Origin of the sequence: Kineococcus endophyticus (genome assembly GCF_040796495.1) — a bacterium.
Taxonomy (GTDB): Bacteria; Actinomycetota; Actinomycetes; order Actinomycetales; family Kineococcaceae; genus Kineococcus; species Kineococcus endophyticus.
Map to the genome: position 1 here is coordinate 1 of NZ_JBFNQN010000021.1, position 57671 is coordinate 57671.

Annotated in this window: 58 protein-coding genes (1 of these 58 running past the window's edge); 25 read left to right on the top strand and 33 right to left on the bottom strand. The window is 74.6% G+C overall.

What is annotated here, in order from left to right:
• Together AB1207_RS23200 and AB1207_RS23205 are read left to right on the top strand one after the other, a co-directional pair.
• A partial coding sequence (locus AB1207_RS23200; protein ID WP_367636920.1) for an integrase core domain-containing protein occupies window positions 1–115 on the top strand: 115 nt, incomplete at its 5' end.
• Between the two features lie 107 nt (window positions 116–222).
• Window positions 223–1335, top strand: coding sequence for a Gfo/Idh/MocA family protein (locus AB1207_RS23205; RefSeq protein ID WP_367641087.1), 1113 nt, complete (start codon window positions 223–225; stop codon window positions 1333–1335).
• 6 nt (window positions 1336–1341) lie between these two features.
• Here AB1207_RS23205 and AB1207_RS23210 read toward each other — a convergent pair whose 3' ends face one another.
• Window positions 1342–3303 carry a protein kinase domain-containing protein gene (locus tag AB1207_RS23210; protein WP_367641089.1) on the bottom strand — a complete coding sequence of 654 codons (1962 nt, stop codon included), beginning with the start codon at window positions 3301–3303 and terminating at the stop codon, window positions 1342–1344.
• Between the two features lie 211 nt (window positions 3304–3514).
• Between AB1207_RS23210 and AB1207_RS23215 the strand changes: the two genes are divergently transcribed.
• On the top strand, window positions 3515–4972 hold the full coding sequence (locus tag AB1207_RS23215; RefSeq protein ID WP_367641091.1) for an alpha,alpha-trehalose-phosphate synthase (UDP-forming): 1458 nt from the start codon (window positions 3515–3517) through the stop codon (window positions 4970–4972).
• The gene (gene otsB / locus AB1207_RS23220; protein WP_367641093.1) at window positions 4969–5742 is read left to right on the top strand and encodes a trehalose-phosphatase; all 774 of its coding nucleotides are present in this window, start codon (window positions 4969–4971) and stop codon (window positions 5740–5742) included. The genes AB1207_RS23215 and otsB overlap by 4 nt, the downstream gene beginning before the upstream one ends.
• A gap of 131 nt (window positions 5743–5873) precedes the next feature.
• On the opposite strand, the gene AB1207_RS23225 is transcribed toward otsB, so the two are convergent.
• On the bottom strand, window positions 5874–6557 hold the full coding sequence (locus AB1207_RS23225; protein WP_367641094.1) for a FadR/GntR family transcriptional regulator: 684 nt from the start codon (window positions 6555–6557) through the stop codon (window positions 5874–5876).
• 330 nt (window positions 6558–6887) lie between these two features.
• On the opposite strand from AB1207_RS23225, the gene AB1207_RS23230 reads away from it, so the two are divergent.
• Genes AB1207_RS23230 through AB1207_RS23240 form a run of 3 tightly spaced genes read left to right on the top strand, consistent with a single transcriptional unit; the run spans window position 6888 to window position 10023 of the window.
• Window positions 6888–8237: an enolase C-terminal domain-like protein gene (locus AB1207_RS23230; protein ID WP_367641095.1), complete on the top strand. Its 1350-nt coding sequence runs from the start codon at window positions 6888–6890 to the stop codon at window positions 8235–8237.
• Window positions 8234–9274: a zinc-dependent alcohol dehydrogenase gene (locus tag AB1207_RS23235; RefSeq protein WP_367641097.1), complete on the top strand. Its 1041-nt coding sequence runs from the start codon at window positions 8234–8236 to the stop codon at window positions 9272–9274. The genes AB1207_RS23230 and AB1207_RS23235 overlap by 4 nt, the downstream gene beginning before the upstream one ends.
• Window positions 9271–10023: an SDR family oxidoreductase gene (locus AB1207_RS23240; protein ID WP_367641098.1), complete on the top strand. Its 753-nt coding sequence runs from the start codon at window positions 9271–9273 to the stop codon at window positions 10021–10023. Before AB1207_RS23235 ends, AB1207_RS23240 begins: the two co-directional genes overlap by 4 nt.
• Window positions 10024–10156: 133 nt before the next feature.
• Here AB1207_RS23240 and AB1207_RS23245 read toward each other — a convergent pair whose 3' ends face one another.
• The 6 genes from AB1207_RS23245 to AB1207_RS23270 form a co-directional block, all read right to left on the bottom strand.
• A complete protein-coding gene (locus AB1207_RS23245; RefSeq protein WP_367641100.1) occupies window positions 10157–12508 on the bottom strand; it encodes a glycosyl hydrolase family 95 catalytic domain-containing protein in 2352 nt (783 codons plus the stop codon).
• Window positions 12509–12551: 43 nt separating this feature from the next.
• Entirely contained in the window at window positions 12552–14192 is a 1641-nt protein-coding gene (locus AB1207_RS23250; protein WP_367641101.1) for a type 2 periplasmic-binding domain-containing protein, read from the bottom strand.
• Window positions 14193–14256: 64 nt separating this feature from the next.
• A complete protein-coding gene (locus AB1207_RS23255) occupies window positions 14257–15102 on the bottom strand; it encodes a carbohydrate ABC transporter permease (protein WP_367641164.1) in 846 nt (281 codons plus the stop codon).
• Between the two features lie 95 nt (window positions 15103–15197).
• On the bottom strand, window positions 15198–16151 hold the full coding sequence (locus AB1207_RS23260; protein ID WP_437179012.1) for an ABC transporter permease: 954 nt from the start codon (window positions 16149–16151) through the stop codon (window positions 15198–15200).
• Window positions 16152–16406: 255 nt separating this feature from the next.
• A complete protein-coding gene (locus tag AB1207_RS23265; RefSeq protein WP_367641103.1) occupies window positions 16407–17591 on the bottom strand; it encodes a cation:proton antiporter in 1185 nt (394 codons plus the stop codon).
• 54 nt (window positions 17592–17645) lie between these two features.
• The gene (locus tag AB1207_RS23270) at window positions 17646–18128 is read right to left on the bottom strand and encodes a cation:proton antiporter regulatory subunit (RefSeq protein WP_367641104.1); all 483 of its coding nucleotides are present in this window, start codon (window positions 18126–18128) and stop codon (window positions 17646–17648) included.
• A gap of 320 nt (window positions 18129–18448) precedes the next feature.
• On the opposite strand from AB1207_RS23270, the gene AB1207_RS23275 reads away from it, so the two are divergent.
• The 3 genes from AB1207_RS23275 (at window position 18449) to AB1207_RS23285 (ending at window position 21836) form a co-directional block, all read left to right on the top strand.
• A complete protein-coding gene (locus tag AB1207_RS23275; protein ID WP_367641106.1) occupies window positions 18449–19525 on the top strand; it encodes an ABC transporter ATP-binding protein in 1077 nt (358 codons plus the stop codon).
• Between the two features lie 103 nt (window positions 19526–19628).
• Window positions 19629–20897 carry a DUF4032 domain-containing protein gene (locus AB1207_RS23280; RefSeq protein ID WP_367641108.1) on the top strand — a complete coding sequence of 423 codons (1269 nt, stop codon included), beginning with the start codon at window positions 19629–19631 and terminating at the stop codon, window positions 20895–20897.
• Window positions 20898–20939: 42 nt separating this feature from the next.
• The gene (locus tag AB1207_RS23285) at window positions 20940–21836 is read left to right on the top strand and encodes an NAD-dependent epimerase/dehydratase family protein (RefSeq protein WP_367641109.1); all 897 of its coding nucleotides are present in this window, start codon (window positions 20940–20942) and stop codon (window positions 21834–21836) included.
• A gap of 57 nt (window positions 21837–21893) precedes the next feature.
• Here AB1207_RS23285 and AB1207_RS23290 read toward each other — a convergent pair whose 3' ends face one another.
• The 6 genes from AB1207_RS23290 to cysS form a co-directional block, all read right to left on the bottom strand.
• Window positions 21894–22394 carry a MarR family winged helix-turn-helix transcriptional regulator gene (locus tag AB1207_RS23290; protein WP_367641110.1) on the bottom strand — a complete coding sequence of 167 codons (501 nt, stop codon included), beginning with the start codon at window positions 22392–22394 and terminating at the stop codon, window positions 21894–21896.
• A 61-nt stretch (window positions 22395–22455) separates the two neighbouring features.
• Window positions 22456–23487 (bottom strand): N-acetylglucosamine kinase, encoded by a 1032-nt coding sequence (locus tag AB1207_RS23295; protein WP_367641112.1) that lies wholly within the window; start codon window positions 23485–23487, stop codon window positions 22456–22458.
• Complete coding sequence (locus AB1207_RS23300) at window positions 23475–24584, bottom strand: SIS domain-containing protein (protein WP_367641114.1); 1110 nt, start codon at window positions 24582–24584, stop codon at window positions 23475–23477. The genes AB1207_RS23295 and AB1207_RS23300 overlap by 13 nt, the downstream gene beginning before the upstream one ends.
• 40 nt (window positions 24585–24624) lie before the next feature.
• Entirely contained in the window at window positions 24625–25011 is a 387-nt protein-coding gene (locus AB1207_RS23305) for a hypothetical protein (protein WP_367641116.1), read from the bottom strand.
• A complete protein-coding gene (gene rlmB / locus AB1207_RS23310; protein WP_367641117.1) occupies window positions 25008–25973 on the bottom strand; it encodes a 23S rRNA (guanosine(2251)-2'-O)-methyltransferase RlmB in 966 nt (321 codons plus the stop codon). The genes AB1207_RS23305 and rlmB overlap by 4 nt, the downstream gene beginning before the upstream one ends.
• The gene (gene cysS / locus AB1207_RS23315; RefSeq protein WP_367641119.1) at window positions 25973–27391 is read right to left on the bottom strand and encodes a cysteine--tRNA ligase; all 1419 of its coding nucleotides are present in this window, start codon (window positions 27389–27391) and stop codon (window positions 25973–25975) included. The genes rlmB and cysS overlap by 1 nt, the downstream gene beginning before the upstream one ends.
• Before the next feature lie 57 nt (window positions 27392–27448).
• On the opposite strand from cysS, the gene AB1207_RS23320 reads away from it, so the two are divergent.
• Complete coding sequence (locus AB1207_RS23320; RefSeq protein WP_367641120.1) at window positions 27449–28558, top strand: S-(hydroxymethyl)mycothiol dehydrogenase; 1110 nt, start codon at window positions 27449–27451, stop codon at window positions 28556–28558.
• Entirely contained in the window at window positions 28555–29196 is a 642-nt protein-coding gene (locus tag AB1207_RS23325; protein ID WP_367641168.1) for an MBL fold metallo-hydrolase, read from the top strand. The genes AB1207_RS23320 and AB1207_RS23325 overlap by 4 nt, the downstream gene beginning before the upstream one ends.
• 5 nt (window positions 29197–29201) lie before the next feature.
• On the opposite strand, the gene AB1207_RS23330 is transcribed toward AB1207_RS23325, so the two are convergent.
• Together AB1207_RS23330 and AB1207_RS23335 are read right to left on the bottom strand one after the other, a co-directional pair.
• Window positions 29202–30005, bottom strand: coding sequence for an NAD(P)H-dependent oxidoreductase (locus AB1207_RS23330; RefSeq protein ID WP_367641121.1), 804 nt, complete (start codon window positions 30003–30005; stop codon window positions 29202–29204).
• Window positions 30002–30598: a TetR/AcrR family transcriptional regulator gene (locus AB1207_RS23335; protein ID WP_367641122.1), complete on the bottom strand. Its 597-nt coding sequence runs from the start codon at window positions 30596–30598 to the stop codon at window positions 30002–30004. Before AB1207_RS23335 ends, AB1207_RS23330 begins: the two co-directional genes overlap by 4 nt.
• 127 nt (window positions 30599–30725) lie before the next feature.
• Between AB1207_RS23335 and AB1207_RS23340 the strand changes: the two genes are divergently transcribed.
• Window positions 30726–31958 carry an AI-2E family transporter gene (locus tag AB1207_RS23340; protein ID WP_367641123.1) on the top strand — a complete coding sequence of 411 codons (1233 nt, stop codon included), beginning with the start codon at window positions 30726–30728 and terminating at the stop codon, window positions 31956–31958.
• A 2-nt stretch (window positions 31959–31960) separates the two neighbouring features.
• Here AB1207_RS23340 and AB1207_RS23345 read toward each other — a convergent pair whose 3' ends face one another.
• From AB1207_RS23345 to AB1207_RS23360, 4 genes are read right to left on the bottom strand one after another with little or no spacing between them, the layout of a single operon-like run.
• On the bottom strand, window positions 31961–33520 hold the full coding sequence (locus tag AB1207_RS23345; RefSeq protein ID WP_367641124.1) for an AtzH-like domain-containing protein: 1560 nt from the start codon (window positions 33518–33520) through the stop codon (window positions 31961–31963).
• A 35-nt stretch (window positions 33521–33555) separates the two neighbouring features.
• On the bottom strand, window positions 33556–34032 hold the full coding sequence (ispF, locus tag AB1207_RS23350; RefSeq protein ID WP_367641125.1) for a 2-C-methyl-D-erythritol 2,4-cyclodiphosphate synthase: 477 nt from the start codon (window positions 34030–34032) through the stop codon (window positions 33556–33558).
• Window positions 34029–34709 (bottom strand): 2-C-methyl-D-erythritol 4-phosphate cytidylyltransferase, encoded by a 681-nt coding sequence (gene ispD, locus AB1207_RS23355; RefSeq protein WP_367641169.1) that lies wholly within the window; start codon window positions 34707–34709, stop codon window positions 34029–34031. The genes ispF and ispD overlap by 4 nt, the downstream gene beginning before the upstream one ends.
• Window positions 34706–35188 carry a CarD family transcriptional regulator gene (locus AB1207_RS23360; RefSeq protein WP_012084764.1) on the bottom strand — a complete coding sequence of 161 codons (483 nt, stop codon included), beginning with the start codon at window positions 35186–35188 and terminating at the stop codon, window positions 34706–34708. Before AB1207_RS23360 ends, ispD begins: the two co-directional genes overlap by 4 nt.
• Window positions 35189–35477: 289 nt before the next feature.
• Here AB1207_RS23360 and AB1207_RS23365 point away from each other — a divergent pair, with 289 nt between their 5' ends.
• A complete protein-coding gene (locus tag AB1207_RS23365; RefSeq protein ID WP_367641128.1) occupies window positions 35478–36257 on the top strand; it encodes a hypothetical protein in 780 nt (259 codons plus the stop codon).
• Window positions 36258–36357: 100 nt separating this feature from the next.
• On the opposite strand, the gene AB1207_RS23370 is transcribed toward AB1207_RS23365, so the two are convergent.
• Complete coding sequence (locus tag AB1207_RS23370) at window positions 36358–37038, bottom strand: winged helix-turn-helix domain-containing protein (protein ID WP_367641129.1); 681 nt, start codon at window positions 37036–37038, stop codon at window positions 36358–36360.
• Complete coding sequence (locus AB1207_RS23375) at window positions 37035–38330, bottom strand: sensor histidine kinase (protein ID WP_437179013.1); 1296 nt, start codon at window positions 38328–38330, stop codon at window positions 37035–37037. Before AB1207_RS23375 ends, AB1207_RS23370 begins: the two co-directional genes overlap by 4 nt.
• Before the next feature lie 219 nt (window positions 38331–38549).
• Between AB1207_RS23375 and phoU the strand changes: the two genes are divergently transcribed.
• Together phoU and AB1207_RS23385 are read left to right on the top strand one after the other, a co-directional pair.
• Window positions 38550–39215, top strand: coding sequence for a phosphate signaling complex protein PhoU (gene phoU / locus AB1207_RS23380; protein ID WP_367641132.1), 666 nt, complete (start codon window positions 38550–38552; stop codon window positions 39213–39215).
• Window positions 39216–39264: 49 nt separating this feature from the next.
• On the top strand, window positions 39265–39918 hold the full coding sequence (locus AB1207_RS23385; protein ID WP_367641133.1) for a hypothetical protein: 654 nt from the start codon (window positions 39265–39267) through the stop codon (window positions 39916–39918).
• Between the two features lie 4 nt (window positions 39919–39922).
• Here AB1207_RS23385 and AB1207_RS23390 read toward each other — a convergent pair whose 3' ends face one another.
• From AB1207_RS23390 to mshA, 3 genes are read right to left on the bottom strand one after another with little or no spacing between them, the layout of a single operon-like run.
• Complete coding sequence (locus AB1207_RS23390) at window positions 39923–41059, bottom strand: glycosyltransferase (protein ID WP_367641134.1); 1137 nt, start codon at window positions 41057–41059, stop codon at window positions 39923–39925.
• Window positions 41060–41824, bottom strand: coding sequence for a phosphoglyceromutase (locus AB1207_RS23395; RefSeq protein ID WP_367641136.1), 765 nt, complete (start codon window positions 41822–41824; stop codon window positions 41060–41062).
• A 10-nt stretch (window positions 41825–41834) separates the two neighbouring features.
• On the bottom strand, window positions 41835–43091 hold the full coding sequence (gene mshA, locus AB1207_RS23400) for a D-inositol-3-phosphate glycosyltransferase (protein ID WP_367641170.1): 1257 nt from the start codon (window positions 43089–43091) through the stop codon (window positions 41835–41837).
• Between the two features lie 91 nt (window positions 43092–43182).
• On the opposite strand from mshA, the gene AB1207_RS23405 reads away from it, so the two are divergent.
• The 4 genes from AB1207_RS23405 to AB1207_RS23420 all read left to right on the top strand — a co-directional run bounded on the left by AB1207_RS23405 (window position 43183) and on the right by AB1207_RS23420 (window position 46991).
• A complete protein-coding gene (locus AB1207_RS23405) occupies window positions 43183–44037 on the top strand; it encodes a class I SAM-dependent methyltransferase (protein ID WP_437179010.1) in 855 nt (284 codons plus the stop codon).
• 25 nt (window positions 44038–44062) lie between these two features.
• Window positions 44063–45139: a LacI family DNA-binding transcriptional regulator gene (locus AB1207_RS23410; protein ID WP_367641138.1), complete on the top strand. Its 1077-nt coding sequence runs from the start codon at window positions 44063–44065 to the stop codon at window positions 45137–45139.
• A complete protein-coding gene (locus AB1207_RS23415) occupies window positions 45136–45768 on the top strand; it encodes a TetR/AcrR family transcriptional regulator (RefSeq protein ID WP_367641139.1) in 633 nt (210 codons plus the stop codon). The genes AB1207_RS23410 and AB1207_RS23415 overlap by 4 nt, the downstream gene beginning before the upstream one ends.
• Before the next feature lie 98 nt (window positions 45769–45866).
• On the top strand, window positions 45867–46991 hold the full coding sequence (locus tag AB1207_RS23420; RefSeq protein WP_367641141.1) for an alpha/beta hydrolase: 1125 nt from the start codon (window positions 45867–45869) through the stop codon (window positions 46989–46991).
• Here the strand turns inward: AB1207_RS23420 and dtd are convergent.
• On the bottom strand, window positions 46954–47379 hold the full coding sequence (dtd, locus tag AB1207_RS23425) for a D-aminoacyl-tRNA deacylase (protein ID WP_367641143.1): 426 nt from the start codon (window positions 47377–47379) through the stop codon (window positions 46954–46956). The genes AB1207_RS23420 and dtd overlap by 38 nt on opposite strands.
• Window positions 47380–47462: 83 nt before the next feature.
• On the opposite strand from dtd, the gene AB1207_RS23430 reads away from it, so the two are divergent.
• Window positions 47463–47786 (top strand): hypothetical protein, encoded by a 324-nt coding sequence (locus tag AB1207_RS23430; protein WP_367641144.1) that lies wholly within the window; start codon window positions 47463–47465, stop codon window positions 47784–47786.
• Between the two features lie 4 nt (window positions 47787–47790).
• On the opposite strand, the gene AB1207_RS23435 is transcribed toward AB1207_RS23430, so the two are convergent.
• Window positions 47791–48129 (bottom strand): DUF2516 family protein, encoded by a 339-nt coding sequence (locus tag AB1207_RS23435; RefSeq protein ID WP_437179011.1) that lies wholly within the window; start codon window positions 48127–48129, stop codon window positions 47791–47793.
• A 9-nt stretch (window positions 48130–48138) separates the two neighbouring features.
• Window positions 48139–49686, bottom strand: coding sequence for an FUSC family protein (locus AB1207_RS23440; RefSeq protein WP_367641146.1), 1548 nt, complete (start codon window positions 49684–49686; stop codon window positions 48139–48141).
• A gap of 54 nt (window positions 49687–49740) precedes the next feature.
• On the opposite strand from AB1207_RS23440, the gene AB1207_RS23445 reads away from it, so the two are divergent.
• A complete protein-coding gene (locus AB1207_RS23445; protein WP_367641147.1) occupies window positions 49741–50235 on the top strand; it encodes a MarR family winged helix-turn-helix transcriptional regulator in 495 nt (164 codons plus the stop codon).
• Window positions 50236–50256: 21 nt separating this feature from the next.
• Here AB1207_RS23445 and AB1207_RS23450 read toward each other — a convergent pair whose 3' ends face one another.
• The 5 genes from AB1207_RS23450 to AB1207_RS23470 form a co-directional block, all read right to left on the bottom strand.
• Entirely contained in the window at window positions 50257–50859 is a 603-nt protein-coding gene (locus tag AB1207_RS23450) for an RsiG family protein (RefSeq protein WP_367641149.1), read from the bottom strand.
• Between the two features lie 108 nt (window positions 50860–50967).
• On the bottom strand, window positions 50968–52086 hold the full coding sequence (gene ygfZ / locus AB1207_RS23455; RefSeq protein WP_367641150.1) for a CAF17-like 4Fe-4S cluster assembly/insertion protein YgfZ: 1119 nt from the start codon (window positions 52084–52086) through the stop codon (window positions 50968–50970).
• Window positions 52083–52622 (bottom strand): Fur family transcriptional regulator, encoded by a 540-nt coding sequence (locus tag AB1207_RS23460; RefSeq protein WP_367641152.1) that lies wholly within the window; start codon window positions 52620–52622, stop codon window positions 52083–52085. Before AB1207_RS23460 ends, ygfZ begins: the two co-directional genes overlap by 4 nt.
• Window positions 52619–53200 carry a nitrobindin family protein gene (locus AB1207_RS23465; RefSeq protein WP_367641153.1) on the bottom strand — a complete coding sequence of 194 codons (582 nt, stop codon included), beginning with the start codon at window positions 53198–53200 and terminating at the stop codon, window positions 52619–52621. Before AB1207_RS23465 ends, AB1207_RS23460 begins: the two co-directional genes overlap by 4 nt.
• Before the next feature lie 195 nt (window positions 53201–53395).
• Window positions 53396–54214 (bottom strand): hypothetical protein, encoded by an 819-nt coding sequence (locus AB1207_RS23470; RefSeq protein ID WP_367641155.1) that lies wholly within the window; start codon window positions 54212–54214, stop codon window positions 53396–53398.
• Between the two features lie 238 nt (window positions 54215–54452).
• Here AB1207_RS23470 and AB1207_RS23475 point away from each other — a divergent pair, with 238 nt between their 5' ends.
• From AB1207_RS23475 to AB1207_RS23485, 3 genes are all read left to right on the top strand, one after another.
• Window positions 54453–55247 (top strand): winged helix-turn-helix domain-containing protein, encoded by a 795-nt coding sequence (locus AB1207_RS23475; protein ID WP_367641157.1) that lies wholly within the window; start codon window positions 54453–54455, stop codon window positions 55245–55247.
• Window positions 55244–56140, top strand: coding sequence for a mycothiol synthase (mshD, locus tag AB1207_RS23480; RefSeq protein ID WP_367641159.1), 897 nt, complete (start codon window positions 55244–55246; stop codon window positions 56138–56140). The genes AB1207_RS23475 and mshD overlap by 4 nt, the downstream gene beginning before the upstream one ends.
• A 106-nt stretch (window positions 56141–56246) precedes the next feature.
• Window positions 56247–57671 carry the 5' portion of an RNA degradosome polyphosphate kinase gene (locus tag AB1207_RS23485; protein WP_367641160.1) on the top strand. It continues 729 nt past the right edge of the window, so 1425 of the gene's 2154 nt are visible here — the first part of the coding sequence; the start codon lies at window positions 56247–56249; the stop codon falls past the right edge of the window.

A 57671-nucleotide genomic window follows, 5' to 3' on the forward strand; every position in this document is an offset into this window, starting at 1 on the left:
CAGCAACACCGAGCGCGCCCAGGCACTTGCCCCGTGGCTGGAGCACTACAACACTGGCCGCCGTCACAGCGCCCTCGGTGGCCTGCCCCCGATCAGCCGCCTGTCACCAACGTGATGGCTGGGTACAGCTAGGGTCGTCGGGAAAGCGCTGTCCACGGGTCGACGACCGCCCCGCCCCGCGGGGGCCGTCGAGCCGAGCCGTCCCGAGGAGCCCGAGCCGTCATGGTGACCACCACCCAGCCCGCCGCCCGCCGAGCCGTCCGCCGCGCCGTCGTCGTCGGCACCGGCGCGATCGCGCACTCCCACGTGCGGGCGCTGCGCGCGCTGGGCGATCGGGTGGAGGTGGTGGCCGCGGTGGACGTCGACGCCGACCGGGCCGCGGCCTTCGCCGCGGAGTGGTCCGTGCCGCGCACGGCCACCACGCTCACCGAGGTCCTCGCCGACGGGCCCGTGGACCTGGTCCACGTCTGCACCCCCCCGTCCTCCCACGTCGCCCTCTCGGAGGAGGCGCTGGCCGTGGGCGCCACCGTCGTCGTGGAGAAGCCCGTCGCCCTCTCCCTGGCCGAGACCGACCGCCTCCTCGACGCCGAGCGCGCCTCGTCGGGTTCCGTGGCCGTGGTCTCGCAGCACCGCTTCGGATCGGGGGTGCAGCGGTTGCGCGCGCTCGTGCAGGACGGTTCCCTCGGCCGCCCCCTCGTCACGACGTGCCTGACCCAGTGGTACCGCGCGGACGCCTACTTCCAGGTGCCGTGGCGCGGGACGTTCGCGCTCGAGGGCGGCGGCACCACGATGGGCCACGGCATCCACCAGATGGACGTCCTGCTGGCCGTCCTCGGGCCGTGGGAGGAGGTCAGCGCGATGGCCGCCCGCGGGTCGCGGCCGACGCAGACGGAGGAGGTGTCGGTCGCGACGGTGCGCTTCGCCGACGGCAGCCTGGCGAGCGTCGTGAACTCCGCCGTCTCCGTGCGCGAGACGACGGTCATGCGGTTCGACCTGGAGTTCGCGACGGTGGAACTCACCCACCTCTACGGCTACGGCGACGACGACTTCCGGGTGACCGCCGCGCCGGGCCACGAGGCCGCGGTCGAGGCGGCGTGGGCGCGGGAACCCCAGGGCGTCCCCTCCAGCCACCGGGCGCAGTTCCTCGACGTGCTCGACGCCCTCGACGGCGGCGGGGTTCCACCCGTCCCGCTCGCCGCGGCGCGCGACACCCTGGAACTCGTCGCCGCCGTCTACGAGTCCGCGTTCACGGGGAAGGCGGTGCGGCGCGGGCAGATCGACGCCGACGACCCGTTCTGGACGGCCATGGACGGCACCGGAGCGGTCTGGCGCTGAGAGGCGTCAGTTCAGCCAGTCGAGCGGGGACTGCGTCAGGGGTCGCCAGTCGACCTGGCCCCCGCCCAGCACCATGAGCAGCGCCGCGACGGCGATGAGGAGCAGGACGCCGATCGCGACCCCGGTCTCGCGTTCCCCGCGCAGCGTGCTGCGGATCGCCGTCCGCGTGCCGCGCTGGAGGGACCGCCCGCCCGGCCCGTGCCAGGCCACGAGGGTTCCGGCCAGGCCGCTCGCAGCGAGCGTCCACGGACCCTGGTAACCGCCGAGGGCGCCGTGCGTGAACGTGCCGAGGATGAACACGACGCTCACGCCGACGAGCAACGGGATGATCGCGGCGAACACCGTGGACAGCGCGGCGCGCAGGGCGTGCCACGGGGTGGCGGCCCCGACGGCGAGCGCGTCGGTCGAGCGGGGTCCGGCCTCCCAGCGACGGCGGAACAACCCCGCGGCGGCGCGGTCGACGGTGCGCGCGACGGTGCCGCCGACGAGGGCCAGCACGACCCCGGTGGCCGGCGCCACGGCGAAGACGCCGACGAGCGCGACCAGACCGGCCAGGATCGTCCAGGACCGTTGCGGACGGGCGGGTTCGCCGTTGGTGCCGAGCCGCGGCGCCTGCCCCGCGGGCTGACCCGCGGGGACGTGGGCCTGGGTCGCCCCGGCCGGTGCGGGGACGGGCTGCGGACCCCACGCGGGCCCGGGACCGGGGGCCTGCGGGATCCACCCGGGCGGGGCCTGCTGGACGGGCGGCCGGCGGTCCTGCGGTCCGGACTGCGGGAAGGGGGCCGTCGCCGGCGCGGGACGGACCGGGGGCAGCACGCTCGTGGCGTCCGCCGACGGCCCGGGGGCCGCGTCGCGGGCCTGCGGGCCCGTCGCGTGGGACTCGTCGGCGATGAGCGACTCGAAGCGCGACCGCGCCGCCTGCTCCGGTGGCACGGGTGGCACCGGGACGGCCGTCGTGCGCGCGCCGGGGTCCGCGCCGACGCCGTTGCGCACCTGCGGCCCGGTGGTCGCCCCGTCGAGCGCCCGCAGCAGGGCGTCCGGGTGGGGCCGGTGGGCCGGGTTGACGGCGAGCGCCGCGAGGACGGGACCGCGCAGGTCGGCGGGGACGTCGGACAGGTCGACGTCGGCGCGCCGGACGCGGTCGAGCACGACGGGCATGGGCCCGGTCCCGAAGGGCGGGCGCCCGCTGGCGGCGAAGGCGACCGTGGCCGCCCACCCCCACCAGTCGGTGGCCGGGGAGACGAGCCCGCCGGCGACCACCTCGGGCGAGAGGTAGCCGGGCGTGCCCATGACGAGGCCGGTCGAGGTGAGCCGGACGTCGTCGGCGACGTGGGCGATGCCGAAGTCGATGACGACGGGCAGGCCGTCGAGCAGGAGGACGTTGCTCGGCTTGAGGTCGCGGTGGACGACACCGGCGGCGTGGATGGCGTGCAGGGCCTCGGCCAGGCCGTGACCGAGGTCGCGCAACCGGCTGCCGCGCAACGGCCCCCGGGTCTGGACGACGTGCTCCAGGGAGGGGCCGGGGACGTAGCGGGTGACGAGGTGCGGCCAGGGCCCGTCGACGTCGGCCGCGATGACCTCGGCGACGCGCGGGGAGCGGACGCGCTCGAGCGTGGAGACCTCGCGGGCCAGGCGCTGGCGGGCCTGCGGGTCGGCGGCGATGTGCGGTTTGAGGACCTTGAGCGCGACGGCGCGGTGGTCGTCGTCCAGACCGAGGTAGACGATCCCCATGCCGCCCTGGCCGATCTCGCGGTCCAGCCGGTAGCTGCCCAGCTTCTCGCCCGGCGACGGGGCGAAGCCGTGCCCCGGCCAGCTCTGCGGCGGGGTGCGCTGCACGCGCAGCCCGTCGAGCTCGTCGGCCCGGTCGTGGGACCGGTCGTCGGGGCCGCCGGACCCACCCGCGTGACCACCGGATGGCACGGCGCGGGTGCGCGCGTCGCCCGAGGAGTGCGGGTAGGGGGTGACCACGACCCCACGGTACGGCAGGCGTCCGGGCCCGACCGGTCGCGCACGCCCTCTTCACACGCTGCGGACAGGTCCTCAGCCGGGCTTCAGGTACCCGGCCCCGGCGCGGTGGCCCGGGCTCGCGATCACGAGGGGTGCGGTCGGCGGGTGGTCGGTAGGGTCGGCGTGGCGATCGGAGCGAGGTCGCGAGCGATCGACCGAGGAGGACTCCCCGATGGCCGGCGACTACGACCTGGTGGTGGTGGCCAACCGGCTCCCCGTGGACCGGGTGGAGGAACCCGACGGTTCGACGACGTGGCGGCGCAGCCCGGGTGGGCTGGTGACGGCCCTGGAACCGGTGATGCAGCGCGAGGACGGCGCGTGGGTCGGCTGGGCGGGCGCGGCGGGCGACCCGCCGGAACCCTTCGACGCCGAGGGCGTGCGGTGCGTGCCCATCGGACTGTCGGCCGAGGAGGTCGAGGACTACTACGAGGGGTTCTCGAACGGCACGCTGTGGCCGCTCTACCACGACGTCATCGTCGCCCCCGGGTACCACCGCAGCTGGTGGGAGGCGTACGTCCGCGTCAACGAGCGCTTCGCCGCCGCGGCCGCCCTGCAGGCGTCCGAGGGCGCGACGGTCTGGGTGCAGGACTACCAGTTGCAGCTCGTGCCGCGCATGCTGCGGCGGCGCCGGCCGGACCTGTCGATCGGGTTCTTCAACCACATCCCGTTCCCGCCGTTCGAGATCTTCGCGCAGCTGCCGTGGCGCAAGGCGATCATCGACGGGCTGCTCGGGGCCGACCTCGTGGGTTTCCAGCGGGCGGCCGACGCCAGCAACTTCACGCGGGCGTGCCGACGGGCGTCGAACCTGCCCGCGCGCTCGGGCCGCATCCGGCTCGACGCCGAGGACGGCCGGGAGGTGCGCGCCGCGTCGTTCCCGATCTCCATCGACTTCGGCGCCCTCGACGACCTGGCCCAGCGCGAGGACGTCAAGGCCCGCGCGGCGGAGATCCGGCGCGACCTCGGCAACCCCGAGCACGTCCTGCTGGGGGTCGACCGGCTCGACTACACCAAGGGGATCCTGCACCGCCTCAAGGCCTTCGAGGAACTCCTCGACGACGGCAAGGTCGAGGTCGGGGAGGCCTCGCTCATCCAGGTCGCCACGCCCTCGCGCGAACGCGTCGAGCAGTACATCCAGCTGCGCCAGGACGTCGAGGTCACCGTGGGCCGCATCAACGGCACGCACGGGACCATCGGGAACACCGCCGTGCACTACCTGCACCACTCCTACGGCAAGGAGGAGATGGCGGCGCTGTTCCTGGCCGCCGACGTCATGCTCGTCACCGCGCTGCGGGACGGCATGAACCTCGTGGCCAAGGAGTACGTGGCCTCGCGGCACGACGAACGCGGCGTGCTCGTGCTCTCGGAGTTCACGGGGGCCGCCGACGAGCTCGGCCAGGCGCTCATGGTGAACCCGCACGACATCGACGGGCTCAAGGACACGATCGTGCGGGCGCTGCGGATGTCCCCGCGCGAGGCCGGCCGCCGGATGCGCGCCCTGCGCCGCCGGGTCGGCGACCACGACGTGCAGCGCTGGGCGGCCTCGTTCCTGCAGGCGCTCGCCGAGCACCACCGGACGCCGGCGTCGGCGTCGGTCGCCCAGGCGGCGGACGCGGACGGGGCGGCGTCGTGAGCGGCCTGGAGGAGGCGCTGGGACGCTTCGCCGCCCTCGACCGGGTGCTCGTGGCCCTCGACTTCGACGGTGTGCTGTCCCCCATCGTCGACGAGCCGTCGGCGGCGCGGCCGCGGCCGGAGGCCGCGGCCGCCCTGGAGCGGCTCGTCGCCACCACGGACGTGGCCCTCGTCTCCGGCCGCGACCTCGACGACCTGCGCGCGTGCGCGTCTCCCCCGGCCGCCGTCGTGCTCGTCGGCGGCCACGGGACCCAGAGCTCGCTCGAGGGTGCCGCGGGCGGGCAGAGCCTCAGCGAGGGCGAGTCCGCGCTGTTGGCGCGGCTCGGCGCCGAGCTCGACCGCCTCGCCGACGGCGTGGACGGCGTGCACGTGGAGCGCAAACCCATGTCGGCCGTCCTGCACACCCGCCGCGCCGCGCGCCCCGACGCCGAACGTGTCACGGCGGCCGCCCTCGCCGGGCCGGCGACCTGGGACGGCGTGCACGCGTTGCGTGGCAAGGAGGTCGTCGAGCTGGGCGCCGTGGAACTCGGCAAGGGCGCCGGCCTCCTGCGCCTGCGCGACCGGCTGTCGGCCGACGGCCCCGCCGTCGACGCCGTGCTGTTCGCCGGGGACGACGTGACGGACGAGAACGCGTTCGCCGCCCTCGACCCGGCGGCCGGGGACCTGACGGTGAAGGTCGGGGACGGCGAGACCGCCGCCGCCTTCCGGGTCGACGGCCCGCCGGACGTCGCCGCCCTGCTGCACCGCCTCGCCGACCTCCGCTCCTCCTGACCGTCCGCTCCCGGCTCCCCCCTCCCTCGTGGAAAACACTCTTTCCGCCCTTCGAGAGCACTCTCGAGGGGCGGAAAGAGTGTTTTCCACGAGGGGCCGTGACGAGTGGTGACGGTGGGTGGCGGGGCCGGTCAGCGCTGGAGGGTCGTCCGGAGCCAGGCCTCGACGTTGGCGACGTGCAGCAGGGCGGCGGCGTGGGCGCGTTCGCGGTCCCCGTCGCGCACGGCGGCGTAGATCGCGGCGTGCTCGTCGATCGTGCGCTGGCGGGAGTCCGCGACCGTCAGCGCCCGCCAGACGCGGGCCCGGACCGTGGCCCCGGAGATCCCGCGCAGGATCGCGGCCAGCGCCCCGTTGCCGCTCGCGGCCGCGACGGCGGCGTGGAACTGCTCGTCGTGCGCGACGAGACCCTCCTCGTCGTCGGCGTCCTCCATGCAGCGCAGGTGGTGTGCGACCAGCTCGAGCCCGGCCTCGTCCGTGCGGGCCGCGGCGAGCGCGGTGGCCTGGGGCTCGACCAGCCGGCGGCACTCCATGATCGCCAGGAGGTGCTCGTCGGCCATGAGGTCGACGGCGTCGGCGATGCCGGTGAAGAGGCGGTCCGGGGTCAGGCTCGTGACGTAGGTGCCGTCACCGCGGCGGACCTCCAGCACCCCGGCGGTGGCCAGGGCCCGGACGGCCTCGCGCAGCCCGGAGCGCGAGACGCCGAGCTGTTCGGACAGGGCCGCCTCGGCGGGCAGCCGCTGTCCGGGGCGCAGGTCGCCGCGCATGATGAGTTCGCGCACCCGCTCGATGGCGGCCTCCGTCAGCGGAGCGGCCACGCCCACCTCCAGCCCTCGCCGGCGCGCAGCCGGTCCCGTGGTCCTCGTGAGGACCGACCCGGCGGCCGGTCCCGGCTCATTGTGCCCCGACGGCAGCGGCCCTAGACATCTGATGTCTGGACGGTTACGTTCGACCTCAATCGACCGACCCGTCCTGCAGGAGCGCCCGGCCACCGACCGCCCCCACCCGACGCCCGCACCGCGGGCGCGCACCACCCCGTCGCACGCCCACCGCAGCGCGCGCGACCTCCCCCCGGCCCGTCCCGGACACTCCCCCGGAGTTCCGCGCTCGACGACCGCGAGGGAGTCGTCAGATGCCTGGAGGAACCCTTGCCCACCCCCGCCGTCGTCACGAGCCTGGACGTCCACGACGTCCGGTTCCCCACCTCCGAGCACCTCGACGGCTCGGACGCCATGAACCCCGAACCGGACTACTCCGCGGCGTACGCCGTCCTGCGCACCGACGCCGGTGACGGGCACGAGGGGCACGCCCTCGCCTTCACGACGGGCCGCGGCAACGACCTGCAGACCGCCGCGATCCACGCGCTGGCGCCGTTCGTCGTGGGACGCCGCGTCGACGAGGTCCTCGGCGACCTCGGGGCGTTCTCGAAGGAGATGGTCCACGAACCCCAGCTGCGCTGGCTCGGCCCGGAGAAGGGCGTCGTGCAGATGGCGGTCGGCGCGGTGCTCAACGCGGCCTGGGACCTGCGCGCCAAGCGCGCCGGGCAGCCCCTCTGGCGGCTCCTGGCCCACCTGGACCCCGAGGAGATCGTCTCCCTCGTCGACTTCCGCTGGCTCACCGACGCCATGACGCAGAAGCAGGCCCTCGACCTGCTGCGCCGCGCCGTCCCCGGCCGCGCCGAACGCGAGGCCGAACTCCTGCGCGTCGGGTACCCCGCGTACACGACGACCCCCGGCTGGCTGGGGTACTCCGACGACAAGCTCGCGCGGCTGGCCAAGCAGGCCGTCGCCGACGGGTTCACCCAGATCAAGCTCAAGGTGGGCGCCGACCTCGAGGACGACGTGCGCCGCATGCAGGTCGCCCGGGCCGCCGTCGGCGAGGAGATCCGCATCGCGGTCGACGCGAACCAGCGCTGGGACGTGGGCGACGCGATCACGTGGATGCGGGCGCTCGCCCCGTACGACCCGTACTGGATCGAGGAACCCACCAGTCCCGACGACGTCCTCGGGCACGCCACCGTCCGCCGTGCCCTGCACCCCATCAAGGTCGCGACGGGTGAGCACGTCGCGAACCGCGTCGTGTTCAAGCAGCTCCTGCAGGCCGGCGCCGTCGACGTCGTGCAGATCGACGCCGCCCGCGTCGCGGGGGTCAACGAGAACCTCGCGATCCTCCTCCTCGCCGCCCACCACGGGGTTCCCGTCTGCCCGCACGCCGGCGGCGTCGGGTTGTGCGAGATGGTGCAGCACCTGTCGATGGCCGACTACGTCAGCATCTCCGGGACGTGGACCGACCGGGTCGTCGAGCACGTCGACCACCTGCACGAGCACTTCACCACCCCGGTGCAGCTGGAGAACGGCCGCTACCGCGCGCCCCTGGCCCCCGGCGGGGGCGGGGAGATGCTGGCCACCTCCGTCGCCGAGCACTCCTTCCCCGACGGGCCCGTCTGGGTGGCCCGCCGCGCCCCCGAAGCCGTCGCCGCAGAGGGGATCCTCGCGTGAGCGCCACCCATCTCGCCGCCCGGTACCACCGCGCCGGGGACGTCCACGCCGAGCGGGTGGAACGCCGGGAACCCCGCGCCGGGGAGGTCGAGATCGCCCCGCTGTTCACCGGGATCTGCGGGACCGACCTGCACATCGCGGCCGGCCACATGGACGCCCGCGTGAGCACCCCAGCCGTCATCGGGCACGAGACCGTCGGCACCGTCAGCGCCCTCGGGGAGGGGGTTTCCGGCTGGTCCGTCGGCGACCTCGTCACCGTCGTGCCGCTGCGCCCGGACTCCACGTGCGCGACGTGCCGCAACGGGTTCTCCCACGTGTGCGACCACCTCGACTTCCTCGGCATCGACTCCCCCGGCGCCCTCGCCGAGCACTGGGTCGTGCCCGAGCACACCCTCGTCCGGGTGCCCGACGGGACGGACCCCCGGGACGCCGCCCTGCTCGAACCCACGTCCGTCGCCGTGCACGACGTGCGGCGTTCCCGGTTGCAGGCCGGCGAGTTCGCCGCCGTCGTCGGCGGGGGTCCGGTGGGCCTGCTCATCGCCCTCGTCGCGCGCCGCACCGGCGCCGAGGTCGTCCTGTCCGAACCCGACCCCACGCGCCGTGACCTCGCGGCGAAGCTCGGGCTCGAGGTCGTCGACCCGGTGACGCAGGACCTGTCCGCCCTCACCCGCGAACGCACCGGCGGGGCCGGCGCGGCCGTCGCGTTCGAGGTGTCCGGGTCCGCCCCGGGGTTGACCGCCGCGATCGGTGCGCTCGCCGTGCGCGGCCGGCTCTGCCTCGTCGGGATCCACGCGGCGCCGCGCGAGATCGACCTGCACCCGTTCTTCTGGCGCGAACTCGAACTCCTCGGGGCCCGCCTCTACGAACGCGGCGACGTCGAGGAGGCCGTCCGGCTCGTCGCCGCCGGGGAACTGCCCGTCGCCGACCTCGTCTCCCACGTCCTGCCGCTGTCCCGCGTCGACGAGGCGTTCGCGGCGCTGGCCGAGGGCGGGGCCGTCAAGGTCCTCGTCGACTGCCGCCCGGAGGGTCGGGCGTGAGCGGTCCGTTCGACCTCACGGGCCGCCTGGCCGTCGTCACCGGTGCGAGCCGGGGCATCGGGCGGGCGTGCGCGGTCGCCCTCGCCCGGGCCGGCGCCGACGTCATCGGCGTCGCGACGCAACCCCCGGAGGGCGAGACCGCCGAGGAGGTGCGCGCGACGGGTCGTTCCTACGAGGCGCTCGGCTGCGACTTCGCCGACGCCACCGCCGTCGCCGCGCTCGGCGACCTCCTCGCCGGCCGCGGGGTGGACGTGCTGGTGAACAACGCCGGGACGATCCGCCGCACCCCCGCCGCGGACCACCCGCAGGCGGACTTCGACCACGTGCTGCAGGTGAACCTCACGAGCCAGTTCACGCTGACGCAGCGCGTCGGGGCGTCGATGCTCGAACGCGGCCACGGCAAGGTCGTGTTCACCGCGTCGCTGCTGAGCTTCCAGGGCGGCGTGAACGTCCCCGGGTACACCGCGTCCAAGCACGCGGTCGCAGGCCTCACGCGCGCCCTCGCGAACGAGTGGGCCCCGCGCGGTGTGAACGTCAACGCCGTCGCCCCCGGGTACGTCGTGACCGACAACACCGCCGCCCTGCGCGCCGACCCGGACCGCTCCCGCGCTCTGCTGGAACGGATCCCGGCCGGCCGCTGGGCGACACCGGAGGACATCGCCGGCCCCGTGGTGTTCCTCGCCAGCCCCGCCGCGGACTACGTGCACGGAGTCGTGCTCGCCGCGGACGGGGGGTGGCTCTCCCGCTGAGGCGGTGGGTGCACTGCGGTGCGTTCCGACACTTCCGAGGGCCCCTCAGGTGTCGGAACGCACCGCAGTGACCGAGTGGTACGTTCCGACCCACTCGCGAGACGCGGGCGGGTCGGAACGTACCGATCGCGGGTCAGGCCGCGGGCGAAGCCTGCAGCACGTATTCCGTCCCCGCGGTCGCCGTCCACGCGAGCTCGCCGTCGCCCTTCGCGACGAGTTCACCCTCGGCCGTGGTCACGGTGACGTTCGTCCGCTGCACGCGGACGGTGAGCTCGCCGTCCTGCCCGGCGACGACGCGCCCACCGGCGAGGGTCCCGTCGGCCCAGCTCAGGTCGACGGTGTGACCGCCGCGGGCCCGCAGCCCACGCACCGAACCCGAGGTCCAGGCGGGCGGCAGCGCGGGGAGCAGGTCGAGCCCGCCGTCGTGCCCCTGCAGCAGCGTCTCGGCGATGCCGGCGACGACACCGAAGTTCCCGTCGATCTGGAAGATCGCGTTGCCCGGCCAGTCGCTGTGCGGGTGCAGGTCGAGCAGCGAGTCGGACATGAGGTCCTCGACGAGGACGCGCAGGTGCTCCTGCGCGGCGGCCCCGTCCCCGAACCGGGCCGACAACCCGACGACCCACGACCGGCTCCAGCCGGTGTGGCCGCCGCCGTGGCTCAGACGGCCCTCGAGCGAGCGGCGGGAGGCGGCGAGCAGGTCCGGGGTCCGGCGGCGCGTCGTGCTCGTCCCCGGGAACACCCCGTACAGGTGCGAGACGTGCCGGTGGCCGGGTTCAGCCGACTCCAGACCGGGACCCCACTCCTGGAGCACACCGTCGACGACGGCGGGACCGGCGAGCCGGGGCAGCGCCGCCCGGACCTCCTGCGCGAACTCGTCGTCGTCCTCGCCCGCGCGGGCCAGCAGGTCGAGGTAGTGGGTGAACACCTCACGCGTCAGTTCCCGGTCCATCGTCGCCCCCGCCGTCACGGCGGCCGACGACCCGTCCGGCAGCAGGAACGAGTTCTCCGGCGACGTCGAGGGGCTCGGCAGCAGGCTCCCCTCGGAATCCTCGACGAGGAGGTCCAGGGCCGCGGCCGCGGCCGCCCGGTGGACCGGGAGGGCCACGTCGCGGACGAAACCGTCCGCGGCGGAGCCGAAGTCGACGTGGTCGTAGGTGTGGGCCGCGAGCCACGGCAGAGCCGAGGGCCAGTTCGACCAGAACGGCCGGCCCTGCACGGCCCGGGAGAACCGCCACACGTCGGTGTTGTGGTGGACGATCGCGCCGCGGGCCCCGTAGTCCAGGCGGGCCGTCTCCTGGCCGGCCTCGGCCAGGTCGCGGGCGAGCTCGAACAGCGGGGTGTGCAGCTCGGCGACCCCCGTCGTCTCGGCCGCCCAGTAGTTCATCGTGACGTTGATGTTCGTCGTGTAGTTGCTGCTCCACCCGGGGCGGACGTCGGTGTTCCAGATGCCCTGCAGGTTCGCGGCCTGCGTCCCCGGGCGGGACGAGGCGACGAGCAGGTAGCGGCCGAGGTCGAACACCTGCTGGGCCACGGCGACGTCGGCCTCGTGGCCCGGCGCGGCCTGCACGTCGAGGTCGACGCGGTCGAACCACCGCCGGTGCTCCGCCGTCGTCCGCTCGCGCAGGTCGGCGGTCGGGACACCGGCGGCCGCGAGCACCTGCTCGCGGGCCTGTGCGGCCAGCGCCTCGAGGTCGGCCGACGGGCGCGCGTTCCAGCCACGGAACCCCGTGACGACGGTCGCGGTGAGGCGCGCGGTGCTTCCCTCCCCGTGCACGAGGGCGGCGACGGCGAAACCACCCCCGCGCGCGACGGTGCCGTCGGCGTCGGGGACGTCGTCGGCGTACCGGACGGGGTCGTCGTCCGGCACGTAGTTCGGGATGACGGTGGCGGGCACCCGCCCCGCGGCGAGCACGAGGGTTCCGCCCGCCGTCTCCTCCACGCGGTGCAGGCCGAGCGGGTGCGGGCTGGTGAAGTCCACCGCGGGCAGGGCCCCGCCGTCCCAGCCGGTCGTGGCGACGAGGACGCTCGGGTCCGGGGCGACGAACGCCTCCAGCGCGTGGTCGGTACTGCCGCGGCGGTACCGCGTCGAGGACACCGCGGCGGCGAGGTCGAGGTCGCGCGCGTACTCCGCCACGTCCTCCCCCGCCCCCGCGTCGTACGACCAGCTGAGCCGGCCGACGGGCTGGTAGGACTCGGTGTACCCGTCGGCGTGCAGCTGCAGCGCCAGTTCGTCCGCGCGGTGGTGGTCCCCCGCCGCGACCGCCTCGCGCAGGGCGGGCAGGACGTGGGCGGCCCCGCCGTCGGTGCGGGGTTCCAGGGGGCCGCCGGACCACAGGGTGTCGGCGTTGAGGTCGAACGTCTCGGTCCCGACACCCCCGGAGGCGGTGACCCCCAACCGCCCGTCCCCCAGCAGGAACGCGTCGGCGAAGCGGCTCGCCGGTCGGTCGCAGCGCAGGACGTGCCGGGGGGCGGGCTGGTGGGTCATGTCTCTCCGTACGTGGTGGTGGATCCGGACGCTCGACCGGGGGTCACTTCGAGGCGTCGTACGCCTTCTGTTGGATCTCCAGGTACCGCGGAAGACCCGTGGACTGCAACTCCTCGACGTAGGACGTCCACGCGCCGTCGTCGTTCACGTCGCGGCTGCCCGTGATGAACTCGGCGCTGGCCTGGGCGACGAGGTTGTCGATGTTCGTCGTGAGCTCGGCCACCTCCGCGGACTCCTCCTGCGGCACCCAGACCGACCAGTACGGGAACACCTGGTCCTGCGGCACGTGGGGCTCGTAGAGCTTGCTGGCCGCGTAGAGCATACGCTCGTAGCCGTCCGCGGGCTGGACCTGGGCGTTGCGGAACTCGGCGTTCTCGTTGTACTGCGCCAGTGCGCCCCAGCCGTCGTTGGCCGGCTTCACGTTGGGGTCCGTCTCGGGGATGCGGGCGATGGGAGTGAGGGTCTCGTCGAGCGCGGTTTCGCCGGGCTCGGGCTTGAACCAGTCCTTGCCCTCGATGCCGAACTCGGCCCGCAGGTGCTGGTCCTGGGGGAACATGTGGTCGAGCATCTTGATCGCGGCGACCTGCTCGTCCTCGCTGGCCTTGTTGGTCAGCGCGAACGTGGCGCCGGGCATGCTCGGCAGGTTGTAGGACGCGTACTGGACCCCCTTCGGGCCCTTGAGCGGCGCCAGGGCCTGGTAGGCCTCGTCACGGCCGTCATCCTGGTAGGTGGTGACGAAGATCCCGGAGTGCAGGGCGGTCGCGGCGCCGATGAGCGGGGCCTCCGCGTTGTCGCCCTTGGCGATCAGGGCGTCTCGGTTCTGGGTGAAGGCACCGGGGTCGATCAACCCTGCGTCGTACATCTTGTTCATGAACGCGAGGGCATCCCGGTAAGCGTCCTGCTGCGCCTGCAGCGTCACCTTGCCGTCCTGCAGGGCCAGGGTCGAGGGGAAGGTGGCGCTGCCCTGCGGGTCGTAGAGGAAGGCGTTGGCGAAGTACGGCAGCAAGAGGTCGTCCACGCTGGAGGTCAGCGGGATCTCGTCGGCCTTGCCGTTGCCGTTGGGGTCCTGGGTCTTGAAGGCCATCATGACGTCGAAGAACTCGTCCGTCGTCGTGGGCATCTGCAGGTTCAGCTTCTTCAGCCACTCGGTGTTGATCCACAGCTTGGCCTGGTAGCTGCAGTGGAAGCAGTCGTTCCACTGCGGCAGACCGTAGATCTTGCCGTCGGGCGCGGTGGCGAGGTCCTTGAAACCCGGGAAGTCCGCGAACGCCTGCTTGATGTTCGGAGCGTTCTGATCGATGAGGTCGTTCAACGGCTGCAGGACGCCCTGCTGGCCGTAGCGCAGGAGGTCCTGCTGGGAGAACTGGTCCACCCACGGGATCATGAGGAAGACCTCGGGGTAGTCCCCGCCGGCGAGCTGGATGCGGCGCGCCTCGGCGGCCGTCGACCCGTCGTACGTCGTGGTCTGCCAGTCGAACGTGTACCCGGTGAGCTCCTCCATCTCCTTCGAGAAGGAGTTCGTCTTCAGGTCGGTGTCGGGGCCCTGGGCGGCGAAGATCGAGAGGTTGTCCGCGTCGCCCGGGTCGTCGCCGCCGGAGCAGGCGGTCGTCGCGAACAGCGTCACTGCGGCCAGGCCGACGGCGAGCGTGCGGGCACGGGAGCGGAACCGGCTGGGACTGGACATGGGGATCCCTTCGAGGGGCGGTGACGACGGCGTCACCGGAGCGGACGGGAGGGTCGAGCGGGGTTCAGCCCTTGACGGCGCCGACGAGGATGCCCTTGGTGAAGTAGCGGGCCACGAACGGGTAGACGAGCAGCAGCGGCACCGTCGCGATGACGATGAGGGAGTACTTCAGGAGGTTCGCCAGCTGCTGGCGTTCCATCATCGCGGCGGCGTCGGTGCTGCCCCCGGAGGTGTTGAGCACGAGGATGTTGCGCAGGACGATCTGCAGCGGCGCCAGGTCGGGGTCGCGCAGGTACAGCAGGGCGTCGAAGTAGGAGTTCCACTGGGCGATGCCGTACATGAGCGCGATGACGGCGATGAGCGGTTTGGCCAGCGGCAGGACGACCGTGAAGAGGATCCGCAGGTCGCTGGCCCCGTCGATCGCGGCGGCCTCGTGCAGCTCCTCGGGGATCGAGGACCGCAGGAACGCGATCGCGATGATGACCTGCCACACCCCGATCGCCTGCGGCAGCAGCAGCGCGCCACGGGTGTCGAGCAGACCCAGGGCCTGCACCACGAGGTAGGTCGGGATGATGCCGCCGGCGAAGAGCATCGTGAAGACGACGGCCTTGGTGATGACCGTCCGGCCCCACAGGTCCGGCCGGGACAGCGGGTAGGCGATCATGATGGTCAGGGTCACGCTGATCGCCGCGCCGGCCAGGGTGTAGAAGACCGAGTTGGCGAAGCCGGTGAGGATGGCCGAGTTGGACAGCGCCACCTCGTACCCGCGCAGGGTGGGGTCGACGGGCCAGAGGAACACCCGCCCGGCCGACACCGCCGCCGGCGAGCTGAACGAGCTCGCCACGATATAGACGAGCGGCACCAGCACGATGACGAGGGCCGTCACCAGCAGGACGTAGACGCCGACCATGAAGACCTTGTCGACGGCCGGGTCCTTGACCTGCCGCGCGCGGTGCACCTGCTGCGGCCCTCGGGTCCGCCGCCGCGGTTCCGTCGTCGTCCCGCTCACCACAGACCACTCCCCGTGACTCGTTTGGCGACCTTGTTGACCGTCAGCAGCAGCACGAGGTTGATGACGGAGTTGAACAGGCCGATGGCGCTCGCCAGGCTGAAGTCGGCGTTGATGAGCCCGACCTTGTACGTGTAGGTCGCGATCACCTCGGACTGCGACAGGTTGAGCGGGTTCTGCAGCAGGAACGCCTTCTCGAACCCCAGCGACATGACGTTGCCGACGCCGAGGATGAGGATGATGACGGCGGTGGGCGCGATGCCCGGCAGGTCGACGTTGATGATCTTCTGCAGCCGGTTCGCGCCGTCGACGCGCGCGGCCTCGTAGAGCGTCGGGTCGATGCCCGCCAGCGCCGCGAGGTAGATGACGGCCGAGTAGCCCGCCGTCTGCCACACGTCCGTCCAGACGTAGATGTGCCGGAAGGCGTTCGGGTCGCCCAGGATGTTCGGGTCGTCGGCGCCGAAGAAGCCGAAGACGTCCGACATCAGGCCGATCCGCGGCGACAGGATGAGGATCGTCATCGAGACGATGATCACCGTGGAGATGAAGAACGGCGCGTAGGTGACGAGCTGCACGGTCTTGGCGAAGAAGCGCAGCCGCACCTCGTTGATGGCCAGCGCCAGGATGATCGGGATCGGGAAGCCCGCCAGGACGGCGTAGACGGACAGCAGGAACGTGTTGGACACGATGCGCCCGAACACGGGGTTGTCGAAGAAGCGCTGGAAGTTGGCCAGGCCGACCCAGTCGCTGCCCCAGATGCCGTCCACCACGTTGTACTGCTTGAACGCGATGACGGCGTTGACCATCGGGACGTACTTGAAGACGACGAACCACAGCAGCGGGACCGACAGCATGACGTAGAGCTGCCAGTGCCGGCGCAGGCTGCGACGGGCCGCCGAGGGCGCCCGGGTGCTGGTGCCGGCCGCGTCCGCGACCTTCCCGGGCCGCAAGGGGGTCAGCGCCACGACGACGACCCATTCATCAGACCACTGGAACCGGCCGCGGCGTGCTGTGCACCGGCACAACGCTGACCGCCGCCGAAGTTCGCGTGCACGAGCACAGCGCCTCCTCATCGAGTACGTCAGGCGGGATTGGCTGCGACCGTATTCGTCAGATGTTTGGGGTGTCAAGGCACAGCGGCACTTGGTGCCACACACAGGAACGGCCGCCCGTGGGTGCGGACGGCCGTTCCAGGGGTGGGTGGGTCAGCGCGCGGTGGTCGCGGCCTTCTCGCGCTGGCGCCGGACGTACGCGCGCGCCCACGGGTCGGCGAAGCGGGCGAGCACCGGGCCGAGCACGGCCATGACCAGCACGTAGGCCGCGGCGAGCGCCGCGAGCCGGGCGTCGACACCGGCGGCCGTCGCGAGCCCGGCGATGACGATGGAGAACTCCCCGCGCGGGATGAGGGCGGCCCCGGCACGGATCCGCCCGGGGACCGCGATGCCCGCGCGACGGGCGGCCACCCACCCCGTCACGAGCTTGGTGACGACGCCCACGACGACGAGGACGAGGGCGGGCAGCAGGACCGGCGGCAGCGAACTGGGGTCGGTGGACAGGCCGAAGGAGACGAAGAAGACCGCCGCGAACAGGTCTCGCAGCGGTTCGAGGCGGTGGTGCGCCTCCGGTGCGAGGTCGTTGGACAGGCTGATCCCCAGCAGGAACGCGCCCACGGCGGCCGAGACGTGGAGCTGCTCGGCCACCCCGGCGACGAGCAGCGCCAGGCCCAGCACGCGCAGCAGGGTCACCTCGCCGGAGCCACCGGAGACGAACTTGGAGATGACCGAGCCCCAGCGCAGCGCGACGACGAGCGCGACGGCCAGGCAGGCGAGGGCGATGAGCACCGACCCGGTCGCCTCCCAGACCCCCGAGGCGGCGAGGACCGCGGTGAGGATCGGCAGGTAGACCGCCATCCCCAGGTCCTCCAGCACGAGGATGCCCAGGACGGACGGGGTCTCCCGGTTGCCCAGGCGGCCGAGGTCGGCGAGGACCTTGGCCACGATGCCCGAGGAGCTGACGGCCGTGATGCCGAACATCGCCAGCGCCCCGACCGGCCCGAAGCCCAGCAGGAGCCCGAACGCGGCGCCGGGCAACCCGTTGAGCAGCAGGTCGAGCACGCCGACGGGCGCCTGCCGTCGCAGGTTGCCCAGCAGGTCCCCCGCGGAGTACTCCAACCCCAGCAGGAGCAGGAGCATGACGACGCCGATCTCGGACGCGGCGTCGAGGAACCCCTCGGGGGCGTTCAGCGGGACGACGCCGCCGGCCCCGAACGCGAGCCCGGCCAGCAGGTACAGCGGGACCGGGGAGATGCCCAGCCGGCCGGCGAGGCGACCGACGAGACCGAGCCCGAAGATGACCGCACCGAGCTCGATGAGCAGAGCAGCGGTGTGCACCTGTTCCAGACCCGTTCCCCTCCTCCTGCTCCGACCGTGGGCTGCGACCCGGACCTAGCCGTTGTGCAGCAGCTCCGCGGTCGCGCGGACCCCTTCCTGGGTCCCGACCACGACGATCTTGTCACCGGAGGAGAACTGCTGGGACGGCGCGGGCGACGGCACGACCTCGCCGTTGCGGACGAGCGCGACGACCGAGGCCCCCGTGCGGCTGCGGATGGCCGCGTCGCCGAGCGTCTTGCCGACGTAGGGCGAGGAGTCCTCGAGGTAGATGCCCTCGGTGGCCAGGCCCTCGATCTGCTCGCGCAGGCGCGCCAGGCGCTCGATGACGCGGGGCTGACCGAGCAGCTCGGCCAGCACCTCGGCCTCGTCGCCGTCGAGGTCGACGACGGCGTGGCAGGCGTCGGGGTCGTCTTGGGAGTACACCAGCAGCTCGCGCTCACCGCCGCGGGTCGAGATCACGCCGATGCGCCGTCCGCGCGCGGTGGTGAAGTCGTGCCGCAGCCCGACGCCGGGCAGCTTGGTCTCTTCCAGGTCCACGGTCCTCAGTGTCCTCCAGGCTCGAGGGAGCCGACGACCAGGGCGGCGGCTGTCCCCCGGACGCCGCAACCGCGGGGCGTCCTGCACTCGTCAACGACCGCGAGGGCCCGCGGCTTCCCCGACACGGCGGGGATCCCGGCGGCAAGCCCTTGCCCGGCGGGGATCCGTCGTGCATGATCTGCGGACCCGCGGTGCAGCGATGCACACCGCCGTGCACGGACGTGATCGTCGGTGTCGGGGCGGCGCTGCGGACAACTGAAGACACACCCATTCCACAACGGATCGTCCGGCACGTACCTGCCGGTGGAAGGACATCAACGATGGCTACGGTCACGTTCGACAAGGCGACGCGCATCTACCCGGGCGGCGACAAGCCCGCCGTGGACGCCCTGGACCTGCACGTGGAGGACGGCGAGTTCCTCGTCCTCGTCGGCCCCTCGGGCTGCGGCAAGTCCACCTCCCTGCGCATGCTCGCCGGTCTCGAGGACGTCAACGGCGGACGCATCCTCATCGGTGACCGCGACGTCACGACGGTCCCCCCGAAGGACCGCGACATCGCGATGGTGTTCCAGAACTACGCGCTCTACCCGCACATGACGGTCGCCGACAACATGGGCTTCGCCCTGAAGATCGCCGGCACCCCGAAGGACGAGATCAAGCGCCGCGTGCAGGAGGCGGCCAAGATCCTCGACCTCGAGCAGTACCTGACCCGCAAGCCGAAGGCGCTCTCCGGTGGTCAGCGTCAGCGTGTCGCCATGGGCCGCGCGATCGTCCGCCAGCCGCAGGTCTTCCTCATGGACGAGCCGCTGTCGAACCTCGACGCCAAGCTCCGCGTCCAGACGCGCACCCAGATCGCCTCGCTGCAGCGCCGCCTGGCCGTCACGACGGTCTACGTCACCCACGACCAGGTCGAGGCCATGACGATGGGCGACCGCGTCGCGGTCCTCAAGGACGGTCTGCTGCAGCAGGTCGACACCCCGCGCCGCATGTACGACCACCCGAACAACGTCTTCGTCGCCGGCTTCATCGGCTCCCCCGCCATGAACCTGCTGACGCTGGAGTCGACCGACGGTGGCCTGAAGTTCGGCGACACCGTGCACCCGGTGGAGCGCTCGCTCCTCGCCGGCACGGGCAACAAGGTCACCCTGGGTGTCCGTCCCGAGGACCTCGAGCTGTCCACCTCGGGTCTGCCGGTCCAGGTCGAGGTCGTCGAGGAGCTCGGCGCCGACGCCTACATCTACGGTTCGCTCGCGCAGCCCGGTGGCGAGTCCCACCAGGTCATCGCGCGCGTCGACGGCCGCCGTCCTCCGGAGAAGGGGGCGACGGTCCACTTCACCCCGAAGCAGGGCCACGTCCACCTGTTCGACGTGACCAGCGGCGAGCGCATCGGCGCCTGAGCGCCGACGTCGTGACCGTCTGACACCAGGGCCGTCACTCCCCGCGGGGAGTGGCGGCCCTGCGTGCTGACGGGACGGGGGCCGGGACTGAGAGGATGGACGCGTGAGCACCTCGACGGCGGCGTCGCTGCAGATCACCGCTGCCCGCCCGTACCCCGAACTGCTGGACCTGCCGTGGGACGTCCCGCTGGAGGAGTGGCCTGAGCACCACCTGGCCGCCCTCCCCCGCGGGATCTCGCGCCACATCGTGCGGTTCGTCAAGCTCGGGAACCGCGTGCTGGCGGTCAAGGAGACGAACGCCCCCATCGCCCACCGCGAGTACCGGATGCTGCGCCTGCTGAACCGCCTCGAGGTGCCGTCGGTGGCCCCCGTCGCGGTCATCACCGGCCGGGTCGGCCGCGACGGCGAACCCCTCAACGCGGTGCTCATCACGCGCCACCTGCAGTACTCGCTCCCGTACCGCGCGCTCTACAGCCAGACGCTGCGCCCCGACACGGCCAAGCGGGCCGTCGACGCCCTCGCGGTGCTCCTCGTCAAGCTGCACCTCACGGGTTTCTACTGGGGCGACGTGTCCCTCTCGAACGCCCTGTTCCGCCGGGACGCGGGGGCCTTCGCGGCGTACCTCGTGGACGCGGAGACCGGGGAGCTCTACGACGAGTTGTCGACCGGCCAGCGCGAGTACGACGTCGACCTGGCGCGCACGAACATCGCCGGCGAACTCATGGACGTCGTCGCGTCCAGGGCGCTCGACGCCGACATGGACGAGGTGCTGGCGATCGCCGACCGCATCGTGTCCCGGTACCACGTGCTGTGGGCCGAACTCACCGAACCGGAGTCCTTCGAGCGCGGCGACCGCTGGCGCGTCGAGGCCCGCATCCGCCGCCTCAACGACCTCGGGTTCGACGTCGGGGAACTGTCCATCACGACCGACATCGACGGGACGACGGTCCGCATCGAGCCGAAGGTCGTCGACGCCGGCCACCACTCCCGGCGGTTGCTGCGCCTCACCGGGTTGGACGCCGAGGAGAACCAGGCCCGGCGCCTGCTCAACGACCTCGACTCCTACACGGCGGCGAACGGCCGGCAGGGCGAGGACGAGGAGATCGTGGCCCACGACTGGGTGGCCGACGTCTTCGAACCCGTCCAGCGCGCCGTCCCCCGCGAGATGCGGGGCAAGGTCGAAGCTGCTGAACTGTTCCACGAGGTGCTCGAACACCGCTGGTACCTGTCCGAACGGGCGTCGCGCGACGTGGGCCTCGAGGAGGCCGTGAACTCCTACGTCGTGGGCGTCCTGCCCACCAAGCCCGACGAACGGGCCGTGCTGGGCGTCGACACCCAGCAGATCCCGATCGTCGACCCGGACATGTACTGAGCCGAGCACCGAACCGCCACCCCGCTCCGTTGGAGGACGCTGTTGTCTGCTGAGAACCCCCGTGTCGTGCTGACCGGGGCGGCCGGGAAGCTCGGCCGCATCGTGCTGCGCGACCTGCTCGACCACGGTTTCTCCGTCCTCGCCCTGGACCAGGCGCCGCCGCCGGGCCTGACGGACGCCGACCTGGTGGACGGGAGGGCGCAGTTCGTCCGGATCGACCTCACCGACCACGGCGCCGTCACCGAGGCGATCACGGGACGCATCGAGGAACGCGGTGGCCCGTTCGACGGCGTCGTGCACCTCGCGGCGATCCCCGCGCCGGGCCTGGCGCCGAACGGCACGACCTTCCGCAACAACTCGGCCGCGACGTGGAACGTCTTCGACGCCGCCCGCGCCGCCGGCATCCGCAACGTCGTGTGGGCCTCGAGCGAGACGGTCCTCGGACTGCCCTTCGACGCCGCTCCCCCGCCGTACGCGCCACTGGACGAGGAGTACCGGGTGCGCCCGGAGTCCACGTATTCCCTCGTGAAGTCGCTCGAGGAGGAGATGGCCCACCACTTCTGCCGGTGGGAGCCGGAGCTGACGATGACGGGGCTGCGGTTCTCCAACGTCATGCACGTCGAGGACTACGCGCGGTTCCCCTCGTTCGACGCCGACCCACGGCTGCGCAAGTGGAACCTGTGGGGTTACATCGACGCCCGCGACGGGGCCCAGGCCGTGCGCAAGGCCCTGCAGCGCAGGGGGCCGGGCGTGGAGGTGTGCATCGTCGCCAACGCCGACACCGTCATGACGCGGTCCTCGGCCTCGCTCATGGCCGAGGTCTACCCGGACGTCGAGGTGCGCAAGGAACTCGCCGAGCACGAGACGCTGCTCTCGATCGACAAGGCCCGCCGCCTGCTCGGGTACGAACCCGAGCACTCCTGGCGCGACCACGTCTGAGCACCGCCACGCGAGAGGGGCCCCGGGGGAACGTCACCCCGGAGCCCCTCTCGTGCGTCAGACCTGGCGGGCCAGGGCGGTGGCGGCGAACTTGGCGTCCGGGTCCAGGACGTCGAGCAGCTTCACCATGACGGCGTCGAGGCGGCCGAGGTCGTCGGCGTCGAGGGGATCCAGGACGAGCTGGCGGACGCGTTCGACGTGCCCGGGCGCGGAGGCGACGACCTTGTCCCAGCCGGCGTCGGTGAGGATGGCGACCTGGCCGCGGCCGTCGCAGGGACTCTTCTCCCGGCGCACCCAGCCGTCCTTCTCCAGCCGCGACACGACGTGGGAGATGCGCGAAGGGCTGGCGTTGGAGCGGGCGCCCAGTTCGCTCATGCGCAGACTGCGGGTGGGTTCCTCGGACAGCATCGCCAGGGTCAGGTAGGCCGTCTTCGTGAGGTCGGCGTCCCGCTGCAGCTGGGCGTCGAGCGCGGCCGGGAGCAGTTCCATGAGCGCGCTGAGCCGCAGCCAGACCCGTCGTTCGTCGGAGGTCAGCCAGCGGGGGTTCTGCTCGGTCATCCCGCGATCGTAGCAGATAGTTGCAGATTGAAATACCTTCGGCGCCCCGTCGCCGCGCCGCTCAGTGTGCCACGCCCCCCGTCGCGTCGACCACCACGGCGACCGTGGCCTCCACCCGGGCCAGGGAGTCCTCGGACAGCGGCCGCCCGGCCAACCGCGCGGCCAGCAGAGCCGCGCCCCGGGACGGTTCGAACCGGGGCGAGCGCACGTCGTACCCGCCCAGCGCCGACAACCTCCGGGCGAAACCCTCGGCCACCTCCGGGACGGCGAGGACCCCGCCGGACCGCGACACCGGGACGACCGCGTCGTCGGGGAAACCCGCACGGGCCCGCACCGCGACGACGAGGTCCACGAGTTCGGCGGCGGCCTCCTCGAGCACACCCGCGGCGACGGCGTCCCCGCGCCGGGCCGCCTCGACGAGCGGACGGGACAACGCCGCGACCTCCCGCCGGGAGCGGCGCCAGCGGTTGAGGACGACGTCGACGAGTTCCAGGTCGGTGCTCAGGGCGAGGTGCTCGCGCAGGACGTCCAGCAGCGGACCCGGGGCCCGGCGGCCGTCGCTCATCCGCGAGAACTCCTGCAGGGCCCGCAGACCGAGCCAGTGCCCGGACCCCTCGTCCCCGAACCCCTCACCCCAGCCCCCCACCCGGGCGGCGCGCGACCCGTTGCGGCCGTAGGCGATGGACCCCGTGCCGCTGACGACGCCGATGCCGTCGATCCCGCCGAGGGAGCCGGCCCAGCCGGCCACGACGTCGTTGTCGACGGCGTACCGGTCGTGACCGAGCAGGTCGGCGGGCAGGGCGTCGAGGACGGGGACGTCTGCGGCCACCTCGCCGTAGGCGGGCAGGCCGAAGAACGCGTGGGTCAGCTCGCCCGGGGCGGTGCCCGCCAGCTCGCACACCGTGGTGACGGCCGCGGACAGCACGTCGCGGGTGACGTCGGTCGTCCCGTCGCCCTCGAGGTGGTAGCAGCTCGGCGCCACCAGTTCGGCGAGGACGGAGCCCTCCTGCGTCAGGACGCAGAGCGCCGTCTTCGTGCCGCCGCCGTCGACGCCGAGGAACACCCCGGCGGGCGCGGCGCTCACGGCTGCCACGGGTGGACGGTGACCCCCTGGACGACCCGGTTCACCTCCCCGCCGGGGAACGGGTCGTCCGGTGTCCCGGGGCCGGCGAGGGCGAACCGCAGGGCGAGCAGCTGGGCGGTGACGGCCGCGGGCAGGGCGCGCAGGTCGTCCGGGACGCCGTCGGGCAGCGCCGGGTCGACGACGAGGACGTCGCGCTCGCCGAGCGCCGCGCGCAGTTCGGCGGCGATGTCGTCGTCGTACCGCCGGGTGTACGCGTCGCCGGACCGGAACACGACCGCCAGGGTCCCCGCGCGCAGGAACGACTTCGGGCCGTGGCGGACGCCGAGCGCCGTGTCGTGCAACCCCACGACGGCGCCCGCGGTCAGTTCGAGGAGCTTGAGCGAGGCCTCCCGCGCCAGCCCGGCGAGGGGGCCGCTGCCCAGCAGCACGACGCGGTCGTGGCCGCGGGCGGCGACGGCGGCGAGCTCCCCCGCCGACCGCAGGGCCGTCTCGGCGGCGGCGCAGAGCTCGGCGACGGGAACCGGTGCGCCCGGGGCCAGCAGCAGCCGGGCGGCGAGCAGCATCGAGGTGAAGCTCGAGGTCATCGCGAACCCGCGGTCGTTCGTCGCTGGGGGCAGCACGACGACGCGGGCGTCCGCGCGGCTGGCGAGCGCCGCGGCCAGCCGGCCGTCCGCGTTGCAGGTGACGACGAGGTGGTGGACCTCCTCCAGCGCGGCGTCCGCGACCGCGGCGGCGGCCACGCTCTCCGGGCTGTCGCCGGACCGGGCGAAGGAGACGAGCAGCGTCGGCCGCCCGGGCAGCGTCCCGGCGGGATCGGCGAGCAGGTCCGTTGTCGCGACGGCCTCGACGGCTCGGCCGAGCAGGCGGGTCAGCGCGGGCGCGAGCACCTGCCCGACGAACGCGGACGTGCCCGCCCCCGTGAGGACGACGCGCAGGTCCTCGCGGGCCAGCAGGGGCGCCAGCCAGGACGCCGTCGCGTGGTCCCCGCCGACGAGGTCGGCCACCTCCGGCCACAGGCCGGGTTGCTGGGCGATCTCCGTCGCCGTGTGGCCGGCGCCGCGGGCGCGGAGCCCGTCGAGCTCACCGTCGGGGAAGCGGGGGGTCACGTCGGCTCCTCGGGACTGCGGGGGGGTGGGAGGGTGCGGGTCAGGACCGGAGGAACTCGGCGAGGTCGTCGACGGTGCGGACCACGACGGCCCCGTCGCGCAGGTCGGCCGGCAGGTCCGCCAGCAGCGCCTCGTCCGGTACGGCCACGGGCGGGTCGGTGGGCGCCAGCACGGCCCCCGCGGCGCGCGCGAGGTCCAGGACGAAGCGCAGCACCTCGTCCTCTCCGTCGAGCTCGACCATGAGCGAGTCGAACGGTTCGCCGTACCCGTACACGTCGGCCGACCCGTCGGGCGTCTCGACGCGGACGAAGAGGTGCTCCGGGTCGCGTTCGGAGGCCAGCGGTTCCACGACGGCCCGGACGGCCGCCGGGTCCAGCGGGACCTCGGCGCCGCCGGACCACCGCGTGAGGAAGACGTCCAGGCTCACCGGTGGCGCGCGACCTCGTAGAGGGCGATGCCCGCGGCGACACCGGCGTTGAGGGACTCGACAGCCGCGGCCATCGGGATGCTCACGACCTGGTCGCACTTCTCCCGGACCAGGCGGGACAGCCCCGCCCCCTCGGCACCGACGACGACGACGAGCGGGCCGTCGGCCAGGCGCAGCTCGGGCAGGTCGACGTCCCCGTCGGCGTCGAGGCCGACGACGAACAACCCCGCCTTCTGGTACTCCTCGATCGCGCGGACGAGGTTCGTCGCGCGGGCGACGGGGACGCGGGCGGCGGCGCCGGCCGACGTCTTCCACGCCGAGGCCGTCATGCCCGCCGCGCGCCGTTCGGGCACGACGACGCCGTTCCCGCCGAAGGCCGCGACGGACCGGACGACGGCTCCGAGGTTGCGCGGGTCCGTGACCCCGTCGAGCGCCACGACGAGGGCCGGGCGCCCGGAGTCGGCGGCGGAGTCGAGCAGGTCCATCGGGTGCTTGTACGCGTACGGCGGCACGGTGGCCGCCACGCCCTGGTGGACGGCGTTCTCGGTGAACCGGTCGAGGTCCTGCCGCGAGGCCTCCAGCAGCGGGATGCCCCGGTTGCCGGCCGCGGCGAGGATCTCCTTGACGCGGTCGTCGGTCTCGATGCGGGAGGCGACGTAGATGCCCGTGATGGGCAGTTCCGCGCGCAGCGCCTCGACGATGGAGTTCCGGCCTGCGATCCACTCCGTCTCACCGGACGCCTTGCGGCGCACCGGAGGACGACCCCCCGGACGGGCGTTGGTCGTCACCGCGCGGTGGGCGGCCTTCTTCGCCGCCTTGGCCGCGGGGTGGTACGGGCGGTCGCTCGCCTTCGGCGTCGGGCCCTTGCCCTCCAGGGACCGGCGGTTCTTGCCGCCGCTGCCCGCGGTGGGGCCCTTCTTGCCCTTGCTGACCGCGCCGCGGCGCTGGCTGTTCCCTGCCACTACTGCTCACCTTCCAGGACCCACCGGGCTCCGGTGGGCGTGTCCTCGATCACGATGCCCGCGTCCTTGAGGGAGTCGCGGACCGCGTCGGCGGTCGCGAAGTCCCGGGCGGCGCGGGCGGCCGCCCTCTGGTCCAGCTGGGCGCGCACGAGGACGTCGAGTGCCGCCCGCGCCCCGTCGGACCCACCGGCCTGCTCCACCCAGGGGTGGGCGAACGGGTCCAGTCCGAGCACGTCGAGCCCGGCGCGCACGTGCTCCAGCGCCGTCCGCAGCGCCGCGTCGTCCCCGGCCGCGAGGGCCGAGTTCCCGGCCCGCGCGGTGTCGTGCAGGACGGCGAGCGCCGCCGGCGTCGCGAGGTCGTCGTCCATCGCCGCGGCGAACGCGTCCGGCACCTGCCCGGCCTCCCCCGCCGACCCGAGCCGCTCGGCCGCCCGGCGGACGAAACCCTCCAGCCGCGAGTACGCGGCCTCGGACTCGGTGAGGGAGCCCTCCGACCACTCCAGGTGCGTCCGGTAGTGCCCGGAGACGAGGTAGTAGCGCAGGACGACCGCGCGGTGGCTGCGCAGCAGGTGCGGGATCCCCAGGACGTTGCCGAGCGACTTGCTCATCTTCTCGCCGGACATCGTCACGAAGTAGTTGTGCAGCCAGAAGTTGGCGAACCCGTCGCCCGCCGCGCGCGACTGCGCCTGCTCGTTCTCGTGGTGCGGGAAGCGCAGGTCCAGACCGCCGCCGTGGATGTCGAAGCGCGGGCCGAGGTAGCGCCCGATCATCGCCGAGCACTCCAGGTGCCAGCCGGGCCGGCCCCGTCCCCAGGGGGTGGCCCAGGACGCCGTGGCGGGCTCGCCGGGTTTCGTGCCCTTCCAGAGCGCGAAGTCGCGCGGGTCGCGCTTGCCGCGGGGGTCGGCGTCGGTGGCCGGTTCCATGTCGTCGAGGCGCTGGTGCGTCAGCTCGCCGTAGGCGGGCCAGGAGCGGACGTCGAAGTAGACGTCGCCGGAGCCGTCCTGCGCCGCGTAGGCGTGACCCCGGGTGATCAGCCGGTCGATGAGCTCGACCATCTCGGGGACGTGCCCGGTGGCGCGGGGTTCTACCGTGGCCGGCAGGACGCCGAGGGCGTCGTACGCGGCGGCGAACTCGCGCTCGTAGCGGTAGGCGTGGGCCCACCACTCGTCCCCGGCCTCGGCGGCCTTGGTGAGGATCTTGTCGTCGATGTCGGTGACGTTGCGCACGGCCGTCACGCGCAGGCCGGAGCGTTCCAGCCAGCGGCGCAGGACGTCGAAGACGACCTGGCTGCGGACGTGACCGAGGTGGGGGGACCCCTGCGGCGTGGGGCCGCAGACGTACATGCCGACCTGCCCGGGGACGAGCGGCGCGAACTCGCGCACCGCGCCGGCGGCGCTGTCGTGCAGGTGGAGGGTCACGGGCTCCAGGCTACCGGCGGCTCGACCGTGTCCGGGCGCGTCGTTAGGGTCGCCGCCATGGCCTGGACCGTTCCCGCAGTCATCTCCCGCACCAAGGGCGCACCCGTCGAGACCGTCGACATCGTGGTGCCCGAACCCGTCGCCGGCGAGGTCGTCGTGGACGTCGCCGCGTGCGGCGTCTGCCACACCGACCTGCACTACCGCGAGGGGGGCATCAACGACGACTACCCCTTCCTGCTCGGCCACGAGGCCGCGGGCACCGTCTCGGCCGTCGGCGACGGCGTCACGCACCTCGCCGTGGGTGACCCGGTCGTCCTGAACTGGCGCGCCGTCTGCGGGCAGTGCCGCGCCTGCAAGCGGGGCCGGCCGCAGTACTGCTTCGCCACCCACAACGCGACGCAGTCGATGACGCTCACCGACGGCACCCCCCTGTCCCCCGCCCTGGGCATCGGCGCCTTCACCCCCAAGACGCTCGTCGCCGCCGGGCAGGCCACGAAGATCGACACCTCGGTGCTCGGCGACAGCTGGGACCCGGCCGTCGCGGGCCTGCTGGGCTGCGGTGTCATGGCCGGCATCGGCGCCGCCGTCAACACCGCCCCCGTCCAGCGCGGCGACACCGTCGCCGTCATCGGCTGCGGCGGCGTCGGGTGCGCGGCCGTCGCCGGCGCCGTCCTGGCCGGGGCCCGCCGCGTCATCGCCGTCGACATCGACGACAAGAAGCTGGCGTGGGCGCAGAAGCTGGGTGCCACGCACACCGTGAACTCCGCCGGTCTGGACGAGGCCGGGGTCGTCGCGGCCATCGCCGAGCTGACCGACTCCTTCGGCGCCGACGTCGTCATCGACGCCGTGGGCCGGCCCGAGACGTGGCGGCAGGCGTTCTACGGCCGCGACCTGGCCGGGACCGTCGTCCTCGTCGGGGTGCCGACGCCGGAGATGACGCTGGAGGTGCCGCTGCTCGACGTCTTCGGGCGCGGCGGGGCGCTGAAGTCGTCCTGGTACGGCGACTGCCTGCCCGAGCGGGACTTCCCGCAGCTGCTGGAACTGCACGCCGCGGGCCGGTTGCCGCTGGACGCGTTCGTGTCCGAGCGCATCGGGCTGGACGACGTGGAGGAGGCGTTCGCCACGATGAAGAGCGGCGACGTGCTGCGTTCGGTGGTGGTCTTCTGAGCGCCCGGGTCGAGCACCTCGTCACGTCCGGGACCTTCTCCCTGGACGGGCAGACGTTCGACGTCGACAACAACGTCTGGCTGCTCGGCGACGACGAACAGGTCCTCGTCCTGGACGCCCCGCACGACGTGGACGCCATCGCCGCCGCGATCGGGGACCGCCGGTTGCTGGCCGTCGTCTGCACCCACGCCCACGACGACCACGTGCGGCAGGCCCCGGCGCTGGCGCAGCGGTTCTCCACCGGTGAGCACCCGGTGCCGGTCCTGCTGCACCCGGCCGACCGGCCCGTGTGGGAGTTGACGCACCCGGGCGTCGCGACGACCGACCTCGCCCACGGGCAGGTCGTCTCGGTCGCCGGCACCGACCTGCACGTCCTGCACACCCCGGGGCACACGCCCGGCGCGGTGAGCCTGTACGCGCCGGACCTGGCGACCGTCTTCACCGGCGACACCCTGTTCGCCGGCGGGCCGGGCGCGACGGGCCGGTCGTTCTCCGACTTCGGCACGATCGTGGAGTCGATCCGGACGGTGCTGCTGGAGCTGCCGCCGGAGACGCGCGTGCACACCGGCCACGGCGACGACACGACGATCGGCGACGAGGCCCCGCACCTGCAGGAGTGGATCGACCGGGGGCACTGAGCGGGTCAGCCGGCCGCGCGGTGGATCGCGAGGTCGGTACGCCCGGGGGCGAGGTCGGGCCGCAGCGCGCGGTCGGGGTACTCCCCGTCGCGCAGGCGCCGGAACGGCAGGGCGGGCTCGGAGGCGAGCCCGTCCAGCCGTCGCCGGAGGCGGTCGACCTCGGCCTGCACGCCGCCGGCGTCCAGGCCGTCCGCGTCGTGGACGACGTGCAGGCTGAGCACCTCGACGCCCACGTACCAGAGCGTGCCGTGGGTGAGGGGGAACAGCAGGCTCTCGAGGTCGCCGCTGATGCCGCGCGGGCCGATGGAGCGAGGGTCCTCCCCCGCCGTCACGACGAGCAGGGCCCGACGGCCGACCAGCCCGCCCTCGCCGTAGCGCTGCGGCAGGCCCGTGGCCGGGTCGGCGTCGCCCAGGGCGAAACCGGCCGTCAGGACGCGGTCGAACCAGACCTTGAGGACCGCGGGCGGGCCGTACCACCACAGCGGGAACTGCAGGACGAGCAGCTCGGCGGCCGCGAGCTTGTCCTGCTCGGCCCGGACGTCGTCGGGCAGCTGCCCGCGGGCGTGGGCGTGCCCCAGCTGCTCGGCGAGGTTGCCCGGCGTCCCGGCGAGGTCGCCGACGTCCCCGCTGCGCAGGACGGGGTCGAAGTCCTGGGCGTACAGGTCCGAGGTCAGGACGTCCCACCGGGCCGAGAGCGCCTCGACCCCGGCGGACGTCAGGCGGCCGTTGAGGGACGTGGCGCGCGGGTGGGCGCTGACCCACAGGGCGGTGCCGGGGACGGGCGGGGGCGTGGGGCCGGCGGTGGTCACGGGGTCTCCTCCGGGGTCGGGTGGGGGTCGGTGACGGCGAGCAGGACGCGGGTGAGGGTGGTGCGCGCGACGTCCTCGCCGGTCGTGGCGTCGAGCACCGCGCGCACGAGCGCGTCACCGGCCCCCACGACGGCGCGGACGGCGGCGGCGTCGAGGGTGCCGAACGGGGCGAGCGCGTCGCGGCAGGCCGCCAGGTACGCCTCCTCGGCCTCCTGGCGGACCGCGGTCAGCACGCTCGACCCGGCGAGGGCCGCGACGACGTCGGACAGCTCCCGCCCCTCGGCGAGGCAGCAGTCGACGTACGCGCCGGCCACCAGCGCGGCGACGGTCTCCAGCCGCGGGGTGGAGCGGGCCAGCGCGGCCGCCAGCGTGGCGTGCTGCCGCTCCTCGAAGGCGCGGTACAGCTCGGCCAGCACCCCGGCCCGGTCGCCGAAGTGGTCGTAGACCAGGGGTTTGGTGACACCCGCGGCCTCGGCCAGCCGACCCAGGGTGAAGTCGTCCGTCCCGGCCTCGCGGATGAGGGCGCGGGCGGTCTCGAGGAGCTGGGCGTGGCGCTCCTCCCGGCTGAGCCGCCGGCGCGTCCCGGTCTGCACGGCTGGTCCCTCCCCGTCGCTTACCAACAGTAACTTACTGATGGTAGGCATGCTGGCTCGACCTCGGCAAGGTGTCGGCTGTGCGGTGCCGAGTGCCGCCGCGGGATCCACCTGAGAGCATCCGGGGGTGAGTGATCAGCCGGACGCCCCACCCGCACCCCTCGACAGCACCCCCCGGGAGCCGGCCACCGAGGTCGTCGCGCGCGGCGTGACGCAGGCTTCGCGCTGGGCCCTGCGCCTGCTCGTGCTGGGGGTCGGCATCGCCGGCCTCATCTGGCTGCTCGGCAAGGGCTGGTCGCTGCTGCTGCCGCTGCTGCTCGCGATCCTGCTGAGCGCGATCCTGTGGCCGCTGGCCGGGGTGCTGCGCGCCGTGCTGCCGAGGGCGCTGGCCGCCCTCGTCTCGATCGTCCTGCTCATCGCCGTCGTCGTCGGCATCTTCGCCGCCCTCATCCCCAACGTCGCCGACCAGTCCGGCGAGGTCGCCGACTCGGCGATCGCCGGGCTCGACAAGGTGCAGCAGTGGGTGACCGGGCCGCCCCTGAACCTCGGCGACGACCAGATCGGCAACCTCGTCAACCAGGGCATCGCCGAGCTCCAGACGAACGCGCAGACGATCGCGCTCAGCGTCGTCGGCGGGGTCGGGACGGTCGGCGCCCGCATCGGCTCGGGCGTCGTGACGTTCCTGCTGGTCCTCGTGCTGACGTTCTTCTGCCTGTCCGACGGCGACCGGCTGCTGCCGTGGTCGCGGCGCTGGCTGAGCGCGGAGGCGCACCGGCACGCCACCGCCCTCGGGTCGCGGGTCTGGGCCGCGCTGCGCGGCTACATCCTCAGCCAGGCCGCGGTGGCCCTCGTCGACGCCGTCTTCATCGGCATCGGGATGGCCATCGTCGGGGTCCCGTTCGCGCTGCCGCTGGCCGTGACGATCTTCTTCGCCGCCTTCATCCCCATCGTCGGGGCCGTCGTGACGGGCGTCCTCGCCGTCCTCGTCGCGCTCGTGACGCTCGGCTGGGTGCAGGCGGTCGTCGTGCTGGGGATCGTCCTGCTGGTGCAGCAGCTCGAGGGGAACGTGCTCCAGCCGCTGCTCGTCGGCAAGTCGCTCGCCCTGCACCCCGCGGTCGTCATCGGGGCCGTCACGATCGGCGGCACGCTCTTCGGGATCACGGGCGCCTTCCTCGCCGTCCCGGTGGCGGCGATCGTCACCGTCGTGCTGCGGTACGTGCACCACGAGCTGGTGCCGGACGAACCGGAGAACCCGCAGGCCAAGGCGTCGAACAAGCGCAAGCGCCGGGTGCGCCATCCCGAGGACGAGCAGCCGCAGCCCGCCACCGGCCCCCAGGACGAGCCCGCGGACCGCGACTGACGTCAGGCCGGGCCCAGCGCCTCCAGCAGACCGAGCAGGTCCGCGTCGGCTCCGCGCGGGGCGAGCACGCACAACCCGACGGGCAGCTCGCCGACGCGCCCCCACGGCAGCCCCAGCGCGGGGACACCGCACTGCGAGGCCAGCGTCGTGAGCTGCAGCGTGCCGGCGCGCGCGGCCTCGAACCCCTCGGGCCCGGCCTCGCGCGAGGGGGCCGGGGTGCTGGTGCTCGGCAGGCACAGCCAGCCCCGGGTCAGCAGCCCGTCGAGCCACGCCCTGGTGCGGGCGACCACCTCGCGGGCCGCCGCCAGCTCGTCGGCGCCGACGGCCGCGCCCGCCCGGAAGCGGGCTTCGACGGACGGGGACAGCGCGCCGGGGTGCGCCTCGACGAACGCCCCGTGGTTGGCCCACGCCTGCGCGGCCTGGACCGTGCGGAACGCCGCCGTCCACGCCGCCGGGGCGTCGGCCGGCACGTCGACCTCGCGCACGGGCAGACCCGTCGCGACGGACAGGGCCGCCAGCGCCGCCTCCACGGCGAGCGCCGTCGACGGGTCCGCCAGACCGGTGAGGAACCGGCTGCGCAGCAACGCCTCCGGCCGGGAGGAGCCGGTCTCCGCACCGAGCAGGACGGCCGCCCCCCGCCGCAGCGTCGCCCCGTCGCGGGCCAGCAGCCCGACCGTGTCGACGTCCTGCGCCAGCGGCAGGACGCCCTCGACCGGGACGGCGCCGTGGGTGGGTCGCCAGGCGTACAGGCCGCAGAAGGAGCCGGGGACGCGCAGGGAGCCGGCCGTGTCCGTGCCCAGCCCGAGGTCGGCCGTCCCCGCGGCCACGGCCGCGGCCGAGCCCGAGGAGGACCCGCCCGGGACGCGGCCCGGCGCGCGCGGGTTGACGGGCGTCCCGCTGTGCTCGTTGACGCCCATGAGGGAGAACGCGAGCTCGTCCGTCTGCGCGATGCCCGCGACCTCCGCCCCCGCGTCGAGCAGCCGCTGCAGCGCCGGCGCGTGCGCCTGCTCGACCGGGGCCTGCTCCAGCCACGCGGGGACGCCACCCCCCACCCGCTGCCCCGCGACGGCCACGAGGTCCTTCACGGCGATGCGGACGCCCTGCAGCGGACCGGTCCCCGCCCCTGCGACGAGGGGGGCACCCCGCAGCCGCCAGGTCGCCGGGTCGTCCGCGGCGGCCGGGTCGGGGCGCGGGTCCACCGGCCCGCCGGACACGTGGGCCGCGTGGACCCGCCAGCTCCCGGCCTCGTCCCGGTGCCACCACTGCGTCTGGACCCCGGCGCCCTGCGCGCGCTCGGACTCGGCGACGACGTGCGCGTCGTCGGGGCCGGTCCAGCGCACGTGCACGCGCCGCAGCCACCGGGTGGGCGCGCCGCCGCGCGCGGCGCGGAACGCCGCGATGTGGTCGGCCCCGACGAGCACCCCGGTCCCCTCGGCACGCAGCGTCGCCGGGCCGGGGGCGAAGAGCTCGTCGAGCACGGCGAGGTCGTCGGCCATGAGCGCGCGCTCGTAGCGGGTGACGGCGGCCAGCAGCCCGGCCTCGTCGTGGTGGGCGTCGGTCACGGGTGCCTCCGGTCCTCGTGGGTCAGCGCGGTGGGTCAGCGCGGGACGACGAGAGCCGTCGCGATGGCCGCGATGCCCTCGCCGCGGCCCGTGAGGCCGAGCCCGTCGGTCGTGGTGCCCGCCACCGAGACGGGAGCACCGGCGGCGGCGGACAGGGCCGCCTCGGCCTCGGCGCGACGGCGCCCGATCTTCGGGCGGTTGCCGACGACCTGCACGGAGACGTTGCCGACCTCGAACCCGGCCTCGCGCACCAGACGGGCGGCCTCGCCGAGCAGCCGCACGCCGGAGGCGCCGGCGAGCTCGGGGCGGGCGGTGCCGAAGTGGGCGCCGAGGTCGCCGAGGCCGGCGGCGGCGAAGAGCGCGTCGCAGCAGGCGTGGGCGGCCACGTCACCGTCGGAGTGGCCCTCGGGGCCGGACTCCTCGTCCTCCCAGAGCACCCCGGCGACCCAGCAGGGGCGACCCACGGCGAGCGGGTGGACGTCCAGGCCCGTGCCGACGCGCGGGATGGTCACGGGGCCTCCGAGGAGAGCAGGGCCTGCGCGAGCAGCAGGTCGAGAGGGCGGGTCACCTTGAAGGCGCGTTCGTCCCCCGGCACGGTGCGCACCGGGTGACCGAGGGCTTCGAGCATCCCGGCGTCGTCCGTGGCCGCGGCACCGGGCACGGCGGCCTCGTGGACGGCGCGCAGGACGTCGGCGGCGAACCCCTGCGGGGTCTGGACGGCGACGAGCTCGGAGCGGTCGAGCGTCTCGAGGACCGTCCGGTCCGCGACGCGCTTGACCGTGTCGGAGACGGGCACGACGGGGACCACACCGGTGGCCCCGGCGCGGACGGCCGCCACGACGGAGGTGAACACGTCGGGCGGGGTGAGGCACCGCGCGGCGTCGTGCACGAGCACGACGTCGACGTCCGCGGGCAGCGCGCGCAGACCGGCGCGCACGGAGTCCTGACGCTCGGCGCCGCCGGGGACGACGAGGACGTCGGGCACCACGGGCGAGAGCAGCGAGCGGACCTCGTCGCACGCACCGAGCGGCGCCACCACCACCACCACGTCGACGACGTCGGAGGCGGTGGCGCGCCGCAGGGCGTGCACGAGCAGTGGTTCACCGGCCAGCGGCACGAGCGCCTTGGGGCGCGACGCGCCGAGCCGGTCGCCCCGGCCGGCGGCCGGGACGACGAGCGCGGTCCTCAGGAGGCCAGGACCTCGTCGAGCAGCGACTCGGCCTTGTCCTCGTTGGTGTTCTCGGCGAGCGCGAGCTCGGAGACGAGGATCTGCCGCGCCTTGGCGAGCATGCGCTTCTCGCCCGCGGACAGGCCGCGGTCCTGGTCGCGGCGCCACAGGTCGCGCACGACCTCGGCCACCTTGACGACGTCACCGGACGCCAGCTTCTCCAGGTTCGCCTTGTAGCGGCGCGACCAGTTGGTCGGTTCCTCCGCGTAGGGGGTGCGCAGGACCGAGAACACCCGGTCCAGCCCCTCGCGACCGACGACGTCGCGGACGCCGACCAGGTCCACGTTGTCCGCCGGCACCTCGATCGTGAGGTCGCCCTGGGCGACCTTCAGCACGAGGTACAGCTTGTCCTCACCCTTGATGGTGCGGGTCTTGATCTCCTCGATCAGTGCTGCCCCGTGGTGGGGGTAGACGACCGTTTCGCCGACCGTGAAAGCCATAGAACGTGACCCCTTTCCCTGCACCCAGGTTACCACGTTGAACGGGGGCCGGACAGTCCCGGACGGAGCGTTTGCGCAGGTCAGAGGCTCACAGGTCCAGTCCCAGGGGTTGACAGGTCCCCGGTGACGTGCTTCGCGCGCGCCCCGGGCGGTCGCTCTGCGTCACGGAGTCGTCACGTCCGCGGGGTCCCGGCGGGCGTCCCGGCCCGTGACGAGACCGTGATCAGGACGTGATCGCTACGCACCGCTCCCCTGCGACCGCAGCTACGACTGCCGGTAGTCTGACCGCGTGAAGCTGCGCACCCCGCTCCTGACCAGCGGCGTCCCGACCCGCGGGTGGACCCGCCCCGTCCGGCGCTCGGCCCTCGCGGTCGTCACCTCCGCGGCCGTCCTCGGGGTCGCCGGGTGCTCGGTGTTCTCGCCGCCGACCGTCCTGAAGCCCTACGCCCCCAGCGACGGGTCGCAGACGACCGTCGGCGGGGTCGAGGTGCGCAACGTCCTCATGGTCTCCAGCGGCGTCGACGAGCCGGGTGTGCTCTCCGCCGTCCTGGTGAACTCCGGCTCCGCTCCCGCCGACGTGTCCGTCTCCGTCGACGTCGACGCGGGGTCGCCCACGACCGAGCAGTTCACCGTCGCGCAGAACGCCTCCGTCCACATCGGCGACCCGGGCGCCGTCGCGGACGACGCGGCCTCCACCGACGACGACGCGGGCGACCAGGAGCAGGTCGCCTGGCTCCAGGTGCCGCAGGTCCCCGTGGTCCCGGGCCAGACCGTCCCGGTGACCTTCACCGTCAACGGCCAGAACGCCTCCGTCAACGCCCAGGTCCTGCGGCCCTGCTTCGAGTACGCGACCGTGACGCCGACGGTCCCGGCGCCCACGTCGACGCCCACCTCGACGGCCACCTCCAGCCCGGGCGCCACGGAGGGCGCGGAGGGCACCCCGACCGCCACCGGCACCCCGTCGACGAGCACCTCCTCGGCGGCCGCCTCCCCGACGATCAGCTGCGGCCCGGTCACCGGCGAGGAGCAGGGCCTGCTCGGTGAGGACGAGGAGGGCGGCGAGGGCTGACCCCGCCTCCCGCGCAGCGCGCACGTGCGAGAGGGGCGGGCCCGACCGGGACCGCCCCTCTCGCACGTACGGGACCGGGCCCGCGCCGTGTCAGGGCAGGTCAGCCCTCGAACTTGTAGCCCAGCCCGCGGACGGTGACCAGGTACCGAGGGTTGGAGGGATCCGGCTCGATCTTGGCGCGCAGGCGCTTGACGTGGACGTCGAGCGTCTTGGTGTCGCCCACGTAGTCCGAACCCCAGACGCGGTCGATGAGCTGCACCCGCGTCAGCACCCGGCCGGCGTTGCGCAGCAGCAGTTCCAGGAGCTCGAACTCCTTCAGCGGCAACGGCACCCGCTCACCGCGCACGGTCACGACGTGGCGGTCGACGTCCATCCGCACCCCGCCGGCCTCGACCGTCGTCTGGACGAGCTCCTCCGGTTCGGCCCCGCGGCGCAGCACCGCGCGGACGCGGGCGAGCAGCTCGCGCGAGGAGTACGGCTTCGTGACGTAGTCGTCGGCGCCGATCTCGAGCCCCACGACCTTGTCGATCTCGGAGTCCTTCGCGGTGAGCATGATGACCGGGACGCTGGAGCGGGTCCGCAGCTGCCGGCACACCTCGGTGCCGGGCAGGCCCGGGAGCATGAGGTCGAGCAGGACGAGGTCGGCGCCCTCCTTGTCGAACTCCTCCAGGGCGTCGGGCCCGTTCTCGGTGACCGCCACGTCGTACCCCTCCCGCCGCAGCAGGTAGGACAGCGGGTCGGAGAACGACTCCTCGTCCTCGACCACCAGGATGCGCGTCACGGTCGGACCTCCAAGGGACTGTTCGGTGCGGGCCGGCGGCCGGCGGTCCCACCCGCGGCCGACGGTGGACTGGACGGCGGGACCGGCGCTCCGGACTCCTCCGGCGTGGCGGCGGCACCCGTCGCGGGGTCGGCGAGCTCGGGGTCGGGCAGGCGCAGGGTGAAGGTGGACCCCTCCCCCTCGGCGCTCCAGACCCGGACGTCCCCGCCGTGGTTGCCGGCGATGTGCTTGACGATCGACAACCCCAGGCCGGTGCCCCCCGTGGAGCGCGACCGGGCCGCGTCGACGCGGTAGAACCGCTCGAAGATGCGGTGCAGGTCGGCCTGGCTGATGCCCACCCCGCGGTCGGCGACCGACAGGTCGATCGTCGGGACCTGCTGTCCCGCCGGCGTCCCCACGACCTGACCGGTCCCCCGCCGCACCTCCACCACGACGCGGCTGCGTTCGGGTGAGTAGGCCAGGGCGTTGTGGACGAGGTTGCGCAGCGCCGTCACGAGGAGCTCGCGGTCCCCGCGCACGTGCAGCCCGCGCTGCCCGGCGACGACGACCTCGGACCCGCGCTGGTGGGCCACCGTGCCGACGCGGTCGACGGCCTCGGCGACGATCTGGTCGACCTCGAGGGACTCCGGCTGCAGCACCGTCTCGGCGGCCTGCAGCCGGGAGAGGTCGATGATCTCCTGCACGAGCGCGGTCAGCCGGATGGACTCCCGCCGCATGCGGCTGGCGAAGTGGCGCACGGCGTCGGGGTCGTCGGCGGCGTCCTCGACGGCCTCGGACAGCAGCGACAGGGCACCCACGGGGGTCTTCAGCTCGTGGCTGACGTTCGCGACGAAGTCGCGCCGGACGGCCTCGACGCGGCGCGACTCGGTCCGGTCCTCCAGCAGCAGCATGACGTGGTGCGGCCCGAGCGGCGTGACGCGGGCCAGGACGACGGCGGGGGGACGGCCCAGCCCCGCCCCGAGCTCGGTCTCGGTCTCCCGGACGCGTCCGTCGCGGCGGCAGGCGCGGACCATCTCGCGCAGCTGCGCGTCCACCAGCTCCCCGCCCGAGACGACCCCGGCGGCGTAGGCGGCGGCGCTGGCCTTGACGACGACGTCGTCGGCCGCGAGGACCACGGCCGAGGACCGCAGGGCCATGAGGACGTCGCTGACCCCGGGCGGCAGCCCTCCGACGGGCGTGGCCGGGGGCAGCGGGGGACGCTGGAGGCGCTCGGAGACGCGGAACGCCAGGACGCCCGCGGCACCGGTCAGCACACCGACCGCCGCGGCGATCGAGACGGAGGCGTCGCCCAGCACCTGCCCAGCCTACGGTCGCCGGACACCGTCCCCGGGCCACCGACGCCCTGTCACCGGACCGAGGCCCAGATGTTCACCCGGCGGGAGACGCTCGTTCACCCGCGCCTGACACGGTGGCCGGGACGGTGACGGTGCCCGGAACGCATCATGATGACCGGGCGGCGTCCCCCGCGGAGCACGGGACGCCCTGCTCGACGAACCCCTGGAGGAAACCCCGTGCGCAACGTGTACCACGACGAACTCAGCGGCCTCGTCGACACCCTGGTGGAGATGACGCAGCTCGCCGAGTCCGCCATGACCCGGGCGACGACCGCCCTGCTGGACGCCGACCGCGAACTGGCCGAGACGGTGATCTCCGCCGACCGGCGCATCGACGACCTGCAGCGCGACCTCGAGGAACGCGCCGTGGACGTCCTGGCCCGGCAGTCTCCCGTGGCGACCGACCTGCGCGTCGTCGTGACGGCGCTGCGGATGAGCTCGAGCCTGGAGCGCATGGGCGACCTGGCCCGGCACGTGGCCAAGCTGGCCCGTCTGCGCTACCCCACCGCCGTCGTCCCGGCCGAGCTGCGCGGCACGGTCCTGCAGATGGGCCAGGTCGCCGAGCGCATCGTCGCCAAGGCGGGCAGCGTCATCGCCACCCGCGACCTCGCGCTGGCCGCCGAGATGGAGGTCGACGACGACGAGATGGACCGCCTGCACCGCCAGGTCTTCGAGCAGCTGCTGGCCCGCACGTGGGACCACCCGACGGAGGTCGCGGTGGACCTGACCCTGTGCAGCCGCTACTACGAGCGCTTCGCCGACCACGCCGTCTCCGTGGCGAAGTCGGTCCTGTTCCTCGTCACCGGCTCGCGCGACGAGGACGCTGCCGCGCAGCGGGTCTGACGCCCTGCGCGGACGCGCCGACCGGCCCGCCCGGGTGTAGCGTCCAGGCGTGATCACGTCCCGCCCGACGTCGGACGCGCCGTGGCGCACCCGGCGGGCGGTGGCCGTGCTCACCACCGCGCTGGCTGCGGCGGCCGCCGTCGGCGCGTGCGGGGGCGGCGGGGACGAGCCGGACCCGGCCCCGACGACCACCACGGTCGAACCGGCACCGGTCAGCACGACCTCCGCCTCGCCCTCGGCGACGAGCTCGGGCCCCGTCTTCGACTGCGCCTCGGTGCAGGCCGCGCAGACGTCCCTGGACGACGCGTACGCCTCCGAGCTGGACCGGCTGGGCATCAAGCGCGGCGACCCGCGCGCGCAGTCCGTCTTCACCATCGTGACGACGAACGAGGGGCCGGAGTACTACGCGGCGGTGCTGGCCGCGGCCCCGCCGGACGCGACGGCCGACGCCCAGGTCGTCCTCGACTACTACACGAAGCTGGCGACCCAGGCCGACACGCTCGACGTCGGCACGGGGTCGGCCGAGGACCTCGGCAAGGCCATGGACGCCCTCGACGCGGCCGGGGCCGCCGTCAACCCCGACCCGTCGGCGGCGACGTCCGTCGTGCAGGCCCAGGAACGGCTGCAGGCCGACGTCGACCGCGAGTGCTCGGGCGCCTCGACCTCGACGACCAGCTCGAGCCCGAGCACCACCTCCAGCTGAGGGGTCAGCGCGTGAGGTCGGCGAGGATCTGCGCGGACACCACGGCCGCGTGCTCCTGGTCGAAGTCCATCGCCCGCTCCGGCCCGCCGAGCGCCTTGCGCCGCAACGGTTCGGGGTCGGCGAGGAAGACGAGCACAGCGTCGGCCAGCGCGCCCGCGTCCTCCACGGGCACGAGGTCGCCGAGGCGGCCGTCCCGCAGCACGTAGCGCGGACCCGTCGGGCAGTCCGTCGCCACGACGGGGACACCCACGGCGAGGGCCTCGAGCAGGACGAGGCTGCCGTTGCCCTCGTAGCGCGAGGACAGCACGAACAGGTCCGCGCCGGCGAGCAGGCTCGGCAGGTCGTCGCGGTGCCCGGCGAACTCGACGCGGTCGGCGATGCCGAGCAGGTCGGCGCGGTCGCGCAGGTCGGCGTCCTGCTCCCCCGCGCCGACGAGGACGAGCTCCACGTCACCGCCGGCCGAGACCACGCGGGCGAGGGCGTCGAGCAGGACGTCGAAGCCCTTCTGGTCCACGAGCCGGCCCGCGGCCACGAGGCGGGTGCGTCCGGACTCGGCGCGCCGGGGACCGCCCGCGGCCTCCACCGCGGCGCGCGTCGCGGCGACGTCGATGCCGATGTCGACCGCGTGCACGCGGGAGGCGTCCAGGCCGACCTCGAGCACGTCGGGGACCAGACCGGGCGAGACGCAGACGGCCGCGTCGACGCGCTGGTGGACCTGCGTCAGCAACGGCCGCAGGCGGGCCGGGGTCCAGGCGGCCACCGCGCGCGGCAGCGAGCTCTGGACCAGCACGACGAACGGCTTGCGCGCGAGGCGCGCCGCCGCCCAGCCGAGCAGCAGGCCGTACCCCACCTCGCTGCCCGAGACGACGACGTCGGCCTTGCGGACCTGCCGCAGCGTGGTCGCCAGGATGCGCGGGGCCGCCGACCGGAACCGGCGCACCTCCTGCGAGCCCCAGCGGACGTCGAGGCGCGGGTCGGGCTCGTACATCGGCCCGTCCGGTTCGACGTTCTCCAGCACCAGGAAGCGCACGCGCGCCCCGAGGTCCTGCCAGCGCCGGGCGAGGTCGGCCGAGACCCGCAGGCCCCCGTTGTCGCGCAGCGCGCCCTCGAGGACGAGGACGCGGGGTCCAGGACCCGTCACTCAGCGGCCCTGGTTGGCCACCGCGGCGGCGGCGGCCGCGGCGGCGGCCGGGTCGAGGTACTCCCCACCCGGCACGGTGGGCTTGAGGTCGGCGTCGAGGCGGTAGACCAGCGGGATGCCGGTGGGGATGTTCAGCCCGGCGATGTCGGCGTCGGAGATGCCGTCGAGGTGCTTCACGAGCGCGCGCAGGGAGTTCCCGTGCGCGGCGAGCAGGACCGTCTTGCCGGCCTGCAGGTCCGGGACGACCGACCCGGTCCAGTACGGCAGCATCCGCTCGACGACGTCGGCGAGGCACTCGGTGCGGGGGGCGGCGTCGCCCGGCCCGCCGAACTGCTCGGCGTAGCGCGCGTCGGCGTCCTGGGAGAACTCCGAGCCGAGCTCGATCGCCGGCGGCGGGGTGTCGTAGGAGCGGCGCCACAGCATGAACTGCTCCTCGCCGAACTCGGCGAGAGTCTGCTTCTTGTCCTTGCCCTGCAGCGCACCGTAGTGGCGCTCGTTCAGCCGCCAGGACCGCTTGACGTCGATCCAGTGCCGGTCGGCCGCGTCGAGGGCCAGGAACGCCGTCGTGATGGCGCGGCGCAGCACCGAGGTGTGCACGACGTCGGGCAGGACACCCGACTCGACGAGCATCTTCCCGCCGGCGGTGGCCTCGGCCCGGCCCTTCTCCGACAGGGCGACGTCGACCCAGCCCGTGAAGAGGTTCAGGGCGTTCCACTCGCTCTCGCCGTGCCGCAGGAGGACGAGGGTGTGCGCCGCTTCAGTCATGGGACCAACCCTACCGAGGGGCCCCCGCCCGCTCGGCCAGCGCCCGCGCGTACACGTCCAGCGTCGCCTCGGCCGTGGCGCCCCAGCCGAACCCGCGGGCGCGGCGGGCGGCCCGCTCCCCCATCGCGGCCCGCCGGGCCGGGTCGTCGAGCAGGCCGGCGAGCACCCCGGCCCACGTCCCCGGGTCGTGGTCGGGCACGAGGGCGCCCGTCCCCGAGAGGGGGTCGGCGTCGCCGGCCGTGCGCAGCCCACCGACGGCCGCGGCGACCACCGGGGTCCCGCAGGCCTGGGCCTCGAGGGCGACGAGGCCGAAGGACTCGTTGTGGGAGGGGACGGTGACGAGGTCGGCGGCCCGGTAGTGGTCGGCGAGCTCGGCCCGCGGGGTCGGCGGGGCGAGCGTGACGACGTCGGTCAGGCCGAGCCCGTCGACGAGGTCGGCGAGGGACTCCGGGTGCGCCGTCCCCGATCCGCTGGGCCCGCCGAGCACGACGACGCGCAGGCGCTCGCGGCGCCAGGGCTGCCGCCGCAGCAGCTCCGCGGCCGCGCGCACGAGCAGGTCGGGGGCCTTCAGCGGCTGGATGCGCCCGACGAACAGCAGGACGTCGGCGTCCGCGGGCAGTCCCAGGCGTTCGCGCGAGGCGGCACGGCCGGGCTCGGGGCGGAAGGTGGCGAGGTCCACGCCGGGTGGGACGACGACCACCTTCGCGGGGTCGGCGCCGTAGAGCCCGACGAGCTCGTCGCGTTCGGCGGCGGTGTTGGCCACGATGCGGTCCGCGGCGTCGACGACCTGCTGCTCGCCGATGACCCGGCCCGCCGGTTCGGGGGTGTCCCCGTCCGCGAGCGCCGCGTTCTTCACCTTGGCCATGGTGTGCATCGAGTGCACGAGCGGGACGTCCCAGCGGTCGGCCGTGAGCCAGCCGACCTGGCCGGAGAGCCAGTAGTGCGAGTGCACGACGTCGTAGTGGTGCTCGGAGTGCCGGGCGCCGGTGTGCAGCACCCCGGCGGTGAACGCGCACAGCTGGCCGGGCAGGTCCTCCTTGGCCAGGCCCTCGTACGGGCCCGCGGCGACGTGCCGCACCCGCACGCCGCCCCGCCCGCCGGGGTCCTCGGCGACGGGCGGCTGGTCAGAGCTCGTGCGGCGCGTGAAGACCTCGACCTCGACGTCGCGGCGGGCCAGTTCCCGGGCCAGCTCCAGGACGTAGACGTTCATGCCGCCGGCGTCTCCGGTGCCGGGTTGGGCCAGCGGTGAGGTGTGCACCGACACCATCGCCACCCGCGAGACCTTCCCCACGCCCTTCCCCACGCACTGCCTCCCGGCTCGCTGCCCTGCCGTCGCTGCCCGCCAGTAGTGTCCCCACGTGCCCCGGCAGTCTGCCTCCCGCGTCCGCTCGGGCGGTCCGGGGGTCGGCTCGGGCGCTGGAGCGGTGGGTGCCGTGACCCGCGGGACCACGGGTCCGGACCGGCTGCGCCGCGTGGAGCGCTGGCTGGCCCAGACGCAGGCGCCGCGGCTGCGGCGGGCGGGCGACCCCCTCGTCGTCGACCTCGGCTACGGCGCGTCGGCGGTGACGGTGACGGACCTGCAGCGCTGGCTGCGCCGGGTCCGGCCGGACGTGCGCGTCGTGGGTCTGGAGATCGCCCCGGAGCGCGTCGTCACGGCCCGCGCCGCCGTGGCCCACCTGCCCGACCCGCCGGAGTTCGCCGTCGGCGGCTTCGAGGTCCCCACCGACGGCGACCCCGTGCTGGTCCGCGCGTTCAACGTGCTGCGGCAGTACGAGACCGAGGAGGTCGAGGCGACGTGGGACCGGCTGCGCGACCGGCTCGCGGGCGGTGGTCTGCTCGTGGACGGGACGTGCGACGAGCTGGGCCGGCGGGCGACGTGGGTCGCCCTGGAACGCGAGGCGGGGCCGGTCTCGCTGACGCTCTCGGTCCGGCTGGCCGGCCTGCCCGCGCCGTCGGCCGTGGCCGAGCGGCTGCCCAAGGCGCTCATCCACCGCAACGTCCCCGGCGAGGGCGTCCACGACCTGCTGCGGGCGGCCGACGCGGCGTGGGCGCGGGCCGCGCCGGCGGGCACGTTCGGGCTGCGGCAGCGGTGGATCGCGACGTGCCGGGAGCTGGCCCGGGACTGGCCCGTGCTGGACTCCGCCGCGCGGTGGCGGCTCGGGGAGCTGACGGTGTCCTGGACGTGCGTCGCGCCCCGCCGGGGTCCGGCATGATCGGCTGAACGAGCGAGGAGGTCCGGTGCCACGGACGACCGAGGGCGCCGTCGGCGCCCGGCCCACCATCCGCGACATCGCCCGCGTGGCGGGCGTGTCCAAGGCCTCGGTCTCCTACGCGCTCAACGACCTGCCGGGGGTCTCGGAGGAGACGCGCGCGCGCATCCGCGCGACCGCCACCGAGCTCGGCTGGCGACCGAGCGCGGCCGCCCGCTCGCTGTCCCGCGCCCGGGCCGGGGCCGTCGGGCTGGCCGTCGCGCGCGACGTGCACCTCCTGGAGGAGGAGCCGTACTACATGCGGTTCATCGCGGGGATGGAGAGCGTCCTGGCCCGTGAGGGGCTGTCCCTGCTGCTCAGCGTCGTCCCGGACGTGGACGCCGCCGTCGAGGTGCTGCGGGACTGGTGGGGCGAGCGGCGGGTGGACGGTGTCGTCCTCACCGACCTGCGCGTCGAGGACCCGCGGGTCGCGCTCGTGACCGAGCTCGGGATCCCGTGCGCCCTGCGGGCCGGCATCGACGACCGGATGCCCGACGGCGCGCAGCTCGCCCTGTCGGTGGAGACCGAACGCCAGTCCTTCGTCGAGGTCGTCGACCACCTCGTGGCCCAGGGGCACCGGCGGCTGGCCCGGGTCGCGGGTCCGCGCGAGTTCCTGCACACGCGCCGCCGGGACATCGCGTGGGCGGAGGTCACGCGCTCGGCCCTGGGGCGGGCGGCACCCGTCGTCGTCGCGGACTACACCTCCGCGGGCGGGCTGGCCGCGACCCGGGAGCTGCTCGCCGGCGCCCGGCCCCCCACCGCGGTCGTCTACGACAACGACGTGATGGCGGCCGCCGTCGTGGCCGAACGCGCGAGCCTGGGCGTGCGGGTCCCGGAGGACCTCGCCGTGGTCGCCGGGGAGGACTCGATGCTGTGCCGGCTGGCGAGCCCGGCCATCAGCTGCCTGCACCGCGACGTCGTCGCCGACGGCGCCCGCAGCGCCCGCCTGCTGCTGGAGGTCGTGCTGGGCCGCAGCAGCGAGGTGAGCGTCACCGAGCCGCACCGCCTCGTCGTGCGCGGGACGACAGCACCGGGGGCACCGGCGGCACCGGCGGCGGGCGGGTGAGCGGGGCGAGCGCCGGTCCGGGCTCGCGGGCGCGGGGACGGGCCCGTCGCGAGCTGCTCCTGACCGCGACCATCGCCCTCGTCGCCGAACGGGGCGTCGCCGGGGTCAGCCACCGCGCGGTCGCCGAGCGCGCCGGGGTGCCGCTGGCGTCGACGACGCACTACTTCACCTCGCTGGAGGAGATGGTCGGGGAGGCCGTCGTGCACGCGGTGGAGACCGAGCTCGCGCGGTTGCGCGCGTTCCGGGAGCGGCTCGAGACCGACGGGCTCACCCCGGCCGCGGCCGTCGACGGGTTCGTCGGGCTCGTGCGGGAGCAGTCCGCCGAGAGCACCGCGGCGCAGTTCGAGGCGTACCTGTCGGCGCCGCGCTCGGAGACGCTGCGGCGTCACGTCCGCGGTCTGCTGCAGGAGACGCGCGACCTCGCCCGCGCGACCCTGCGCGCCGCCGGCGTCCACGACCCCGCCGCGGCGGCCGCCGTGGTGGCCCTGCTCGACGGGGCGGCCCTGCACCGCATCGCGGACCCGGCGCCGGACCGGTCGGCGGAGCTGGCCCGGTCGTTGCGCGCCCTGGTCCTGGGGTTCTCGGTCCTGGCGATGACGGACGCCGGAGTGGTACAGCCGTCCCAGTAAAAGCACGGATCCGCTCTCGATGGCCGATTCTCGCCCGAGGAGCTGGACGGCCGTGCCACCATGACGGGGCCCGCCACTCGACGACGAGAGGACGTCCCGTGCCTGCGACCCCCCGACCCGACCGCCCCACCGCCACCGACCGCCTCCTGCGACGGGGGGCGCGCGCCCTCGGCGCCCTGCCCGCCCCCGTCCTGCGCGTCCTCGCCGGCCGACCGGTGGTCGTCGAGGGCCGCGCGCTGGACCCGGCGGTCCAGCTCACGTTGCGCGTCCTCAACGCGACGCCGGGGGCCCGGTTCGAGGAGTGGCCCGTCCCCCGGGCCCGGCGCCACCTCGACCGCGAGGCGTGGACGTTCGGGGCCCGGACGGCCCTGGAGGAAGTGACCGAGCTGCTGGTGCCGACGCGGGACGGGCGCGTGCGGGTCCGCACCTACCGCGCCGACCGGTCCGAGCCGGCGACGGGAGCGCTCGTGTGGTTCCACGGCGGCGGGTGGGTCCTCGGCTCGCTCGACAGCACCGATGCGGCCTGCCGCGAGCTCGCGGTGGCCACGGGCGCGACCGTCGTCTCGGTCGACTACCGGCTGGCCCCCGAGCACCCGTTCCCCGCCGCGGTGCACGACGCCGTCGACGTGTTCCGCTGGGTCCGCGACCACGCCGCGCTGTTCGGGACGTCCGCGCACCGCGTGGGCGTGGGCGGGGAGAGCGCCGGCGGCAACCTCGCGACCGTCACCGCGGCCCTCACGCGGGACGACGACGCCGGGGGTCCGGCGCACCAGCTGCTGCTGTTCCCGGTGGCCGACCTGACCCGCGAGCGCCGGTCCTACGCGCTCTTCGGCGAGGGGTACTTCCTGTCGCGGGCGCAGATGCACTGGTACGCCCGGCACTACCTGGCCGGGGCCCCGGCGGACGACCCGCGGGTCTCCCCGCTCCTGACCCCTGACCTCGCGCGGTCGGCGCCCGCCTACGTGGCCGTCGCGGGGTTCGACGTCCTGCGCGACGAGGGGGCCGAGCTGGCCGCCCGACTGCAGGCCGACGGCGTCCCGGTCCGCCTCGTCGAGCACACCGGGCAGGTCCACGGCTTCGTCAACGCCTGCGGGGTCACACCGCAGGCCCGGGCGGCGCTGCGGCACGCCGGCGCCGCGTTCCGGGACTCCGTGGCCGCCCGGGGGGAGGCCGGGCAGGAGGAGGTCAGGCCTCCAGCCAGATCGTCGTCGGCCCGTCGTTGACGAGCTCGACGGCCATGTCGGCCCCGAACCGGCCGGTCTCCACGCGCAGCCCGTGCCCGCGCAGCGCCGCGCCGACGGCCTTGACGAGGGGTTCGGCGACGGGGCCGGGGGCGGCCGCGTTCCACGTCGGGCGACGGCCCTTGCGGGTGTCGCCGTAGAGGGTGAACTGGCTGACGAGCAGGACGGGGGCGCCGACGTCGACGGCGGCGCGCTCCTCGCGCAGGATCCGCAGCTGGGCGATCTTGCGGGCGACGAGCTCCACCTGGGCGGGCCCGTCGTCGTGGGTGGCGCCGAGGAGGACGAGCAGCCCCGGCTCGGTGATCTCGCCGACGACCTCCTCACCGACGGTGACCTTGGCGCGGGTGACCCGCTGGACGACGGCTCGCACGTCACTGCTCCTCACGGGTGGTGGTCCGGTGGACGGGGGGTGAACCTCACGCTGCGGCAGGGTGGCCGACCTACCATCGACCGGTGCTGCACACCCTGCTCGACGCCCCCGTGGTCATCCCGCTCACCCTGCTCGCCGTCGGGGTCTGCGGGCTGGGGGCGCTGTGGCGGCCGCGGGTGGACGTCGCCCTCGTGCTGGGACTGCTGGCCGCGATCTGGTCGCGCGTCAACCAGCCCGTCGAGGGCCGTGTCCTGCACAGCTGGACGCTGGACCGGGGGTTCACCGAGGCCGACCTGCTCTCGGTCGCGGCCGTGCTGGTGGCGCTTCTGACGCTGGGCCGGTGCGCGTGGCGGCTCGTCCGCCGCTCCTCCGGCCGGGGCCGGACGGGCACGCTGCCCGCCCGGTGAGGGCTCACCAGGGGCCGTAGGGCCCCGAGTTCCCGCGGTCGTCGCGACGCGGGCCACCGCCGTACTGGCGCACGGCCGGCCGCACGTCGACGAGGTACACGGCGGCACCGACGACGGCGATGATGCCGAAGAGGCCGAGGACGGAGAAGACCGACACGAAGCCGACGGCCGCGGCCACGGCCACGATGACCGTCCAGAAGGTCTTGGTCCGCTTGCCGGCGGCGACGAACGCGCCCGCCGGGCGGCGCAGGCAGTCCACGAGCGCCCACACCTCCAGACCGAACGCCGCGACCCCCAGGAGCAGCAGGACACCGGACTGCAGGCTGTTCAGCGCGCTCAACACACCAGAAGACTACGGGCGAGGGCCCGCGAGAGTTCCGCGATCACCGCGGTCGGAGCCCAGCAGGTCCCCCAGCCGGCGGTAGGCGTCCTGCTCCCCGTCGGCCGCGGCGCGCGGCGCGGGCAGGCGCCAGTCGTCGTCCGACACCCGGGCGCGCGCCTCGGCGACGGCGACGAGCCGCCCCCGCAGGGCCCCCACGTCCTGCGCGGCGTCCAGGTCGGCGAGGGCGCCGTCGAGGGCGCGCACCGCCGAGCGGTTCCGGACGACGAGCGCGACGACGACCGCGGCCACCACGCCGAGCGCGGTGTCGGCCAGACGGTCCCGGACGAGACCGCCCAGGCCCGCCCCCGAGGTCCCCAGCCGGGTCAGCAGCAGCGAGAGCCCCGTGATGGCGACCGTGCCGAGCGCGTAGTTGCGCGGCATGCAGAACTCGACGGCGAACATGCACGCCAGCGTCAGCAGCCACAGCCGCACGTCGTCGGTCGCCAGCGTCACGAGCCCGGCCGCCAGGAGCACCCCGACGACCGTCCCGGCACCGCGCTGCACCCCGCGCTGGACGGTGACCCCGGCCGACGGGGACTGCAGGACGGCGGCCGCCCCGACGGCGGCCCAGTAGACGTGCCCGAGCCCCAGCGCGGCCGCCACGAGCACCACCGCGGCGCAGGCCAGCCCCACGCGCAGGGCGGGCACCCGCAGGTGGCCGGCCCCGCGCAGCGCGCCGACCACCCGGCGCCGGGGCCAGGGCTGCGGGGAAGGCACCGGACCGGCGGGCGCCACGGGCAGCGGCCGGCGGCCGGGCAGGGCGACGAGCAGCAGGCGCAGCGGGCGCTCCTCGGCCCCGGCGTGCACGACCCGCTCGGCGTGGGCGAGCCACGCGCCCAGCGGACCCGCCGCGCGCGGGCCCAGGACGTCCCAGGCCGCGTGGACGGCGACCGTCGCGCGGTGCCGGGCGGAGGCGTCCCCCGGGACACCCGTCGCCCCCAGGACGGCCACGACCGCGCGGGCGACGGCCTGCCGTTCGGGACCGTCGGGGCGCCACAAGCCGGCGGCGCTGGACAGCGCGACCCCCAGGGCCGCGCAGGCGACGGTGACGGCCACGACGGCGGGCAGGTCGGACGTCCGCAGGGGTTCGGCGCTCAGCGTGCCGGCCGCGAAGACCGGGATGAGTCCGGCGGGCGGGCCCGTCCGGACGGCGTCGGTGACGAACTTGGCCACGGCCGCGACCAGCGCGACGACGAGGGCGGGGACCACCACGTCGGCCCACCCGTCCAGGGGCAGGACCGCGCTGGTGGCCCCGGCCAGGACGGCGAGCACCAGGCCGAGCCCGGTCCACGCCTGCGTCCGCCAGCGCCGCGCGTACGTCTCGTGCCGGCCGTAGAGGTTGGCCAGCGCCCCGAAGGTGGCGGGCGCGGCCAGGAGCGGGACGTCGGCGGCCATCGTCACGGCCAGCGGCAGCCCGAGCGCGACGGTGGCGGTGCCGGCGGCCCACCAGGGGTGCGCACCGGGGGTGATGCGCGACCACCCGCGGACGGCTCGGAGCAGGTGGGCACGCAAGGTCACCCCATCAACTTAGCAGGTGTTTCACCTGCGAAGCACTTGTGCCAGGATCACCCCGTGAGCACCTCCGACGACCCGGTCGACGTGGCCCGCGCCGAGTGGGCGGCCCTGCACCCCGACCTCGACACGACACCCATGGCCCTCACGGGACGGCTGCGCCTCGTCGCGGCCGCCCTGGCCCGGGCCACCGAGCCCGTCGTGCGGGCCGAGGGCCTGACGCGCCCCGAGTTCGACGTCCTCAGCGCCGTCCGGCGGGCCGGGCGCACACCCCTGACCCCGACCGGCATCGCGGCCGCGACGCTCGCCTCGGGTGCGGCCACGACGAAGCGCCTCGACCACCTCACGAGCGTCGGCCACCTGCAGCGCACGCCCGACGAGCGCGACGGCCGGGTCACGCGGCTGTCGCTGACCCCCTCGGGCACCGCGCTCGTCGACCGCGTCCTGCCCCAGCTGCTGGCGGCCGAGCGCGCCTTCGCGGCGGCGCTGACCGCGGACCAGCGCACTGCGGCGAGCGAGGCGCTGGGGGTCCTGCTGGCCGAGCACGGCGTCTGACGCCGGGACGGCCCCCGCGGATCAGCGCGCGCTGCGCAGCGCGTCCTCGACGGAGACGACCCCGTCGCGGTAGCGGCGGGTGATCTCGTCCGTGCACGCGTCCATGGCCTCCTGGACGCGGTGCCGGTCGGCGGACAGCTCCTGCTCGAGCGCGACGAGGCGCTGGCGGGCGTTGGCCAGCTGCGTGTCGTCCATCGCCGACAGGTCGGACAGGTGCGGGTCGGCGACCGCCAGCTCGGCGCGACGTCGGTGCTCCCCCACGCGCGACGGCTCCACGGACGTGAAGCGCCCCATGCCGTGGTCGGTGCGGCGCGGGTCGGCCAGGACGTCGGTGAGCTTGGCGACGAGCTCGGCGTCCGAGCGCGCGTGCCGGACGTCGGCGGCGCCGTCCGACCCGGCGCGACGGTCCTCCTCCGCACCCAGCAGGTCCAGCCGTCCCTGGATGAGCCGGCGGGCGTAGGAGAGGTCGGCCTCCTCCTGCTCGGCGACCGTGCGGTGCTCCCGCAGCGTCTCGAGGTCCATGTCCTGCAGGCCGGCGAGGAACTCCGGGGCCAGGACCTTGTCGAGCGCCCGCCGTCCCCCCGCCTGGTACCCGCTGACCTGCTCGTCCCCGCGCTCGTCCACGACGCCTCCCCCGGCTCGAGTACAACTCACAGCACGCGTACGACTACCAAGCGTGCGCTTCGCAGAGTATGACCCACCGGGAGGGTCCGTGCAGGAGCCCTCGCGACCTCACGGGGCGACGACGGTCTCCTGCGCTGCGGCGATGCGCCGCGGCGTCTCACCGTCGGACGTCCCGTCCGTCGTCCGCGACCCCGCGAGCGCGACGAGCTGGGCGTCGGCCGGCAGCGACCGCTTGACCACGGCCAGGGCCACGGGCCCGAGCTCGTGGTGCCGCGCCGCCGTCGTCACGTGCCCGACGCGCCGGTCCCCCGCGGCGGGGTCGACGACGGCGTCCCCGGGCGACGGCAGGTCGTGCGAGGAACCGTCGAGGTGCAGCAGGACGAGGCGCCGCGGCGGCCGCCCCAGGTTGTGGACCTTCGCCACCGTCTCCTGCCCGCGGTAGCAGCCCTTGTGCAGGTGGACGGCGGTGCGCAGCCAGTCCAGCTCGTGCGGGATGGAGCGCTCGTCGGTCTCCCGGCCCAGCCGGGGCCGCCAGGCCTCCACGCGCAGCGCCTCCGCAGCCCAGGTGCCGGCCAGTCGGCGCTCGCCGACGGCGGCCGCGAGCTCCCCGCGCGGCACGAGGACCTCGCGCCAGGGCCGCTCGGCGCCCGGGTGCTCGAGCGTGGAGACGGCCGCGTAGCTCGCGGTGTCCGCGCTGCCCCCCTCGGCCAGCGGCGTCGCCCCGGGCCACGGGTCGACCCACACGAGGCCCCGGGGGGACTCCGGCGAACGGTCCGGCTCGCCCAGGACGGCGAACCGGTCGGTGACGTCCTCGATCTCGACGCGGAGCATGAAGCGCATCCGCTCCAGCCAGGTGCGCAGCCCGTCGACCTGCCCGGGTTCGAGCGTCAGCCACGTGGCCTCGCCGTCGTCGAGGAGGTGCACGGCGTGCTCGATGCGCCCGGTGGGGCTCAGGACCAGCGTCTCGGTGGACACCCCCGCGGGCAGGCCCGTGAGCGCCTGCGTCGTGATGCTGTGCAGCCAGGACAGCCGGTCCGGGCCGGCGAGCCGCAGGACCCCGCGGTGCGACTGGTCGACGACGGCCTCACCGCGCACGAGGGCACGCTGCTCCGCGTGCGGGTCGCCGTAGTGCCACGCCACCCCTGCGTCGAGGCCCTCGGCGGCGACGGCGCCCCGGGCGCCGAGCAGCGGCGAGCGGTACGGGGCGGTCTGGGTCGGGGTGGTCACGGGTGCTCCTCCGGGTGCTGCTGTTCCTGCCGAGTGCGGCACGCGGCGCACCGGCCCCGGAGAGCCAGGTGCCCCGTGTCCACGACGAAGTCGTTGCGGGACAGGACGACCGCCGCCAGTTCACGCGCGGGCCCGGCGTCGGCCTCGGCCACCGCGCCACACCCGTCGCAGACCAGGTGCAAGTGCCCGCCGTGCTCCACGGGGTGGAACGACGGCACCCGCCGGTCGATCTGGGTGCGGGCGACGAGCCCGACCTCCTCCAGGACCGCCAGCGCCCGGTAGACGGTCGAGGGGTCCACCGTGCGCCAACCGCCGGCGGCACCGCCCTGTTCCGCGGCACGGGTCCCGAGGTGGGCGGCCACCTCCTCGGCGCTCGCGTGCCCCAGGGCGCGCACGGCGGCGAGGACGCTGCGGCGCTGCGGGGTCAGGCGCAGCCCGCGCGCGTGCAGCGCCGGGCCGAGGTCGTCGGGGACCGACGCCAGGTCCAGGTCGGGGACCGACGTCCCGTCCACGTCGGGGGCCGACGTCCCGTTCACGGGGCGGGCGGGGCGTCCGGCTCGTCGGTCGGCTCGTCGGTGACGCGCTTGAGCCGCGCCGAGGCGTAGCTGCGCATCGGGTGCCCCTCCAGGGACACGTCGAGCGCCCACAGCAGGTCGCCCTCGACGAGGCCGTACATGCGCGTGCCGGCCGTGTACTCGTGCGCCGTCGTCGTGCGGGCCACGACGTCGGTGCTGAGGTCGATGCGCGGACCGCGGGCCGTGCCGGCGAGGACCTCCACGACGCCGGTGGGGTGGGTCAGCAGGACCTCGAGCTCCACCGGTCGCGGCCCGTCGGCGGGCGCGGGGGTGGACAGGTCGACCGGCTGCGGCCGCCAGAACCCCGTCTCGACGTCGAGCGGGTCGGTCGTGCGGCCGTCCTCGTCGAGCGCCCACGTCGTCGACGTGTAGCTGAGGAAGTCGCGGCCGTCGTGGCTGAACTCCACGACCTGCCCGAACCGCTGGTCGGTCTCACCGCGGGCGGGGTGCCCGAGGACACCGGCGCCCTCCCACCGGCCGATCAGCCAGGACAGCGGGACGAGGGCGAGCGGGGTGTCCGTGCGCAGGGGGACGACCACGGGTCAGCGCTGACCCTGGAAGAGGCGGTAGACGACGTAGCCCGCGAACCACATGATGACGATCGACACCACGATGAGCAGGACGAGGAAGAAGACTTCGAGCGCGTGCACGTGCCCGACCCTACCGGCGGCACGCCTCCCGGACCCCTCGACGTGGGACGGCTCACGTCCGGCCGCGTGGAGCTCAGGCCGGGCTCAGAGCAGCAGGAGGCGTCCCACGAGGTAGGCGCCCGCCCCGCCGAGCGCGACGGGGACGGCGGCGACCGCGAAGGCCGCGGGCAGGGTGCGCGCGGCGGGCAGCCGGACGGACAGGGCGCGCCACGCCGAGACGAGGACGCCGGCGCCGAGCCCGGCCACGATGCCCGCGACGGCCCACCGCCCCTCGCTGACCGCTGCGGAGCCGCCGACGAGCGCCGTCGTCCCACCGCCGCCCAGCAGCGCCGTCACCGAGCTCGCCAGCCAGCCCACGGCCGCGCCGACGAGGAGGTTGACCGGTCCGGCGACCCGCAGCGGCCACGTCGTGGCGGCCACCGCGCTCGTCGCGGCGAGCGCGGCGAGGACGACCGGCGCGAGCGTGGCCCCCGCGTAGGTCGTCGGGACGGCCACCCAGGCGGCCCCGAGCACGACGACCGCCTGCGCGGTGACCACCCCCGTGACCGACTCGACGAGCCGGGGCCGGCCGTCCCGGCGCAGCAGCTGGTGGCCGAAGGCGACGAGCAGCGCGAGGGCGGCGACGGCGGGCAGGTGCCCGAGCACCCCGGCGACCTGGCTCCCCTCGGCGCGCGCGGCCCGCACGGCGAACACCGCGACGAGCGCCGCGGCGACGGCCACGGCGGCGACGACGCCGGTCGAGCTGCGCCGGGCCGGCAGGTCCAGCAGATCGGGCCAGCCGGCGGCCACGAGGACGCCGAGCAGGACGACGGCGACCGCGAGGACGGCCACCCCGCCGAAGGAGGCCAGCCCCACGAGGGCGGCGAGGGCGAAGGTGGCCGTGGCCGTCGCGGAGGCGCTCACGCGGAGCCCACCCGCAGCCCCGGCGCCCCGGCGCCCGTCCGCTCGGTCACGACGTCGCTCACGTCGGTGATCCTCCCAGAGGCGCTCGGACCCGCTCGGGGTGGTCCGTCCACCTCCACGACACGCGTAGTCTGACCCCCGTTGGCCCGACGACGCCGCCGCGCCCCGGCACGCTCGTGGGCGTCGCGCACGGCCGGTCCGACCCGGACACCCGCAGCGAACGGAGGGCAGGACAGCCGTGGCCCAGCTCCTGGTCCTGACCAACGCCCTCGCGCCGTCCACCGAGGTCCTGCCCGCGCTCGGCCTGCTGCCGCACAGCGTCCGGGTCCTGCCGGCCGAGGCCTCGGTGCTGGTCGACGAGCCCACCGCCGACGCCGTCCTGGTCGACGGCCGCCGCGAGCTCGCCGCCGCCCGCTCGCTGTGCCGCCTGCTGCGGACGACGGGCCTGTCACAGCCGTTGCTGCTCGTCGTCACCGAGGGCGGGATGGCGGTCGTGGCGGCGGACTGGGGCGCCGACGACATCGTCCTGGACACGTGCGGCCCCGCCGAGCTCGACGCCCGCCTGCGGCTGGCCGCCGGACGCCTGCGCCGGCCCGCGGAGGACCCCGAGGACGGCTCGTCCGTCGAGATCCGCGCCGGTGACGTCGTCATCGACGAGGCGGCGTACTCCGCCCGGGTCCGGGGCCGCCAGCTCGACCTCACGTACAAGGAGTTCGAGCTGCTCAAGCACCTCGCCCAGCACCCCGGCCGCGTGTTCACGCGGGCCCAGCTGCTGCAGGAGGTCTGGGGCTACGACTACTTCGGGGGCACGCGCACCGTCGACGTCCACGTCCGGCGGCTGCGGGCCAAGCTCGGTCCCGAGCACGAGAACGCCATCGGCACGGTGCGCAACGTGGGGTACCGCTTCGTCTCCTCCGGCCGCGACCTCGAGGACGGGCTGGGCGCCGGCGACGAGCCGGTCGAGGAGTCCGTCCCGGGCCCCGCGGACGTGCCCGCCGAGGCGTCCGCGGCCGACGCGGCGCGACGCTCGTGACGGAGCCTGGGGGCCTGGACGAGGAGGACCGCCGCCGGGTCCTCGACCTGGCCGCGGCCGCCTCCCGGACCGACGGTGCGACGTCCCTGTCCGAGGACGCCGAGCTGCGCCTGGCCCGCGGCACCGGCGACTCCCCCGCCGTCCACCACCTGCTGCGCCGCGGCGGGGACGGGGCGCTGGCGGGGTACGCGCAGCTCGCGGGGACGCCCGACGCCCTCGAGGGCGAGCTGGTCGTCCACCCCGACCACCGCCGCCACGGCCACGGCACCGCGCTGCTCACCGAGGTCGAGCACCTCGCCGCCGGCGCACCGGTGCGCCTGTGGTCGCACGGCGACACCCCGGGCGCGGCCGCCCTGGCCGACCGGCACGGCTGGCGCCGGGTGCGGGAGCTGCTGCGCCTGGAACGCCCCACCGCGGGCCTGGCCGACCTCGAGGTCCCGGCCCTGCCCGACGGCGTGCACGTGCGTCCGTTCGTGCCGGGGGCCGACGACGCGGCCTGGGTCGCCGTCAACGCCGCGGCCTTCGCCTCGCACCCCGAGCAGGGCCGCTGGACGGTGGAGGACCTGCGCGCCCGGCTGGGCGAGGCGTGGTTCGACCCGGAGCTGCTGCTGCTCGCCGAGGGGCCCGCGGGCGTCCTGGGGTTCTGCTGGATGAAGGTCGAGGCGGGCCACGGCGAGCTGTACGTCCTGGGCGTCGCCCCCGGCCACGCCGGCGCGGGCCTCGGCCGCGCCCTGCTCGTGCGCGGGTTGCGGGCCGTGGCGCAGGACCCCGCACCGCCGGCCCTCGTCGACCTCTACGTCGACGGGGACAACGTGCCTGCCCTGCGCCTGTACGCCCGCCTGGGGTTCGAGCGCGCGGCCGTCGACGTGCAGTACGCCTCCCCCACCGTCTGACCCGCCGGGACAGTTCACCGGCCGTTCGCCGACCGTTCGCGCGGCCGTCCACAGCGGGTGGCCGTCCGCCGCGGCAGGGACCGGGCCCGGTGGCAGACTGATCGCCATGACGGCCACGACACCTCTCCCCGCTGTGACACCGGTCGAGGAGACCGTCGACCTGCCCGAGGACCGCTTCGCCGACCGCGAGGTGTCGTGGCTGGCGTTCAACGAGCGCGTCCTGCAGCTCGCGGAGGACCCCTCGACCCACCTGCTGGAGCGGGCGCGGTTCCTGTCGATCTTCACGAACAACCTCGACGAGTTCTTCATGGTCCGCGTCGCGGGCCTCAAGCGCCGCATCGCCACCGGCCTGGCCGTGACGGCCGCGAGCGGCCTGGAACCCCGCGAGGTCCTGGACGCCATCGCCGTCCGCGCGCACGAGCTGACCGAACGGCACGCCGACGTCTTCCTGCGCTCGGTGCGGCCCGCGCTGGCCGAGGCGGGCATCACCATCGTCCGCTGGGACGAGCTGGCCCAGAGCGAGCAGGTGCGCCTGCACGGGTTCTTCCGGGACATGGTGTTCCCGGTGCTGACCCCGCTGGCCGTCGACCCGGCGCACCCCTTCCCCTACATCTCGGGCCTGTCCCTGAACCTCGCGGTCGTCGTGCGCAACCCCACGACGGACAAGGAGCACTTCGCCCGCGTCAAGGTGCCGCCGCTGCTGCCGCGGTTCGTCGCCGTCGAGGCCGCCGACGGGGCCGACCCGCGCTCGGCGCGCTTCGTCCCGCTCGAGGACGTCATCGCCGAACACCTCGACCAGCTGTTCCCGGGCATGGAGGTCGTGCAGCACCACACCTTCCGCGTGACCCGCAACGAGGACCTCGAGGTCGAGGAGGACGACGCCGAGAACCTGCTGCAGGCGCTGGAGAAGGAACTGCTGCGCCGCCGCTTCGGCCCCGCCGTCCGCCTCGAGGTCGCCTCCGACATCGCCCCCGAGGTGCGCGAACTGCTGGTGCGCGAACTCGGCGTGCACGAGCAGGAGGTCTACGAACTCCCCGAACCCCTGGACCTGCGCGGGCTCGGCGACATCGCCGACCTGGACCGGCCGGAGCTGAAGTTCCCGAAGTTCGTCGCCCGCACCCACCGCGACCTCACCGACGGCGCCGAGACGGCGAAGCCGTCCGACCTGTTCGCGGCCATCCGCAACCGCGACGTGCTGCTGCACCACCCCTACGACTCGTTCTCCACGAGCGTGCAGGCCTTCCTCGAGCAGGCCGCGGCCGACCCGAAGGTCCTGGCCATCAAGCAGACGCTCTACCGCACCTCGGGCGACTCCCCCATCGTCGACGCCCTCATCGACGCCGCCGAGGCCGGCAAGCAGGTCCTCGCCCTCGTCGAGATCAAGGCCCGGTTCGACGAGCAGGCCAACATCAGCTGGGCGCGCAAGCTCGAACAGGCCGGGGTGCACGTGGTCTACGGCCTCGTGGGGCTGAAGACGCACGCCAAGCTCAGCCTCGTCGTGCGGCAGGAGCAGGGCGGCCTGCGGCGCTAC

Coding starts and splice junctions, on each gene's coding strand:
- AB1207_RS23205 (WP_367641087.1), top strand. CDS start 223: ATGGTGACCACCACCCAGCCCGCCGCCCGCCGAGCCGTCCGCCGCGCC.
- AB1207_RS23290 (WP_367641110.1), bottom strand. CDS start 22,394: ATGACCGAGCAGAACCCCCGCTGGCTGACCTCCGACGAACGACGGGTC.
- AB1207_RS23255 (WP_367641164.1), bottom strand. CDS start 15,102: ATGGTCGGCGTCTACGTCCTGCTGGTGACGGCCCTCGTCATCGTGCTG.
- AB1207_RS23395 (WP_367641136.1), bottom strand. CDS start 41,824: ATGACTGAAGCGGCGCACACCCTCGTCCTCCTGCGGCACGGCGAGAGC.
- AB1207_RS23250 (WP_367641101.1), bottom strand. CDS start 14,192: ATGTCCAGTCCCAGCCGGTTCCGCTCCCGTGCCCGCACGCTCGCCGTC.
- AB1207_RS23320 (WP_367641120.1), top strand. CDS start 27,449: ATGGCCTGGACCGTTCCCGCAGTCATCTCCCGCACCAAGGGCGCACCC.
- AB1207_RS23360 (WP_012084764.1), bottom strand. CDS start 35,188: ATGGCTTTCACGGTCGGCGAAACGGTCGTCTACCCCCACCACGGGGCA.
- AB1207_RS23215 (WP_367641091.1), top strand. CDS start 3,515: ATGGCCGGCGACTACGACCTGGTGGTGGTGGCCAACCGGCTCCCCGTG.
- mshA (WP_367641170.1), bottom strand. CDS start 43,091: ATGGTGTCGGTGCACACCTCACCGCTGGCCCAACCCGGCACCGGAGAC.
- AB1207_RS23275 (WP_367641106.1), top strand. CDS start 18,449: ATGGCTACGGTCACGTTCGACAAGGCGACGCGCATCTACCCGGGCGGC.
- AB1207_RS23245 (WP_367641100.1), bottom strand. CDS start 12,508: ATGACCCACCAGCCCGCCCCCCGGCACGTCCTGCGCTGCGACCGACCG.